We start from the raw sequence: 54601 nt of genomic DNA, 5'->3' as shown, positions 1-54601 counted from the left end.
TCGGCAACGCGCAGCCGCGCCACGGGGAAGGCGCGCCGGATGCCTTCCAGCACCGCGCAGCCCGCGAGCACGAGGTCCGCGCGGTCCGGCCCGATGCAGGGGTTCTGGCAGCGCTGGTCGTAGGACATCTCCCGCAGCGATTCGACGACGCGGGTGACGTCGGTCGACGCCATCCATTGCCCGTCGACCAGCCGCCGCTCGTAGCGCGGCAGGCCGAGATGCACGCCGGCGATCGTGGTGACGGTGCCGGAGGTGCCGAGCAGGTGCACGTCGCTGAGCGAGGCCGCCAGCGTCTCGCGCTCGGGGAAGGCCTCGAGCAAGCGTCCGACCTCGCCCACCATGTTTTCGAACACCTCCGTCGTAACCTTCACGCCGCCGTAGCGCTCGGCCAGCGTGACGACGCCCACCGGCAGCGACACCCAGGCCCGCATCGCCAAAGCGCCGGGCCCGCCGCCGCGCTTGCGCTCGAGCCAGACCACCTCGGACGAGCCGCCGCCGATGTCGAACAGGATGACGCCGCCGGCGGCGGGGTCCGCGAGCGAGGCGCAGCCGGCCGCCGCGAGGCGCGCCTCGGTCGCCCGGTCGATGATCTCGAGATCGAGCCCGGTCTCGTCGCGCACCCGCTTCAGGAACGTCTCGCCGTTGTCCGCCTGGCGGCAGGCCTCGGTCGTGATCAGGCGGGCGCGGGAGACCCCGCGGGCGGCCATCTTGTCCCGGCAGACGCCGAGCGCGGAGACGGCGCGGGTGATCGCCTCGTCGCAGAGCCGGCCGGTGTGGGCGAGCCCCTCCCCGAGGCGCACGATGCGCGAGAAGCTGTCCACCACGCGAAACCCGCCGTCGCGGTCGGGACGCGCCACCAGGAGGCGGCAGTTGTTCGTGCCGAGATCGAGCGCGGCGTAGACTGGCGTCGCCGGCCTGACGGCCTCGTCCACCGCCGTCGGCCGCCCGGTCGTTCGTTCTGCGCCGCCGAGCGACGCGACCTGCTCGGCCACCAAATCCGTCCTTCGGGCCGCCTCCAGCCTGGAGCGACGCCCCGGGCGAGTCGTGGCCGCTGTTGAGCACCCTCGTTGATCCCAAGCATAGCAGTCGATCGCCGCCCCGCAAGGCGAGCCCTCGACCGGCCGTCGGGCCGCGGAGATCCGCCGAAAGTCTAGGTCGCGGCGCAAGCCTTCCTGATCGGCCGTCCAGCAGACTCGGGTACCCTCCTCCACGCAAATGTGAAGAACGACGGCCGGCGCGCCCGCGACCGCCCGCGAACCTAAGGGGGAGCCACGGCTTATGTGGTCTCAAGTCTACGACCCGTTCGGCAACGCGGTCATCTCGACGATCGTCGCCGCCATCCCGATCGTCGTGCTGTTGGCCGGCATCGGCGTCTTCCATATGAAGGCCCACACCGCCGCGATCGCCGGCCTCGCCGCCGCGCTGCTGATCGCCGTGTTCGCGCACGGCATGCCGGCGGACAAGGCCGGCATGACGGCGCTCTATGGCGCCGCCTACGGCCTGCTGCCGATCGGCTGGATCATCCTCAACATCATCTTTCTCTACCAACTCACGAACGAGAAAGGCTATTTCAAGATCCTGCAGGACTCGATTGCGGGCATCACCGACGACCGCCGGCTGCAGCTTCTGCTGATCGCCTTCTCCTTCGGCGCCTTCTTCGAGGGCGCGGCCGGCTTCGGCACCCCCGTCGCGGTGACCGGCGCGATCCTGATCGGCCTCGGCTTCTCGCCGCTCGCGGCCTCCGGGCTCTCGCTGATCGCGAACACCGCGCCCGTGGCCTTCGGCGCGCTCGGCACGCCCGTGATCGCGCTCGCCGCCGTCACCGGCCTGCCGCTGCTCGACCTGTCGGCGATGATCGGCCGCCAGCTGCCGTTCTTCTCGATCCTGGTGCCGTTCTGGCTGATCGCCGCCTTCGCCGGCTTCCGCGGCATGGCGCAGATCTGGCCGGCGATCCTGATCGCGGGCGTGACCTTCGCCGTCCCGCAGTACCTCGTCTCGAACTACCATGGCCCGTGGCTCGTGGACGTGGTGGCGGCGATCGCCTCGATTCTCGCGCTCACGCTGTTCCTCCGCGTCTGGAAGCCGCGGCAGATCTGGACCTCGGCCGACGGCGCGGCGCCGGCGCTCGCCGGCGCGGGCGGCTCGATCGGCCGCCACGGCGGCGGCGCCGGAGGGGCGCATGTGGCGCCCGCGCACCCGCGCGGCGACGTCATCAAGGCGTGGATCCCCTGGCTGATCCTCTCCGTGGTCGTGTTCTGCTGGGGCGTCCCTCAGGTGAAGGCGTTCCTCGACGGGATCTCGATCCTGAAATTCCCCGTCGCCCACGTCGACCAGCTGATCCAGCGCGTGCCGCCGGTCGTGCCGGCGCCGAAGCCGGAAGCCGCCGTCTACAACCTCAACTGGTTGTCGGCGACCGGCAGCGGCATCTTCCTGTCGTCGATCATCGCCGGCTTCGTGATGGGCTTCTCGCCGCTCGCGATGGCGAAGACCTACTGGAGGACGCTGGTGCTGGTGCGGTTCTCGCTGCTGACCATCGCCGCGATGCTCTCGCTCGGCTTCGTCACCCGTTACTCCGGCGTCGACGCGACGCTCGGCCTCGCCTTCGCGCAGACCGGCTGGCTCTACCCGTTCTTCGGCACCTTCCTGGGCTGGCTGGGCGTGGCGCTGACCGGCTCCGACACCTCCTCCAACGTGCTGTTCGGGTCCCTGCAGAAGATCTCGGCGGAGCAGCTCGGCCTCTCGCCGACGCTGATGGCCGCCGCGAACTCCTCGGGCGGCGTGATGGGCAAGATGATCGACGCCCAGTCGATCGTCGTCGCCTCGACCGCAACGCGCTGGTACGGCCACGAGGGCGACATCCTGCGCTACGTGTTCCTGCACTCGCTGGCGCTGGCGAGCCTGATGGGCCTGCTGATCATGGCCCAGGCCTATCTCCCCCCGTTCACGCACATGGTGATCGGCGCGCCCTGAGGCGCGACCGACGGCGTCTCGCCCCCCGAAGCCCCGGCCGGCGTTCGCGCCCGCCGGGGCTTTTCGTTTCGACCGGCGGACTGACGCGCAGGTCGCGCGCCGAAGCCCTTTCTCGCGCCGAAGTCCTTTCCGGCGCGAACCCCTTGCCCGCCCCGCCCGAACCCGCTAAAGGGGGCGCACCACGGCGACGCCCTCCTACCAGGGGCCTCGCAGCGCCCGCGCCTCGGCGGCGGACCGCACGGTGGGGGATAGTTTAACGGTAGAACTACCGACTCTGACTCGGTCAGTCCTGGTTCGAATCCAGGTCCCCCAGCCACTCTTCTGAAACCCTTCATTCTCTTGGATTTGCAACCTTCGCCTGCGGGGCGAACGGTAGCAATATTAGGTAGCGTGCGACGGTAGCAGTTTGGCCACCGGCCTCCCGTCAAGTAAAATAATGGGGTATCCAGCTTTCGGAACCCCGATTTGTCGATTTCAATTCGTCTTTCTCAGTTCTTCGGGCGTGCTCCCGAAGTCAAGTCGGCCCCTGTCCCGTCCGTAGCAGCGGCAGCGGGACAGTGGGCCGACCTTTTTTCCGCGCCCATTACTGAAGCCGGACCTTCCGTCACGCCCGAGAGTGCCATGCGTGTCCCGGCGGTCAAGGCCGCGGTCACGCTCATCTCGACGACTATTGGAAATCTGCCGGTCAAGGTCTATGAGCGCGCCGACGACGGCAAGCAGCCGGCCCCCGACCATGACGCTTACCGCCTCGCCCACGACGAGGCCAACGACTGGACCTCCGCCGGCGAGCTCCGGCGCCAGATCACCAGCGACGCACTCCTTCACGGCGACGGCTTCGCGCTCGTCACCCGCCGCGGCGACGACTCGCCCCTGGAGCTCATCCGGCTCGACCCGCGCGCCGTCGATATCCTGACGCTCAACACCGGCGCGCCGGCCTACCGCTATCGCCACCAGGGCGGCGCGACCGTCTACGCGCACCAGGACGTTCTTCGCATCTCCGCACCGTCCCTCGACGGCGTGAAGGGCCTCGCACCCATCACAGCGGCCCGCGAAGCCATCGCCATCTCTTTATCGATGGAGCGCCATTTCGGTCGCCAGCTTCGTAAGGGTTTCCGGCCTTCGGCCTCCATCACCGCACCTGGGCATCTCTCTGAAAAGGCCGCCGCACGGCTCGCGAACTTTCGCGCTGGTGAACACAGCGGCGAGAACAGCGGCGGACTCGTCGTCTGGGAAGAGGGCATGAAGCCCGTCGTCCACGAGCTTACGTCCACGGACCAGCAGTTCATTGAGAACCGCTCGTTCGAGGTCGTCGAGATCGCGCGCGCCTTCAACTGCCCGCCGACGCTCCTCGGCGACCTCTCCTCGGCCACGTTCAAGAACGCCGAGGAGCTCCGCACACAGTTCGCGATCTTCACGCTCGCCCATTGGCTTGGCCAGTGGCGCGACGCCTACGCGCGCGTGCTCCTCGCTCCCGACGAGCGCCGGACGCACGTCGTCGACTTCGTGCTGGACGGCCTCCTCCAGGGCGACAGCGAGGCCCGCGCCAAGATCTACCAGGGCCTCCGCGCCGCGGGCGTCATGACCGCCAACGAAGTGCGCACCCGCGAAAATCTCCCGGCCCGGCCGGACGGCGACACGCTCGCCAGCCCCTTCACGCAGTCCAACGGCGCCACCGGCGTGCAGGAGGCCGGCCAGTGAGCCCGCACGCTGCGTTCTTCGGCGACGCCGAGCGCACCTTCGCCTTGACCCCGGCGCTCCTCGTCGAGTTCGAGCGCCTCGTCGGGGCCGGCGCGTGGGGAACCGCCCGCCGCATGTTCGCCAGCGACGCCACCACGACCGAAGTCCGCGAGACCGTCCGCCTGGGCCTCATCGGAGGCGGCGAGACCCCGAAGCGCGCCCAAGAGCTCGTCGAGGCCTACGCGGGCGCAATCCCCTTCGGCGAGCTCTACGCGCTCGCCAGCGACATCATGATGGCCGCCATGCTCGGCACGCCGGACCAGGGCGCGACCGATGCAGCTTGAGACCAAGGCCGCGTTCACGCTCGACGACACCGGCGCGATCACCGCGACCGCGTGGATCTTCGACGAGCCGGACCAGACCGGCGACATCATCACCAAGGGCGCGTTCGCGACCGCCGCCGGGCCGCTCCCGATCCTGTGGATGCACGACCAGCGCGAGCCCATCGGCGTCTGGGAAAGTGTCGTCGAGACCGCCCAGGGCCTCGTCGTGAAGGGCCGGCTTCTCGTCGAGACCGTCGCCCGCGCCAAGGAAGCTCACGCGCTCATCAAGTCCGGCGCGATGAACGGCGTCTCAATCGGCTTCGCCATCAAGAATTTCGCCCGTCGCACAACCGGCGGCCGGACCATCTCAGCCCTCAATCTGGCCGAGGTCTCAATCGTCACCTTTCCGGCTCACGCCGGCGCCCGCGTGACGTCCCTCAAGTCCGCAGATCACGCGGCGCATCAAAAGGAACTAACCGTGGAAGACCAGAACGCGGCGCCCGACATCTCGGCGCTGGAAACCAAGATCGCCGGCGTCGCCGACGAGGTGAAGTCGCTCGGCGGGTTTGCCGCGCGTCTCGCCGACCTGGAGAAGAAGGCCGCCCGCCCCGCTCCGGCCGCCGGACAGTCCGATGCCGCCCTGGAGACCAAGGCGTTCAACGTCTATCTCCACACCGGCGACGCGACCGAACTTAAGACCCTCGCTGTCGGCGCTCCGAGCACCGGCGGCGTTCTGGCGCCCCCGACGTTCAGCGCGACCGTGATCGAAAAGATCACCGAGTTCTCGCCGATCCGCTCCATCGCCTCGGCGATCACCATGAGCGGCCCGCTCGTGCAGTTCCCCCGTCTCGTGAGCAAGGTCGTCCCGGCCTCCCGCACCGAGCTCGGCGCCGCCGCCGAGTCCGAACCAACGTTCGAGCTCATCGACGCCAAGCCGTTCGAGATGGCCGTGATCGTGCCGGTCTCGCGCGTCATGTATGAGGACGCCGCGTTCGACCTCGCGTCCTGGCTGGGCAATCACGTCGCGACGCAGTTCGGCAAGCTCGAAGCCTCGTGGTTCGTCAACGGCAACGGCACCACTCAGGCCGAAGGCGTCATGACCTCCGCCGACGTCGCCACGCGCACGACCGCCGCGACCACGTTGGCGACCGACGACCTCATTGATGCGTTCTACAGCATCCCGAGCGCCTACGCGGCGCGCGGCCATTGGCTCATGAACCGGGCCACGATGGCGGTCGTCCGCAAGCTTCGCGACGGCGACGGCAACCTGATTTGGCAGAACGGCAACCTCGCCGGCGGCCAGCCGTCGACCATCCTCGGCCGCCCGGTCCTGGAAGCGGTCGATATGCCGAACCCGACCGCCGGCGCTTCGCCGATCATCTTCGGCGACTTTGCGAGCTCCTACACGATCCTCGATCGCGTCGGGTTCGAGGCCGAATACGACCGCCTCACCGGCTGGAAGAACGGGATCATCAACCTCCTCGCGCGTCGGCGCGTCGGCGGCCGGATCACGCTCGCCGAGCCCCTCATCAAGATCAAGCTCAAGGCGTCGTAAGGAGGCGCTCAGAACATGGCTAGCATTCAGAATACGCTGACCGTCCTCTCGGTCGCGACCTCCGCCACCCTCCCCGCAACGGCGGTCGCCTATAAGGCCCTGTCGTGGTCCGCGGTCGGCGGCGTCTCGAACATCGGCGACTTCGGCGACACCTACAACAAGATCGAGGCCAAGGTTCTCGGCACGCGCCGCGTGCAGAAGTTCAAGGGCTCGGTTGACGCCGGCCCCTTCGAGGTGACTTGCGTTCGCGACACCGTCGACGCCGGCCAGATCGCGCTCCGCACAGCGGCCAAGTCCGACGTCCCGGTCTTTCTTAAGCTCGAGCTCGGCGACAAGCCGGCCACCGGCGCGAGCCCGACCGGCACGCTTTTTTATCTTCCCGTGTCGGTCTACGCCGCGCCCGTGAAGACGGGCGAGCAGGACTCGATGGTCGAGCAGACGTTCACCTGCGAGATCGTGGGCGACATCATCGAAGTCGCGCCTTCGGCCACCTGACCATGAAGCTCGCGGCGGAGGAGATCACCATCAAGATCGGATTGGAGCGCATCACGCTCCGGCCGACCCTTCGTGCTGCCCTCCGCCTTGAGCGCCGTCACGAGGGCCTCGCCGTTCTCGTTTCCAAGATCCAGGACGGCGACCTCTTCGCCATCGCCGACGTGCTGCGCGAGCACTCGTCGACATGGTCGGACGTCCCGTCCTTCATCGAAAGCCTCGGCGCCCCGCATGGTCTTTATGCGGGCGTCGATCACCTCATTCCCGCGCTTGTGGCGCACGTCTACGCCTTAGCCGGCGTCGACATCACCGCCGAACAAAACGATCAAACAGACGCCGAAGGCGACCCGCGTAGCGGTACTCGGCGCGACGGCTTCGCCGCGCACCTCGTCGACCTCTTCGAGGTCGCAACAGGGTGGCTCGGCTGGAGCCCCGACACCGCCTGGAACGCCACACCCGCCGAGATCATGGCGGCCCGGCGTGGCCTTGTCGCCTGGACCAACGCACAGCGCGGCGGCGCCCCGAAGAAGCCCGACACCCGGTCCCTGGACGACAAGTGGCGCGACCTCGCGAGCCGATGGACGACCCGCGTCGAGGCCGCCTGATGCGCACCCCTTTCTCGAATTGGAGCCCCTTTCTGACGGCTCGCGACCGGCCGAACAACGAAAAGCAGCCTGCCCGGCTCCATGCGCCTCAGCGGCGTTTCTCATGGGTTCAAGGCTGCAAGGTCGCGTCCTCTTTCGACGGGGCTGAATGATGCCCCGCCGTCCCGCCCGCTTCTGTCACTGCGGCGCCGTCGTTCCGTCCGGCTCCCGTTGCGCGTGCCAGATCCTCACCGATCGCGCCCGCAAGGCCCGCCACGACCAGAACCGGCCCTCGGCCCGCGCCCGCGGCTACACCGCCGAGTGGCAGCGCGAGCGCGACCTGTTCCTCCAGGTCAACCCGACGTGTCGGCGCTGCGGCGCTCTCGCGTCCGTCGTCGACCACGTCATCCCTCACAAGGGCAACCGCTGGCGCTTTTGGAACCGGAGCAACTGGCAGTCCCTCTGCAAGCCCTGTCACGACGGCCACAAGCAGCGCGAGGAACACCGCGCCCGCATCCGCGAGGAGCTCGCCTGATGGCGCTCGCCACGTTCACCCCGCCCAAGGCGCCCAGCGTCGGAGCGTCCGCCGAGCCGAAGATCAAGCTGTTCGAGGCCGAGTTCGGCGACGGCTATACGCAGCGCAGCGCAGCCGGCCTGAACCACATCCGCGAAAGCTGGGAGCTCAAGTTCGAGCTCCTCACAGCCGCCGAGTCCGCCGCCATCCGCACCTTCCTTCAAGCCCGCGGCGGCGTGGAAGCCTTCCTCTACACCCCGCCCGGCGAAGCCACCCCGATCCGCGTCACCTGCAAGAAGTGGAAGCGCACGTTCGACGAGGCCGACCGCCAGACCATCACGCTCACCATCGAGCAGGATTTCGGCCTCGCATCATGACCTCCGCCTATGGGTTCCGCCGCGCCTTTACCGACCGTCTTTGGACCATGCTTCTGAAGGCGACCGACCGCACTATCCCGGCGGCAGATCGGGCTCGTTCCCGTCGCTTCCTGTTCGATGGTGAAGGCTTCGACGAGGCATGCATCAGGGCCGGCATGGAGCCGGACCGCGTCCGCCGTAATGTCACACGTCTTCTCGCCCCTCGCGTCGGCAACTTGGATACCAAGCCCACCAAGCCGACCCTTCCGAACCGCCGGACGATCATTCGACGGCGCCCGAACTACCGGCCGCCCACCTACGTGGAGACGATGGGTATCAGGCTCACGTTGGACGAGTGGTCGATCCGCAGCGGTATCGCGCGACAAACAATCGTCATGCGTCTTCGCAACGGCTGGGACGCATACCGTGCGGTTTCGACGCCGGTAGGCAAGCGCATCGATTTCGCAGGCAAGTCACTCACCGTTCGCGAGTGGGCCGCGCAAGCAGGCGTCCCCTATCACACCTTCCGCGCCCGCCTTCAGCAGGGATGGCCCATGGCTCGCGCGATCGCATCGCAGGCCGAGCTTCCGCGTCAAAGGGACCGGGGGGTGGGTCGCGCCCAGGCCGTCATCGCCGGGACCGGCGCGCTCCCCGCCGCGCAAACTTCCGCCGAATTGGGATTTTTTCAGTGAGCGCCATCACCGTCGCCAATGTGAAGGCGCACCTCAACATCACCGGCACGTCCGACGACGAGATCCTGGGCGACTACATCGAGGCCGCCGAGGAGTTCACGTCGCAGTTTGTCGGGCCTATCACGGCTGCATCACCGGCCAGCATCAAGCAGGCCGTCCGGCTTCTTGTCGGGTCGTTCTATGAGCACCGTGAGGACACCGTCGCCGGCGTCGACCTTCGCCAGCTTCCGTTGGGCTTCTGGCAGTTGATCGCGCCGCACCGCTGGCCGGAGACGGCCGCGTGAGCTCGAACAAGGCGGCGCTCGACGCCATCCGCCGCGACCTCCTTAAGACCATTCCGGCCCAGGTAAAGGCCGAGGTCGCGAAGGCGCTCGACAAGGCGGCCGACGAGATGGCGTCCGGCGCCAAGGCGCTCGCCCCCGAGGGCGAGACTGGAGACCTGGAGACCAGCATCCGCGTCGAGGCCGGCCCCGACGAGCTCTCTCGCACGGTCGTCGCCGGCGGCGCGGCCGTCGACTACCCGACCTTTGTCGAGTTCGGCACCCCGACCGCGGACGCCGAGCCGTTTTTCTGGCCGGCGTTCCGTCTCCTCCGCAAGCGCCGCGAAGGCCAGATCCACCGCGCCATGAACCGGGCCTTGAAGGACTTCGCGGGATGACGTTCGCCCCCGTCGCCCTCCAGCGCGCCCTCCGCGCCCGCCTCATCGCCACGGCCGCGGTCGTCGCGGCAGTCCCGGCCGCGCAGATCGTGGACGCCCACGCACGGCCTGAGACGTTCCCTTGCGTCCAGATCGGCGAAGGCACGGCGCTGCGCGAGAACATGACGCTCGCCCGCCAGCACGTCCGCGTGCTGATGAAGCTGGACGTCTGGACCAAGACCGGCGGAACCGCCAACGCCAAGCTCATCGCCGGCGACGTGGACGCCGCGCTGCGCGCCCCGCTGGTGCTCGGCGACGGCCTTCGCGTCCTGGACCAGGAAGTCGAGCGCGTCGTTTTCAGCCGCGACCCCGACGGCGAGCGCGGCCACGCCACCCTTTATCTGGGCGTCCTGGTCGAGGAGCCGCGCGCATGAGGGCGGGAAAGCTGGACCACCAGATCACCATCGAGCGCGCCGGCGTCGCGTCGATCGACGACATGGGCGTCCCGACCGACGCCTGGGCGACGGTCGCCACCATGCGCGCCCAGGTCGTCACGGCCGACGCCGACGAGTTCCTCACCGGCGCCGGCACGGCCGCCGCCGAGACCATCCTGTTCCGCATCCGCTGGACTGAGGGCGTGCGCCAGACCGACCGCGTCCGCCACGCCGGCCGCAGCTACGGCATCCTCGGCGTGGTCGAGATCGGCCGGCGCCGCGGCCTCGAAATCCGTGCCACCACGAAGGCCCCCGATGCCTAGCCGTCACCGGGCCGGACGCAAGCCGACGCCTAGGGCCGCGAAGGGCGCGATTATCCGCACCCCAAAGGCTCCCGCACACCTGACCCCGGAGGCGCGTGCCGAGTGGAAGCGCGTCGCCCCGCACGTCATCGCGTCCGGATCCTTTGCGCCCGTGCATCTTCCGTTGCTGGAGAACTACGTCGTCCACCTCGGCCGCGTGCGCGAGTTCGAGCGCGCGATCCAGGCGACCGCAGCGGCGGCCGGCGACGTGTCGCGGCTCGTGCGGCTCCAGGACGCCGCGAGCAAGACCGCGCTTCGCTACGCCGCCGAGCTCTACGCCAGCCCCGCCGCCGGCTCGCGCTTCGTCGCGTCGGGCGGCGAAAATGACGCCGACCTTGCAGACCTGGGCATTCTCTAATGGCGCGGCGTCCCGAATGGCTGTTCGACGGCTCCCCGATCGACGACCCGCTCGGCCACGGCGAGCGCGCCGTCCGGTTCCTGCGCGCCCTAACGCACGCTGGCACTGGCAAGCCGTTCCAGCTTGATCCCTGGCAGGAGCGGCTTGTCCGCATGATCTACGGGCCGCGCTGGCACGACGGAACGCGCAAATATACGCGCGTCTACGCCATGATCCCGCGCGGCGCGCGAAAGACCGGCCTCGGCGCCGGACTCGCGATGCTGCACACCATCGGGCCGGAGCGTATCCCCTTCGGCCAAGTGCATCTCGCGGCCTGTAATCGAAAGCAGTCGAAGATCCCCTTTCGCGAGGCCCAGGGCTTCGTCATGGCCGACCGCCGCCTCGATAAGCACGTGAAGGTCCGGGATAGCCAGAACAAGATCACGCACCGGAAGAGCCAAGCGACGCTTGAGGCGATCAGCGCCGACGCCGCGACCGCCAATGGCCTGACGAGCAAGTTCGTCTTATTCGACGAAGTCCACGCATGGCGCGACCGGCGGCTTTACGACACGCTCGTCACGGGCCTCGGCAAGACCTCCGAGACGCTCGGCGTCGTCATTAGTCAAGCCGGCACCGGCGAGGGCAATCTCGCGCACGACATCTTCAGCGCCGCGCGCAGGATCACGGACGACCCTGATAGCGAGCCCCGGTCACTCCCGGTCATTTTCGAAACGCTTCCCGGCGATGATTGGCGCGACGAACGGGTTTGGCACGTCGTCAATCCAGGCCTTGCCTGCACGCCGCCTTATCCAAACCTGGAGGCCATGCGGCAGGAGGCGCGCGAAGCCGAGACCCGCCCGGATTGCCGCATCCGCTTTCAGAACGACCGTCTCAACATCTGGCTGGACCGCGCCACGTCGCCCTTCGTCGAAATGGCGACGTGGAACGCAGCCGCGAACGACAACCTCGGCGAGCCGGCCGGCCCCGTCTGGCTTGGCGTCGACCTCTCGGCTTCTGGCGACCTCACGTCCATCGTCATGGCGTGGCGTGATCCTGAAGTTGAAGGGGGAGTGTATGTACGGCCATTTTTCTTCTGCCCCGCAGAAGCTCTGGGGCGTCGGGAGGAGGTTTCGGGCGTCCCTTACGTCCGTTGGGCCGCCGAAAACCTTCTGACCCCGACACCGGGCGAGGTCGTCGACCTCAACGTGATCGAGGCGGCGATCCGCAACCTTTGCGACCGCTATGACGTCGCCGAGATCGCGTTCGATCCCGCGCTCTCGCACGGCCTCATGGGCCGGCTTTCAGACGAAGGCCTCCCGGTGATCGCGTTCCGACAGGGCGCGCTCACCATGATGCCGGCGATTGCCACGGCCGAGCGCCTCATCAATGGCCGCAAGCTCCGGCATCCCGGCCACCCGATCCTCGACTGGAACCTCGGCAACATCGAGGTCGAGACCAACCCGCTGGGCCACATGGTCCGGTTCCGCAAGCCATCCCGCCACGCCTGCATTGATGGAGCCGTCGCCATGACGATGGCCGTCCACCGCTGCGCGAACGGCGAAGACGGCAAGAGCATTTACGAAGACGAGACCAAGCGCCCGGACGGCCCGCTCGTGCTTCATCACGAGTGGGACTTCGCAGCATGAGCATGACCTCGAACAAGGGACCTCGCGTCCTCGTCGCCTCCCTGGAGGCGCGCACCGACAAGCTGGAGAAGGGCCTCGCGAAGGCCAACGCCACGATCCAGCGGCAGGCCGGCGGCATCGAGAACCGCATGGCGAACGCCCGGCGCCGCATCGAGGGCGACACTTCGGCCATGGCGGCGAAGGCGAACGCGAACCTCTCACGCATCGGCCTTGGCATGAAGCCGATCACCCTCGGCGTGACCCTGGGCGGCTTCTCTGCGGCGGCGCTGGCGTCCGAGGGCGCGAAGCTCGCCGACGATTGGACCAAGGCCAAGAACAGCCTCTCGGTCGCGGGCCTGGAGGGCGCGAACCTCCAGCGCGTGCTCGACAGCCTGTTCAACGCCGCCCAGGCGAACAGCGCCCCGATCGGCGCGTTGACGGACCTCTACGGCAAGGCGGCCCAGGCGTCCGCCGAGCTCGGCGCCTCCGAACGCGACCTCATCAAGTTCTCCGGTGGCGTCGCGACCGCACTGAAGGCCGCCGGCACCTCATCGGGCGCCGCGTCCGGCGCGCTTCAGCAGCTCGGCCAGCTTCTCGGCTCGGCTCGTGTCCAGGCCGAGGAATTCAACAGCATCAATGAGGGCGCACGCCCGATCCTGATGGCGGTCGCGGCCGGGATCGACGCCGCGGGCGGCTCGGTCTCCAAGCTCAAGACCCTCGTGAACGACGGCGCAATCTCGAACCGCCAATTCTTCGACGGCTTCCTCAAGGGGCTCCCCGTCGTCGAGAAGATGGCGGCGGCGGCGCTCCCGACGCTGGAGGGTTCCGCAACCCGCGTCACGAACGCGCTCACGCGCTACGTCGGCCAGTCCGACGAGTCCCTGGGCGCGACCGGCCGCTTGAAGGCTGGCCTCAACGCCCTGGCCGACAACTTCGACGCCACCGCAGACGTCGCCCTGAAGGTCGCCGGCGTCCTCGCCGCGGCCCTCGTCGGCCGCGCGATCGGCGGCATGATTCTGGCCCTCGGCAACGCCGGCGTGGCCATCCGCAGCACCATCGCGGCCCTCGTGGCGCTTCGCGGCGCGGCGACCCTCACCGGCCTCACTGGCGCCCTCGCGGGCCTCGGCGCTGCGGCCGGCCCGATTGGCGCGCTCCTCGGCGCTGGCGCTGCGGCGGCTCTTTACTTCGCGACCCGCACCAATGGCGCGGCCGAGGCCGCCATGCGCGCCAGCGATAACATGAAGGCGCTCGGTCTCTCTGCGGACTCGACGGCGGATCAGGTGAAGCGCGTCGCCGACGAGCTCGCGAAGCTCACCGGCGCCGAGATCAAGGTGAAGATCGCCGACACCTCGGCCCTGATCTCCGGCAAATATCGCGAGCTCCGCGACATGCCGCTCCCGCAGACGGCCCAGGTGGGCCGCGGGAAGATCGTGAACCCGGCGCTCGACGAATACCGGAGGATCACGGCGTCCTTCACGGACGGCAAGATCGACCTGGAGACCTACCGGGCCGAGCTCGACAAGCTGGCCGAGCGCTTCCCCAAGGCGACGTCCGCCTTCGCCGACGCCCAGGCGGCGGCGGCCGAATACACGGCGGCCCTGAAGACCCGCGAGGCCCAGGACAAGGCCCTGGCGAAGTCCGCCACGTCCGCCGACGCCCCGCGCGGCCCGTCGACCCTGGATCGCGGCATGACCGCCGCCGGGACCGTTCCCTCTGCGGGCGTAGCCGGCGCCCAGGCGATGGCCGACGCCAGCAAGACCGACGATCAGAAGCGGCTCGACGCCCAGACGTCCGAGCTCGTGAAGGGCCTCCAGGCGAACGGGGTGAAGATCACCGACGCCGTCCGCGAGTCCATGCGCGAGGTCGCTCGGCAGATCGTCGCGACGCAGGACGAGAGCAAGGCGTCCGAGAAGACGTTCGACGCCAGCGGCGCCGGCAACGCCTTCGACATGATCGCGAAGTTCGAGGACTTCCGCGCCAAGCCCTATTGGGACGTCAACGCGCTGCGGACCGGCTACGGAAGCGACACGACCACGGGCGAGGATGGCAAGGTCGCTCGCGTCACCGCCGAGACCGTCGTCACGATGGCCGACGCCGCGCGCGACCTGAAGCGCCGGATCGGCGAGTTCCAGGAAGGCGTCGTCAAGAGCATCGGCGCGGATCGCTGGGCCGCCATGGGCGAGCAACAGCAGGCCGCGCTCACTTCGATCGCCTACAACTACGGCTCGCTCCCCGAGCGCATCGCCGCCGTCATCCGCAGCGGCGGCACCACCGCCGACGTCGAGAAGGCGATCCGCGGCCTCGCGGGCGATAATGCCGGCGTGAACCGGAGCCGGCGCAACGCCGAGGCAGACGCCTTCGCCGGCGCCGCGACGCCCCAGGCCAAGCAGCGGGACACCGCCGTCGACTTCGACCGCAACCTGGGCCGCGACGGCGCGCGCCGCGTCGAGGACATCAACGCCGAGACTGCGGCCCTCGAACGGCAGGCCCAGGTTACCGACGCCGCGCGGTCCAGCCTGGAGGCCTTCGACGTCGCCGCCGAACAGGCGCGCATCGTCCGCGAGGAGCTCCGCAAGCTCGCGGATCAGGACATCGAGGCGACGCCGGCCCGCATCGCCGCCATCGAGGCCCAGGCCGCGGCTGAGGTGGCGGCGGCCCAGCGCCGCGTGCAGGCCGAGAAGACCGTCCAGCGCGCCAAGGACCAGACGGACCGCACTGCCCAGGCAGCCCAGGACTTGAGCGACCTCGGCCGCGACGCGACGAAGGGGATGGTCTCGGACCTCCTCCAGGGCGCCAGCGCCGGCGAGGCGTTCTCGAACGCCTTGGGCAAGATCGCCGACAAGCTCCTCGACATGGTCATCAACCAGCTTTGGGCCAGCGCTTTCGGAGGCATGGGCGGCGCTGGAGGCGGCGGCGGGTTCTTCATGGGCCTTTCCGGACTCCTCGGCTTCGCAGGCGGCGGCTACACCGGCGCCGGCGGCGTGAACGAGCCGGCCGGAGTTGTTCATCGCGGCGAGGTCGTGTTTTCCCAGGCCGACATCACCCGCAACGGCGGCGTGGAGGCCGTCGAGGCCATGCGGCGCGGCAAGCGCGGCTACGACCAGGGCGGCGTCGTCGGACTCGCGCTCCCGGCGCTTGTGCCGCCGGCGCTCCAGACCGCCACCGAGGCCCTGGGCGGCAGCACGAGCAACCAGACGGTCAGCATCTCGGCGCCAATCACGGTCAACGGCTCGGCCGGCACGCCGGAGCAGAACGACGACCTCGCCAAGAAGATCAGTCGCGAGATGGAGAACACCATGCGCGGCGTGGCGGCACGAGAAATTCAGGCTGCTCTCCGGCCCGGAAACGTGCTCAACCGCGGACGCTGATGACGGGCGTAAACACCTAAAAACGAAAAGAAAAACCTGCCACGACGCCCGATTTACGTTGGCGATGCCCGCCGGCCCGTGGCATAATTTCAGAACACACAGAGAGCGACAGACGGGGCACCGCGCGAACACAGCGCGGGCTCCGTCACCCCAGACGCCAGCGTTCGGCCATTCGGCCGGCGCGATCTCTTGCGCCTTGAAAGGGCTCTGTGTGTCTTCCTACCGATCGTCGAGGGCAATCCTCGACAAGATCAATGCCGACCTCGCGCGCCTCGACCCGACGCGCCTTTCGTCGCCCCAGGCCGCGGCCGTGCTCGCGCGCCTCGTGGCGGACGCTCAGCCGGAGCCTGAGGTTGACCTGAACGCTCTCCTCGACGAGGTCGACAGCAAGGTCGTCACTGCATCCGAAGTTGACCGATCCGTAAATCGAGCCCGCCCGGTCTCGGCCATGCGGGACGCCCCGTTCGCCCAAGCCTTTCATAGGTTCGCCCAGGATCGCCTCCAGGCCCTCCAGCCGGGTCGTCCAGTCTATAAGAGGGAGGACACCCTTTCCCTCATCGACCTGGACACACCTCTCCCAGAGATCGACGAGAAGACCACCCGGACGACCCGCGCCAGCTTCCGGCCGTGGTTCACGTCCTTCGCTTCCTTCCCGACCAAGCACCGGCGCCCGGCGGCGTGGCGCGACCTCAGCGAGCCCATGAAGGCCGACGCTGCTTTCTACGCCATCGTGGAAGCCGGCCCCTGCTACGCCGTCACCGTGAACCTCGGCGCCGCCGTCGAGGCCCAGGCGCTCGCCCAGGCCAAGCCCCTGGACTGGATCAGCCGGCGGGTCGCCCGCGTCCTTGGTTCCGACGTCGGCTTCATGCTGGTGCTGGAGGATCGCGTCGGCCGCGACGTCCACGATGATCGCCGGCTGCATCTCCATGGCGTCGTCCAGGTCGCGGCCGACGAGCTCGACGCCATGAAGGCCTCCCTTAGGATTGCCGCGGGCGCCGACTACCACGCGCCGGCTCGGCAGGTTCGCGCGGTCGCCAATCCCGACGCCGGCTGGGCCAGCTACATGCTGAAGGCCGCGTTCTGGAGCCGGCCCGGCGTCCGGGCCATCCTGGGCGCCTCCAGGCTTGCCTCGCGCTACGCAGGCCCTGCGCTGAAGATTACGAACAACGTCCGGCGCCGATCCGAAGCAATCTATGCCGCTTTCCGTGACGAGTTTACATTATTGTCAGTCTCTGTTGCGGCATCTCATCCATCAAAGTTGATTGATGCTTCAATCTATTTGGCTGGCACGGCGCATTTCTGCTTGACGACCGGAGTCGGCGGACTCACAAACCCTTGGTCAACACCGAACCAGGGCCGCCCCTCATGTCATTCACCTATCTCGCCGACGACCGTCACGCCTGCTTGGTCGCCGCCATCGCCGGCACCGGCTCCCGCGACGCCCGCGCCGCAGTCCTTCGCCTCGCCGGCCTCCCGGACCACCATGAGGTTCTCGACGCGCTGGACGCGGCCGTCGCCGAGCCCGACCCGCTCACCGGCGGCGCGGACCTGGACCGCATCAGCATCGCACTCGCGGACGCGGCCGGCGCCATGGCGTTCAGGATGGCCCAGGCCGTCATTGAGGATCATGACCGGGACCGGCGCATCGAGCTCGCGCGGGCCGCCTAGTGGGCTCTCCAGGGCGACCGGGCCGCCCCTTCACGACGCCCGTCAACACGCACCCGCGCCATCACCGGCCCCGTCGCGCAGGGCCATCAGCAAGGACTAGCTCAACAATGACGACCAGCATCACGATCGAACGTTTTGAGGAGATTTGGCGCGACGTCGCGAACGGCAAGCTCAAGGGCGAGATCCGCGCCGAGGAGCCGTCTAACGGCAAGCCGCGCATCGACCGCGCCCTGACCTATATCGACGACAAGCCGGCCATCCTGGAGAAGGATCCGGCCGGGTATGTCGTCCGTCATGACGGCAAGATTATCACCGTCGAGGGCAGCGCTCAGGCCGTGGACCTGGGCGAGATGGACGGGACGGCCTTCCTGCCGGACGCGACGCCCGAGGAGCTCGACAGCCCCGAGGCCGCCCACGCCGAGCTTCTGTTTGAGTCTGGCCGCCTCGGCGCCGATCGGGACGTCGCCTAAGAAGGCAACCCGCATTGGCGTACCGACCTATGGCCCCGCATCCGCGGGGCCATTTTCGTTTGCCTACTCGTCGAGCGCCTTCTCTGCCTGCGCAGCGTGGGCGCCGCAGCATCCGGTCTCGAAGAAAATGTCGCGTTCGTCGTAGAGCGGGTCATTGCCACAGACCACGCACGCATACCCTTCGATGCTGCATTTCGATGCCCAACGCGCCGACGCTGAGGGCTTGCTATTGGTTGTGTTCACCACGGTATCCTCCTCTTCCGAGTCGACAGGCTCCGGGGCGTCTCAGACTTTTTCGAGGCTGAAGCCGTTAAGGGTGTGGATGGCGACCGCTCGTCAGAACTTAGGCGCATTCGGGGAAGAGCGCGTCGTCAAGCAGTGCTCGTGTCCGCGTTGCAAGCGCATGCGGACCCTCGTCCGGCTCCCGACCAACTTCAAGTGCGCGGACGTGATCTGCGACTTCTGCGGCTACCTCGCCCAGGTGAAGGCCGCCACGGTCAAAGACATCTCGGTCGTGCCGGCGCAGGTGATGGGCGCCGCATGGGGTCCGCAGCGGGAGCGCATGGAGGCGGCGATCTACTTCCCGCTGTTCCTCGTGCTGGCGACCGTCGAGCCCGTCACGCACGCCATCTACTACCTGTCCGCGGACCTCCAGGCGCCGGCCATGTTCAAGCCCAGGAACCCCCTCAGCACTACAGCGCGACGGGCCGGCTGGACTGGATTTCACTATGATCTGCGGGCCGTGCGCGCCGCGTTCGTGAGGCTGATCTAAGCTAACTGCTTTCACTAACTTCGCTACGCAGTGACCCCCAATGCAATAGTGATCAAGCAGATCGCAAAAAGGAATAATATTTCAGCACCCGTTCGGAGCTTAGTCTCGTATCTTTCAGGGTCTGAGATGTAACCCTCCAGACAAGATATCACTTCATCGTAACTGCGTAATATCTCAGATCTTCCATAGGGCTGCGTCCAAACTTGCTGTGTGGGCATTTTCGCGGCCATGCGCGCCATATTTAAGCTAGTTTGCTCGGCACGAATGGTTAGCGGCGTGATCACCCGTCGACCTACGTAGACTTGATCTGAAATATCCCACCAAGGATATGTTTTCATCATGTCCACAAACCGGGGACCTCGCAAGATATCGATCAACTTAACGGCGCGTAAGCGTAACCTCTTTGCGTTCCACAGATTTCCTTTATCAACGATACGCTGAATGCCGTCTATTTTCAGAAGGCCGTATACGAAACCGAGCAAAGCGCCAGCTATCACCAAACCGATTGTCATCTGTTAGCTACGCCCCCTCACGAGCCGGAGTTCGACCCGCATTGTCGTACTCGCTCGCTACGCTCCGCTCGTCGCGGCTGCGCCGCGGAGAAGACTACGGCGCCGGATAGAGATGCGACAGGTCGAGCCCCTCATAAGCAATCGCGTCAATCATCGCCGCACGCTGCGCGATCGTCCCCTGGCTCTCGGTTCCATAGAGACCGGTCGTGGAAGCCTTGGCATGGCCCAGGAGAGGCCCAAACGCCTCGTCGGCATACCCAGCCCGGCGGAAAGCGTCGGCGGCTGTATGACGGTAGCTGTAGAGCGACAGGCCTCGACCGTCCTTCACCTTCAGGCGCGCCAGCAGACGCGGAAACTCCCGCGAGAACTTGTCGACCCACTGGCCGCGCGCATTGCGCGTCGCCTCCGGGAACACCCGGCCCTGGCCGGCGGCTCGCATCGCTTCGACATGCTCCAGGAAGCCAAGCCGCACGAGCTCCGGATGAACCGGCACCACACGGGCGCTGCCGCGGGTCTTCAACGTCTTGTCCTTCGCGCCCTCGGTCGTGATGTGCAGCACGTTGACGCCGTGCATCTGGCGCACATCCGCGACCGCAAGCTGGGCGAGCTCACCCGGCCGCGCACCTGAGAACAACATCACCAAGGGAAGCCAGAAGGTGTGATCCCGCACCGCATCCGGCGCAGTGAAGGCGTCTGAGGAGAAGATCACCTTCATCTGGTCGACAGTGAACGGCAGCGTCGTCACACGGCTCTTGTCGATCTTAAGGTAGAGGTCACGAACGGGGTTGGCGTCCAGGAGGCCCCGCACCACCACAAGCCAGTTCGAGAACGCGCCGAGCGATGACAGGTAGCGATTGATCGTCTTCTTCGAGATCGTCGGCTTTCCGAGCCGATCGTTCTCAGCGACCACGTCCCGGATCGCCATTCCCTTGAACGCGACCGTGTCGACCGCGCGGACGGGGAACCTGATCAAGAGCGCCTTCCATTCGCGCACCGCCGCCTTGTTGATGGCCGTCACCGACGACCGCGGCGGCAGGCTCTCAACGAACAGCCGAACGGCGTCGCGCGTCTGACGCAGCGTGTCGGGACGGACGTTGTCGGGGTTCTCGGCCTCATACTGCGCGAAGAGGTCCATGATCCCCTCCCCGGCCTTCGCGCGCTGCACGGCCGGCGCCTTGACCATTGGGTCGCGGACCTCGCCAGACCAGTCGCCGGCGTCGCGCTCGTCGGCCGTCTTGTAGGCCGCGAGCTTACCGCGCTGGAGCGCATGAGCGATCCGCTTCCAATCCTCGCTTCCCGGCGCCGCGCCCAGGCCAAGCTCGCGAACGACCTCGGCCACCTCCGCATCCACGGTCCGCGTCAGATAACGTCCAACCTCCGCCGCGAGCTCGGCCGCGTGCTCCTGCCGATACTGCGTCGGGCTTTGGACCCGCTCCTCGACGAGGCGCATGATCCCGCGAGCGGCGAGGCTGTCCGGTCCGTATTCCTTTTCGATCACGCGCCAGATCGCGCTCAAGTCCGCTTCGGTCGGCGGAGTAAGGCGGAAGTGATCGTCCAGGCGCTCCTCGGCCCCATACGTCCTATGCGCGATCCCCTGGAGCTCGACGGCATCGAGAGGCGTGACTTCACGGCGTCTAGCGGCAAACTCCCGATCGAACTTCGACCGGACCCCGTTCGCGAGCGTCTTCGCCTGCTTGAGGTCCGTCGTCTTGAGGCTCACCCAAATCTGAGACCGAGGCGTGCCGGTCTTAGATGGGTAGTGCCGCTGAAGGTCCACGGGGATGTTGATGCGAAGGGCATACTGGCCACCTTCGCGGCGGACAGGGCTGGCGGATCGAGGCAAAGCTGGGAGTCCTTAACGAGGGCAATCGGTAGCATCTAACAGTAGCAAAATTCTTCTGCTACCGCAATGAAACCGCTCATTCTCTAGTGCTTCTCGCCTCTCGGCCGATCATTCGTAAACTCCAGGTCCCCCAGCCACTCTTTTCCAAATCCAGCGACATCGGCGATGTTGGTCGGCCCCCGCGTGCGGCGCGGTCTGCGTAAGCGTTTTCGTTCCTGAGGGAACGTCCGCGCCGGAGGCCGCAGGTCCTGTATGCTCGCGCCCAGCACAGGAGGGCCGCATGAGCTTGGACACCAGGCAGTTGTACGAAAGCTCGACCGGCGACAGCTGGCATCTCGTCCGCGACAACGACAGCGGCGAGGTCTTCGTCCGCCATCTCGCGAACAAGGCCTCCGGCGGCAGCGTGAGAGACGTGGGGCTCGGGGTGTTTCTGACGTTGGGCCGGGACGGACCGGAGCACCAGGAGGTCTGGCGGCTGATCAGCAGCCTCATTCCCCGCGCGGACTGAGCGTCGGCCGCCGCCCCCTGTCCGCGAGCTGCGCGGGCCGACTCAGCGCGGAACCTGGAAAAATCCCGCGCGCGGTGTCGGCGGCGGCGCCGGCGCATCGTCCTAGAGGCATCGGAGCCCACGTCTCGGGAGGACGCGCGATGCACATCCAGCCGTACCTGTTCTACGAAGGCCGCTGTGAAGAGGCGATGGCGTTCTACGAGGAGGCCCTGGGCGCCGAGCGGGTGGCGCTGATGCGCTTCTCCGATAGCCCGGAGCCTCTGCCGCCGGGCGCGATCCCCGCCGGCGCGGAGGCGAACGTCATGCACGCCTGCCTCAAGATCGGCGACAGCATGGTCATGATGTCGGACGGCTACTGCGCCAAGGCCGCCCGCTTCGAGGGCGTCGCGCTGTCGCTCACCGTCCCGACCCCCGCGGACGCGGAGCGCCGGTTCGCGGCGCTGAGCGAGGGCGGCGAGGTTCGGATGCCGCTCGGCCCCACCTTCTTCTCGCCCTCTTTCGGCATGGTCGCCGACCGGTTCGGAGTCGCGTGGATGATCAACACGCAGCCGGAAGGCTGAGGAGGCTCGGATGACGGAGACGGTTCAGGTGCTGCTCGGCACCAAGAAGGGCGCGTTTATCTTGGAGAGCGACGGGTCGCGGGCGGTCTGGGACCTGCGCGGCCCCTACTGCGAGACTTGGCCGATCAACCACGTGATCGCCGATCCCGCCACAGGCGCGCTCTACGGCGCGGGCGGCAACGCCTGGTTCGGGCCGGCGGTCTGGCGCTCGACCGACGGCGGGACGACCTGGACGCATTCGAGCCGCGGCCTCGCCTACGCCGCCGGCGAAGCGCCGGTCGCCTCGGTCTGGAGCCTCGCGGCGGGGCACGGGCGACTCTACGCCGGCGTCGAGCCTGCGGGGCTGTTCGTCAGCGACGACAACGGCGAGAGCTGGACGCATGTGGAGGGGCTGCAGAGGACGCCCTCGCGGCCGGAGTGGAATGCGGGCGGGGCGGGGCTGATCCTGCATTCGCTGGTGCTGCACCCCGACGATCCGAAGCAGATCTGGGTCGGGATCTCGGCCGCGGGCGTGTTCCACACCGCCGACGGCGGCGAGACCTGGGAGCCGCGCAACCGCGGCACGCGGGCGGACTTCATGCCCGAGGGCCAGACCTATCCCGAGCATGGCCAGTGCGTGCACTGCCTGGTGATGGCGCCGGGCAAGCCCGGGCGGCTCTACCAGCAGAACCATTGCGGGATGTACCGCAGCGACGACGGCGGCCGCTCCTGGGCGAGCGTCGAGAGGGGGTTGCCGTCGAGCTTCGGGTTCCCCGCCGCCGTCCACCCGCGCGACCCCGAGCGGCTGTTCCTCGTGCCGCTCAACGGCGACACGGCGGGGCGCTACATGCCCGACGCGCAGGCCGCGGTCTGGCGCACCGAGGACGGCGGCCGGGCCTGGACCGCCGCGCGGGAGGGGCTGCCGCAGCGGAACGCCTTCTTCAACGTGCTTCGGCAGGCGCTGGCGACCGACCGGCTGGCGCCCGCGGGCGTCTACTTCGGGACGGGGTCCGGCGAGGTCTACGCCAGCCGCGACGAGGGCGGCGCCTGGACGCGGATCGCGGAGCACCTGCCGACCATCTCCTCGGTCGAAACCTTTGTGACGACGGGCTGATTCGCGATGCGGGACGCCCTCCCCCGACCGGTCTGCGTCCGCCTGCCGGCGCTGTTCGACGCCCTGTTTCCCGGGGTCGAGCGGCGGCTGGAGGTCGAGGCCGCGACGGTCGCGGAGCTCGTCGACGCGCTCGAGGCGCGGTGGCCGGGGATGCGGGACCGGATCTGCGACTCGCGGCCTGAAATCCGCAAGCACATCAATGTGTTCGTGGACGGCCGGCGGGTCCGCCTGGACGCAGCCCTCGCGCCCGGCGCCGACGTCTTCATCCTGACCGCGATCAGCGGCGGCTGAGCCCGCCGAGGTTCACTCCGGGATGACGCCGGGTTGACGCGACGCGGGCTGGGGCCTCCGGGGCGTCAACCCGGCGAGCCGCCCCGTCAGTGCATGCCGACGAACTGGCGCAGCTCCGGCGTCTTCGGGTTTCCGAACACCTCGTCCGGGGGCCCGACCTCGTGCACGCGGCCCTGGTGCATGAAGACCACCCGCGAGCAGACGTCACGGGCGAACTTCATCTCGTGCGTCACCATCAGCAGCGTCATGCCTTCGGCCGCGAGCTCCCGCACGACCGCCAGCACCTCCTGCACGAGCTCGGGGTCGAGCGCGGAGGTGATCTCGTCGCAGAGCAGCGCCATCGGCTGCATGGCGAGGGCGCGGGCGATGGCGACGCGCTGCTGCTGGCCGCCGGAGAGCTCGTCGGGGTAGGCGTCGAACTTGTGGGCGAGGCCCACGCGCTCGAGCATCTTTCGCGCCATGTCCTCCGCCTGTGCCTTCGGCGTCTTCTTCACCACCATCTGACTGAGCATCACGTTCTGGCCCGCGGTCTTGTGCGGGAACAGGTTGAAGCTCTGGAAGATCATGCCGACCTTCAGCCTGAGCGCCTTGAGATGGAGCTCCTCCGGCAGCAGCTGCGCGCCCGCCACCTGGATCGAGCCATCGTCGATCGTCTCGAGTCCGTTGATGCAGCGGAGCAGCGTCGACTTGCCGGAGCCGGACTTGCCGATGATGGCGATGACCTCGCCGGGCTCGACGTCGAGGGTGATCCCCTTCAGGACCTCGTTGTCGCCGAACCGCTTGCGGACCTCAGTGATTTCGATGAGCGACATTGAGTTTCCTTTCCAGAAGCTGGCTGGATTGCGAGAGCGGGAAGCACAATGCGAAGTAGATCAACGCGACGAAGCCGTAGACGGTGAAGGGCTGGAAGGTGGCGTTGGTGACCACGGCGCCGGCCTTCGACAGCTCGACGAAGCCGATGATCGAGGTCAGCGCGGTGCCCTTCACGACCTGCACGGAGAAGCCGACGGTCGGCGGCACCGCCACCTTCAGCGCCTGCGGCAGGATCACGTGCCGCATCTGCTGCAGCCGCCCCATGCCAAGGCTGGAGGAGGCCTCCCACTGGCCCTTGGCGATGGACTCCACGCAGCCGCGCCAGATCTCGGCGAGGAAGGAGGCGGTCCACAGGATCAGCGCGAGACCGGCCGCGAGCCACGCCGGCACGTTCACGCCGAGCAGCGCGAGCCCGAAGAACGCCAGGAACAGCTGCATCAGCAGCGGCGTGCCCTGGAAGATCTCGATGTAGCCGCGGGCGAAGATCCGGCCCCAGCGCGACTTGCCGATGCGCAGGAACAGGATGAGGAGGCCGACCAGCCCGCCGCCGACGAAGGAGACGAGCGAGAGCAGGACGGTCCAGCGCGCCGCGAGCAGCAGGTTGCGCAGGATGTCCCAGGTGGTGAACTCCATCATCGGGCGGCCCTCCGGGGAAACAGCGCCCAGCCCACGCCCGCCAGCGCCTGCCGCAGCAGGACGGCGAGCGCGAGATAGACCAGGGTCGCGACGATGTAGGTTTCGAAGGCGCGGAAGGTCCGCGACTGGATGAAGTTGGCCGCGAAGGTGAGGTCCTGCGCCGCGATCTGGGAGACGACCGAGGAGCCCAGCATCACGATCACGATCTGGGACGACAGCGCCGGCCAGATCCGCTGCAGCGCGGGGATCAGCACCACGTGGCGGAAGGTCTCGAACCGGCTCATGGCGAGGCTGGCGCCCGCCTCGAACTGGCCGCGAGGGGTGGCCTGGATGCCGGCGCGGACGATCTCACAGCCATAGGCCCCGAGATTCACGATCATCGCGAGGTTCGCCGCCTGCAGCTCCGACATCTGGAGCCCCAGCGACGGCAGGCCGAAGAACACGAAGAACAGCTGGATCATGAACGGCGTGTTGCGGATCAGCTCGACATAGGCGCCGACGATGGGGCGGAGCCATTTCGGCCCGAGCGCCCGCGCCCAGGCGCAGCCGATCCCGAGGGCGACGCCGAGGACCGCGCCGACCAGCGTGAGCTGCACGGTGACCGCGATCCCCTTCAGAAGGACAGGCGCGTACTCAAAAAGCCATGCGTAGTCGAAGCGGTATGTCATCGGCGGCCTCCGCTGGAGCGCGTTCGGCGTGGCGGGACATGCGGTGGATGCTCGGCTGGGCGGCCTGATGCTTGGGCGGGGAGCCCCCTCACCCGGCCCTGCGGGCCGACCTCTCCCCGCCGGGGAGAGGTGAAGACCCGCGCCTTGTCGACGAAGCGCCGGAAGATCGCAGCGGCGCCATCTGGTCACCTCTCCCCAGTGGGGAGGGGTCGGAGGGCGTCAGCCCTCGGGGTGAGGGGGCGCGCGGTCGGGGAGGTCCGCCCGGAACGGCCGGCCCTCGGCCTCAAAGATCCTTCGGTAGGTCCGTCTTCAGCCACTTCTGGGCGATCGCGTTCAGCGAGCCGTCGGCCTTGGCCGCGGCGATGATCGCGTCAAGCTTGTCCTTGAGGGCGGTCTCGTTCTTGTTGAGGCCGATGTAGCAGGGCGAGTTCTTGATGAGGAACTTGAGCTCGGGGCGCTTCGGCGGGTTGCGGGCGATGATCGCCGCCGCCACCACGTTGCCGGTCGCGACCGCCTGCACCTGGCCGGACAGGAAGGCCGAGATCGTGCCGTTGTTGTCCTCGTAACGCTTGATGTCGACGCTCGCGGGCGCGACCTTGGTCAGCTCGAGGTCCTCCACCGCGCCGCGCGTAACGCCGACCGTCTTGCCGGCGAGGTCCTCAACCTTCGTCGCCGCGAAAGCCGCGGGCGCGAACACGCCGTTGTAGAACGGGGCGTAGGCGGTCGAAAAATCGATCACCTTCTCGCGGTCGGGGTTCTTGCCCAGGCTCGAGATCACGAGGTCGACCTTGCCGGTCTGCAGGTAGGGGATGCGGTTCGCGCTGGTGACCGGCGTCAGCTCCACCTTCACGCCGAGCTTCTCGGCGATCAGGGTCGCCATGTCGATGTCGTAGCCCTGCGGCGTCATGTCGATCCCGACGCTGCCGAAGGGCGGGAAGTCCTGCGGCACGGCCACGCGGATCGCGCCGCGAGCCGTGATGTCGGCGAGCGCGTCGGCGCGGGCCTGCGGGACGACGCCGAAGCCGAGCGCTGCGGCGGCGAGGCCGGCCAGCGCGAGGCGGCGGGAGAAGGCGATGCGGATCATGACGGTCGTCCTGTGTGCGAGCGGAAGGGGCTGACGCGGCGGCGGCCGGTCAGTCGTTCGATGCGGCATGCGGAGGGAGGCCGGCGGGGGCCGTCCGGCGACAGGATCTCGCGGAGCCCCGCGAGCGGGTCTTGCGGCGTCGAGAGGTCGAGGCCGGATTGGACGTGGTCGATGTGCGCGACCATCAGCGCGACGGCGCGGGCGTTGTCGCCGGCCTCCAGCGCCTCGAGGATGCCGTCGTGCTCGCGGCTCGATTCCACGGCGCGGTCGGTCGACTGGTACATCATCGAAATCAGGATCGTGCGGGCGGTCAGGTCCCGCAGGATGGCGACCAGAACCGGGTTTCCGATCGCCTCCGCCAGATGAATGTGGAAGTCGCCGAGCAGGCAGGTGCGGGCGTGGACGTCGCCCTGCCCGATCGCCGCGCGCTCCGCCTCCACATGGCGGCGGAGCGACGCCAGGGCTTCGGGGCCGAGCTGGCCTGCGGTGTGGAGCATTCCCGCCTCCACCACCCGGCGGGCGTGGAAGGCGTGCGCGGCCTCGGCCGCCGAGGGCTCCACCACGAACCAGCCGCGGCGGGCGCTGACCTCGACCACACCGCGGGTCTCGAGCCGCATCATCGCTTCGCGCACCAGCGTCCGCGACACCCCATAGAGCGCGGCGAGCTTGGTCTCGCCAAGCCGCGTGCCGGGGCGGATGCGCCCCGCGAGGATGGCGTCGATGACCGAAGCTTCGATGTCGGTGCTGGGCGGCATGGGTGCTCACAAAACTTGTATGCAAGCTTGTAGGCAATTGCGGCGCCAACTCCCGGACGCCTCATTTCGGAGGCGCCCCCCCGCCCGCCACCGCCCGGTTCGCCTAAGCCGCGAGCGAAACGCTGTTCAATCCGCAGGCGGGCGCCGATTGATTATGCATTTTCAGTTTTCTATCTTTTGCAAACATAGGATCAGGTGCTAAGCGGGATCTTCGCGGCTCGCACGGGCCAGGTTCTCGCCAGCGCATCCTCGATTTCCCATGACCTCGCACCCGCACCTCGCAGCCCTGATCCGCGACCGCTACGCCGATTTGTCGCCGGCGGAGCGCAAGCTTGCGGACGTGCTGAACGAGTTCCCCGGCGAGATCGCGGCCTACACCGCGAGCGAACTCGCGAAGGTCGCGGGCGTCTCCAACGCCGCCGTCACGCGGCTCGCGCGCAGGCTCGGCCTCGACGGCTACGAAGAGATGCGCCGCATCGCCCGCGAGGAGCGGCAGGCGGGCTCGCCGCTGTTCCTGCTCGCCCGCGACGAGGCCGGCGCCCCCTCGCCCGCCGCACGACACCGCGACGCGAGCCTCGCCAATGTCGGAGGCGCCTTCGAGCGTCTGGACGAGACGGCGCTGAACGCGGCGGCGGAGGCGCTGGCCGCCGCGCCGCGGATGTGGATCGCGGGCTTCCGCAGCGGCGCCGCCTTCGCGGCGCATCTGCGCTGGCAGCTCATTCAGTTTCGCCCCGACGTGCACCTGCTCGCGGGCGCCGGCGAGACGCTGGGCGAAACGGTCGCTTCGATCGGGACGGGCGACGTCGTCGCCGTGTTCGGCCTGCGCCGCCGCACGCCGGCGGTCAGGCCTATCGTCAGGGCCGCGCGCGACGCCGGGGCCAGCGTGCTGCTGATCGCTGACCACGGCGTCGGACCGGACGACGACCTCGCCTCCTGGACCTTCCGCTGCACGACGCGCAGCGAGGGCCCGCTCGACAACTACGTCGGCGTGCTCGCGCTCTGCCACGCGCTCGCCGGGGCCGTCATCGCCCGGCTCGAGGCGCAGGGCCGCCGTCGGCTCGCCCGCATCGAACACCTGCACCTGTCGCTGGAGGAGCTGTGAGCGCCCTCCCCGTCCCCTCTGAGGAGCCCGTCATGTCTCAGGACGCTCTCGTCGCCCGCGTCGACGCCCTTCACGAGGCGCAGGTCGCGTTCCTCGCAGCCATGGTGAAGACGCCCTCTGACAACCCCGCCGGCGACTGCGCGCCGCACGCGGAGATGGCCGCGCGCGAGCTCGAGGCCTTGGGCTTCACGGTCGAGCGCCACGCTGTGCCGCAGGCCGTCGTCGAGGCCGCCGGCATGATCACCGCGACCAACCTCATCGTCCGCTACGTCTTCGGCGAAGGCCCGACCGTCGCGCTCAACGCCCATGGCGACGTAGTGCCGCCCGGCGCCGGCTGGACGACCGACCCCTACGGCGCGGAGATCCGGGACGGCGTGATGTACGGCCGCGGCGTCGCGGTCTCGAAGTCGGACTTCGCGACCTACGCCTTCGCCCTGAAGGCGCTGATCGCGGAGAAGACGCCGCTCAAGGGAGCGGTCGAGCTGCACCTGACCTACGACGAGGAGACCGGCGGCGCGGTCGGCCCGGGCTGGATACTCGAGCAGGGCCTGTCGAAGCCGGACTACGCGCTGAGCGCGGGCTTCGCCTACAACGTCGTCATCGCCCACAACGGCTGCCTGCACCTGGAAGTGGTCGTGCGCGGCCGCTCCGCCCACGCCGCCCGCCCCGACACGGGCGTGGACGCGCTGGAGGCCGCCACCAGGCTGCTGACGGCGATCTACGCCCTGCGCGAGGGCTACACGGCGACCCGCTCGAGCGTGCCCGGCATCGAGAGCCCGACGCTGGTGGTCGGCCTGATCGAGGGCGGCATCAACACCAATGTGGTGCCGGACGAGGTGCGCTTCCGCATCGACCGCCGGATGATCCCCGACGAGACGCCCGCGACCGTCGAGCGCGACCTCGTCGCCGCGATCGAGGCCGCCGCGGTGGATCTGCCGGGCGTGACGGTGGAGACGCGCCGCATCCTGCTCGCGACGCCTCTGACGCCGGAGCCCGGCCACGAGCGGCTGGTGGAGCTGCTGCAGCGGCACGCGAAGACAGTCATCGGCGAGGACATTCCGGCGAACGGCGTGCCGATCTACACCGACGCCCGGCTCTACAGCACGGCCAGGATCCCGACCGTGCTCTACGGCGCCGGCCCCCGCACGCTGCTTGAGGCCAACGGCCACCGCGCGGACGAGAAGCTCGTGCTGGAGGACCTGCGCAAGGCGACCAAGGTGGTGGCGCTGATGCTGGCGGACTTGCTGGGCTGAGGCCGTTCTCGGCGACGCTCGAACAAAAAACGCCGACCGCTGAGAGCGGTCGGCGTCGAGGTTGGGGTAGCAGATCGAAGCTCGGATCAGGCTTACTGGGCCTTATTGCCCGCCTTCCCGGTTTCGTTGCGGGCTTCCTGGGCGTCCTCCTGGCCGGCGTAGGCCATCGTTCCGTCCTTGCCGATGGTCAGCTTGTCGCCGGACGCCGCGGGATAGCCGTAGCTCAGGGCGTCGACGCGCAGCTCGCAGCCCTCGGGGCACGCGAGCTTCGCGGACTTGCCCGGCGCGATCTCGGTCACCGGCTCGTCGTTTCCGAGATCGACGGTGACTTTGTGGGCCTTCTCGGCGCCGTTCGTGACCGTCACCGCGAACGCAGGCGCCGCGGCCAGCGTCAGCGCGCCGAAGGCGATGGCCGTCAGGGCAGTGGTCTTCCGGATGTTCATGGGTTCGTCCCTCCTCTCGTCGTTGCAGGCGCAGACCGTCGTGGGGCGCTCATTCTTAGTAAGCGCTTAAGTTAATCCTGCGGTCTGTGCTGAAACTAGACTTAGGGAAAACGCGATCGGGAACAATTGGTCTACGCGAACGTGAAGAACGCGCGCGTTCGTCTAACGCGCGCGTGATCATCGCCGTATCCCGGTGTTCGAGTCAGCAGGCCTCGCAAAGGCGCCCGCATGACCGGACCGCTCTCACCACAGCGCGTGCTTCTCGCGGAGCTCTTCGACCTGCTCGCAGGTGAGCGGGCGGATGCGCTGGCCGCGGAGAAGCAGATAGAGCTTGGCCGTCTCCTCCAGCTCCTCGGTCGCGTACATCGCCGCGTCGAGGCTGGTGCCGGCGACCACGGGGCCGTGGTTCGCGAGCAGGACGGCGTGGTGCTCGCCCGCGAGTTTCTCCACGTCCGCCGCCAGCGCCTCGTCGCCCGGCGCGTGGTACGGCACCAGCGGCAGCCGGCCGACGCGCATGACGTAGTAGGCGGTGATCGGCGGCAGGCAGTTGGCGCAGTCGAGCCCGTCGAGGCAGGACACGGCGACGGAATGCGTGGAGTGCAGATGCACGACCGCCTTCGCCTCCTCCCTCTTGCCGTACATGACGCGATGGAGAAAGGCCTCCTTGGTCGGCTTGTCGCCGCCGATATGCCGGCCGTCCGCGTCGATCATGGAAAGCCGCGCCGGGTCAAGATCGCCGAGCGAGGCGTTGGTCGGCGTCATCAGCCAGCCCCCGTCCGGCAGCGCCACGGAGAGGTTGCCGGTGGAGCCGAAGGTCAGGCCACGGCGGAACAGCGAGGCTCCGCAGGCGCAGAGCTTGTCGCGCAGCTTGGTCTCCTCGCTCACGCGAGTTTCTCCCAGGCCTTGAGGAAGAAGTCCGGCGCGCCGAAGTTGCCGGACTTGAGCGCGAGCGCGACAGACCGGCCGCCGAGGCCGAGCGTCCACGGCACGCCGGGATCGATCTCCGGCCCGATGGCCAGCGCCGAGACCTTCAGCGCCTGCACCACCGCGCCGGAGGTCTCGCCGCCGGCGACCAGGAAGCGCGTGAAGCCGCTGTCGGCGAGGATGACGGCGACATCGCCCAGCAGGTGCTCGACGAGCGCCCCCGCGGCGTCACGGCCGAGCTTCGCCTGCGCGGCCTTCACCTCTTCCGGGTCGGCGCTCGACCACACCATGGCGAGGCCGTCCGCCTTCTGGCTGATCACCCATTTCGCGACGTCCTCGGCCGCGATCGCGCCGGAGGCGATGGCGAGCGGGTCGATCTTGAAGTCGGGGACGCCTGCGTCTCGCGCCGCAGCCACTTGGCCGCGCGTCGCGGTGGAGCAGGAGCCGGCGAGGATCACCCGACGGCCCTCAGGCGCGTCGAGCTTGGCCGCGGGCGTCGAAAGCTCGGCGACGAGGCCTGCCTTCGCCCAGGCCGCCGGCAAGCCCATGGCGACGCCCGAGCCGCCGGTGATGAGCGGCAGGTCGGCGGAGGCCGCGCCGATCGCGCGCAGGTCCTCGTCCTTCACCGCGTCGACGATGGCGTAGGATTTCCCCGCCGCCTCCTCGCGAGCGTAGGCCGCGCGGATCGCGTCGGCGCCTTTCGCGACGTCGGCCGCGTCCACCAGCCCGACCTTGCGGTCCGTCTGGCGGCCAAGCACCGCGACGAGGTCGCTGTCGCGCATCGGGGTGAGCGGGTGGTCCTTCATGCTGCTCTCGGCCAGCGGCGCGCCGTTCACATAGAGCAGCCCGTGCTCAATGGTGCGGCCGTTCGCGGGGAAGGCCGGGCAGGCGATGGTGAAGCTCGCGCCGAGCTTGTCCAGCAGCGCGTCGGCCACCGGGCCGATGTTGCCCTCGTCCGTCGAATCGAAGGTCGAGCAATATTTGAAGAACAGCCGCTTGGCGCCGAGCGCCAGCAGGCAGTCCGCCGCCGCGAGCGAAAGCTCCACCGCCTCGGCGGCGGGAATGGTGCGCGACTTCAGCGCCACCACCACGCAGTCCACGTCGTCGAGCGCGAGGTCGTCCGCCGGCAGGCCGGTGGTCTGGACCGTGCGCAGGCCTTCACGGGCGAGCATCAGCGCGAGATCGGTCGCGCCTGTCAGGTCGTCGGCGATGCATCCGAGCAGCATTCTTTGGGCCTCCAGAGTTTGTTGTTGTCCGTGCGGTCGGTTCAGTCGGTGCCGCCGGCGACGAGTTCGAAGCCGGTGTCGGTGAGGCGCGGCGGTTCCTCGCCGCGGCGGCGGGCCAGCACGTGCTCGCCCGCGATCCGTCCGATCCGCTCGCGCGCCGTGCGGACCGTGGTCAGCGGACGCGGCAAGGCGGCGGCGAGATCGAGCCCGTTGAAGCCGATCAGCGCGAGCCGCTCCGGCACGGCGACGCCCGCCGCCATGCAGTGGAACGCGCCGCCGAGCGCCATGTCGTCGTTGGAGAACACCACGGCGTCGAGGGTCGGCCGTTCGGCCAGCAGCGCCGCGAGCGCGTCCCGGCCGGCGGCGACCGACGAAGGGCCGGGAACGACCGTCGCGCCCTCGAGCCGCAGGTCAATCTTGGCGAGGGCGGCCTCGAGCCCCGCCCGGCGCTTGGCCGCCCGCAGGTCCTGCGCGCCGTGGCCGACATAGCCGATGCGGGTGCGGCCGCGGGAGACGAGCCTCCGCGCCGTGGCCGCGCCGGCGGCGGTGTGGGACATGCCGACCGCGAGGTCGATCGGATCGCCCTCGACGTCCATGAGTTCGATCACGGTCACGCCCGAGGCCTTCGCCATCTCGACCGTCTCGGGCCGATGCTCCAGCCCCGCCACCACGAGGGCCGCCGGCCGCCAGGCGAGGAGCGCGGCGACCGCGTCGCGTTCGGCGTCGAGGTCGTAATCGGTGACGGCCATCACGGCGCGCAAGCCGCCCGCGCCGAGCGCTGAGGTCAGGCCGCGCAGCACGTCCGGAAACACGCTGTTCGAGAGCGAGGGCAGCACCACGCCGACGAGATCGGAGCCCGCCGACGCCAGCCCGCCCGCGAGACGGTTGGGGACATAGCCCACGCGCGCGATCGCCGCCTCGACCTTGGCGCGGGTCTCCGAAGCGATCGGCCCATGCGCCCGCACCACACGCGACACGGTGATCTCGCTGACGCCGGCCGCGCGCGCGACGTCAGCCAGCGTGACGGCTGACGACGGTCTGGCGCGGCGGCGATGGTCGGACATGGGCAGGTCCTTAAAGGGACGCGCGAAGCATTCAGATCCGCTTATAGCGAAATGACAGCGCTGTCATTATCACTGTTGCAGACATGACAGCGCTGTCATAAGACGATTTCAACCAAAAACGTGGAGGAAACGGCATGAGCGCTCAGTCTGCGTCCGCGAAGAAGATTGGTCTCATCGGCCTCGGATCGATGGGCTTCGGCATGGCGGCCTCCCTCGCACGCGCCGGCCACGCCGTTACCGGGTTTGACGTCAACCCCGACGCCGTCGCGCGCTTCACGGCCGAGCACGGGGCGGGCGCCGCCTCCCCCGCCGAGGCCGCGGCCGACGCCGACATCATCGTCGTGGTGGTGGTGAACGCCGCGCAGACCCGCACGGTCCTGTTCGGCGAGAACGGCGCCGCGACGGCCGCGAAACCCGGCGCGGTGATCATCGCCTCCGCCACCATGTCGCCCGACGACGCCAAGGCGCTCGCCAAGGACGCCGAGGCGCTCGGCCTGCTCTACCTCGACGCTCCGATCTCCGGCGGCGCCCAGCGCGCGGCCGAAGGCGCGCTCACCATTCTGGCCTCCGGCTCCCCCGAGACCTTCGCGGCCGCCCGCCCCGCGCTCGACGCCATGGCCGCCAAGCTCTACGAGCTAGGCGACGCGACCGGCGTCGGCGCGGCGTTCAAGATGGTCAACCAGCTTCTGGCCGGCGTGCACATCGCCGCCGCCTGCGAGGCCATCACCTTCGCCAAGCGCTTCGATCTCGACATCGCCAAGGTTTACGAGGTCATCACCGCCTCGGCCGGCAACTCCTGGATGTTCGAGAACCGCATTCCCCACGTTCTCGACGGCGACTACTCGCCCCGCAGCGCCATCGACATCTTCGTCAAGGACCTCGGCATCGTGGCCGACATGTCCCGGGCGACCAAGTTCCCGACGCCGATGGCCGGCGCCGGCCTTCAGCTGTTCCTGATGTCGGCCGCGGCCGGCATGGGCCGCGACGACGACGCCTCCGTGGCCCGTCTGTTCGCGCAGATCGCCGGGCTAGACCTGCCCGGCCCCAAGACCTGACCTCCCGCCCCCCCCGAACCACCGGACCGCGAACGGCCGCAGCCCCAAAGACGCGCCGGCGCCTCCCGCCCAAGGACGACGACGAATGACTGACGCAACCCTCCCCGGCGCGACCGCCGCATCGGCCGATTTCGAGAGCCGCACCTACAAGAAGGTGTTCATGAGGATCGTGCCGTTCCTCATGCTGCTCTACGTGATCGCCTATCTCGACCGCGTGAACGTGGGCTTCGCGAAGCTGCAGATGTCCGGCGACCTCGGCTTCAGCGAGACCGTGTTCGGCCTCGGCGCCGGCCTGTTCTTCATCGGCTACTTCCTGTTCGAGGTGCCGTCGAACATCCTGCTGCACAAGCTCGGCGCCCGCGTCTGGATCGCCCGCATCATGGTGACCTGGGGCATCGTCTCCGCCTGCTTCTGGTTCGTCGAGACGCCGGTGCAGTTCTACGCCCTGCGCTTCCTGCTGGGCCTGGCCGAAGCCGGCTTCTACCCCGGCATCATCCTCTACATCACCTACTGGTTCCCCTCGCACCGCCGCGCCCGCATCATCGCGGTGTTCATGGCGGCGATCCCGATCTCGGGCATCTTCGGCAATCCGCTGTCGGGCTGGATCATGGACGCTTTCAACGGCGTCGCCGGCCACCAGGGCTGGCAGTGGATGTTCGTGATCGAGGCGATTCCGGCCGTGCTCCTTGGCGTCGTCGTCTACTTCTACCTCGACGACCGCATCTCCGACGCGAAGTGGCTGACGGGCGACGAGAAGGCGCTGCTGACGCGCGAGATCGCCGCCGACCAGACCGGCAAGGTGCAGGAGGCCTCGCTCGGCTCGGTTTTCAAGGACCCGCGCATCTGGGCGATGGCCTTCATCTACTTCTGCATCGTGATGGGCCAGTACGGCCTGACCTTCTGGCTGCCGACGCTGGTGAAGGGCGCAGGCATCCAGGGCAACCTGCTGATCGGCGCGGTCAGCGCGATTCCCTTCCTCTGCGCGGTGGTGGTCATGATCCTGTGCGGCCGCAGCGCCGACCGGATGCGCGAGCGCCGCTGGCACCTGATCATCCCGGCGCTCGTCGCCTCCGCCGGCTTCGTGGTGTCCGCCACCACCGGGAGCCCGCTCATCGGCATCATCGCGCTCTCGGCCGCCGCCGCTGGCGTGCTGACCTGCTCGCCGCTGTTCTGGTCGCTGCCCACCGCCTTCATCAGCGGCGCGGCCGCCGCCTCCGGCATCGCGATCATCAACTCGGTCGGCAACCTTGCGGGCTTCGTCAGCCCCTACGCCATCGGCGCGCTGCGGGACGCGACCCAGAGCACCGCGGCCGGCATGTACATGCTCGCGGGCTCGCTCGCGATCGGCGCGCTCGCGATCTACCTGACGCCCGCGAAGCTCGTGAACCGCTAAGGGTCACGCTCACCGTCCTGACGCGGGCCGCACGGGTCCGCGTCAGCCGCCTGCCAGTCGCCGAACGGTTTCACGGGAGGTCTCAATGCCCCGCTTCGCCGCCAACCTGACCATGATGTTCAACGAGCGGCCGTTCCTCGACCGCTTCGCCGCCGCCGCCGACGCCGGATTCACGGCGGTCGAGTTCCTGTTCCCCTACGACTTCGCGCCCGACGTCGTGGCCGGGAAGCTCGAGGCGGCGGGCCTCACCCAGGCGCTGTTCAACATGCCGCCTGGCGACTGGGCGGCGGGCGAGCGCGGGATCGCGGCGCTGCCGGGCCGCGAGGCCGAGTTCGACGCCAACGTCGACGTCGCGCTCACCTACGCCGAGGCGACGGGCGTGAAGCGGCTGCACATGATGGCCGGCCTGATCGCCGCCGACGACGCCGCCGCCAACGCCGCCTACCGCCGCGCGGTGGTCTTCGCCGCCGGGAAGCTCGCCGCCAAGGGCCTCGACCTGGTGCTGGAGCCGATCAACGGCCGCGACATGCCGGGCTATTTCCTCAACGACTTCGACAAGGCCGCGGCTCTCATCGCCGAGCTTGGCCTTCCGAACGTCAAGCTACAGTACGACGTCTACCACCGCCAGATCCTGCACGGCGACGTGCTGGTCTCGCTCGAGGCGATGATGCCGATCGTAGGCCACGTCCAGATCGCGTCCGTGCCGAAGCGCAACGAGCCAAACACCGGCGAGCTGAACGACACCGCGATCTTCGCGGCGCTCGATCGCTTGGGCTACGACGGCTTCGTCGGCTGCGAATACCGCCCGGCCGCCGTCACCGAGGACGGCCTGAGCTGGTTCGCGCCCTACCGCGGGTGAGCGCGGGGACGGCGTGGCCGTTCCGGCCCAATCGCCGTCATGCCCGGCGAAGCCGGGTATCCACGACTTGAGCGTCGAACTCGACGACCAAGTCGTGGATACCCGCGCGAAGGCGCGGGCATGACGGCGCGACAGAGTCGGAATGGTCCCGGCTCAAGGCCGGGACACGAGCGATCGCCTCGAGCGGCTCAGCTCTTCGGAAACTCCAGCCCCATCTCGCGGTAGCGCTCGGGATCGTCGCCCCAGTTTTCGCGCACCTTCACGAACAGGAAGAGGTGCACGGTGGTTTCCGCGATCTCGGAGATCTCCTTGCGGGCCTCGGTCGAGATCTGCTTCACGGTCTGGCCGCCCTTGCCGATCACGATCCGCTTCTGGCTCTCGCGCTCGACGTAGATCGTCTGCTCGACGCGCACCGAGCCGTCCGTCTTCTGCTCCCACTTCTCGGTCTCGACGGTCGAGGCGTAGGGCAGTTCGTCGTGGAGGCGGTGGAACAGCTTTTCGCGGGTGATCTCGGCCGCGAGCGCCCGCAGCGGCAGGTCGGAAATGTCGTCGGCGGGGTAGAGCCAGGGACCGGCCGGCATCTCGTCGGCGAGGTAGGCGACCATGTCCCGGACGCCGTCGCCCTTCAGCGCGGAGACCATGAACACGCGGTCGAACGAGACCCGCGCGGCGGCCTCCTGGGCGAGCGCCAGCAGCGCGTCGCGGCGGATCAGGTCGATCTTGTTCAGGATCAGGATCTTGCGGCGGCCGCTGTCGGCCAGCCGCGCGAGGATCGCGCTGTTGTCGTCGTCGAGGCCCTTGCGGACGTCGAGCAGCAGCGCGATCACGTCGGCGTCGCCCGCGCCGCCCCAGGCGGTCGTCACCATCGCGCGGTCCAGCCGGCGCTTGGGCGCGAAGATGCCGGGCGTGTCAACGAACACGATCTGCGCCCCGCTCGCGATCACGAGGCCGCGGATCAGCGCCCGGGTGGTCTGCACCTTGTGGCTGACGATCGAGACCTTGGCGCCCACGAGCGAGTTCAGCAGCGTCGACTTGCCGGCGTTCGGCGCGCCGACGAGGGCCACGAAGCCGCAGCGGGTGGCGCCTTCGGCGCCGGGTCCCGCAAATCCCGGTTCGTTGGCCCGGTCGTCCTCAGCCATGCGTCGTCTCCGTCGTTCCCTGACCCTCGCGGGCGAGCAGCGCTTCTGCGGCGGCCTGTTCGGCGGCGCGCTTGGAGCGCCCCTCGCCTTCGGCTTCGCCAAGCCCCTCGACTTCGACCAGAACCTGGAAATGCGGGTTGTGGTCGGGGCCGGAGCGCCCAATTTCGCGGTAGACCGGCGTCGGCAGGCCGCGGCCCTGGGCCCACTCCTGCAGCCCGGTCTTCGGGTCGCGCAGCGGCCGGCTCGGCGCCAGCATCCGCGGTCCCCAATAGCGTTCGACGAGCGCGGCCGCAGGCTCGTAGCCGCCGTCGAGAAACACGGCGCCGACCGCAGCTTCGCACACGTCGGACAGGATCGCCTTCTTCTTGCGCCCGCCGGAGTTCGCTTCGCCCGAGCCGAGCCGGATGTGCGGCCCGAGCTGCATCGCCGCGGCCACCTCCGCGCAGGCTTCGGCCCGCACCAGCTCGGCCAGCCGGCGCGACAGCTCGCCCTCGTCGGACTTCGGAAAACCTCTTAGCAGCATCGCGGACACGGCGAGGCCGAGCACGCGGTCGCCGAGGAATTCGAGCCTCTGGTAGCTTCCAAGCCGGCCTTCGGACGAACGCGCCCCGCTGATGTGGGTGAGCGCGCGGTCCAGCAGCGTCTTGTCCCTGAAGACGTAACCGAGGTTGTCCTCGACCTCGGCGTGCGCGACGCCGCGCTTCGTCATCTCAGCGACGTGCCGAGGCGCGTCCAGCGCACGCTCCACGGCCAGCGCCAGAACGCCCAGGCCGCTTCCCCACGCTCGACCGAGAAGAAGATCAGCTCGGCGCGGCCGACCAGGTTCTCGAACGGCACGTAGCCGACCGCCGACTGCACCCGGCTGTCGGTGGAGTTGTCGCGGTTGTCGCCCATCATGAACAGCCGGCCTTCGGGCACGGTGTAGACCGGCGTGTTGTCCAGGAAGCCGTTCTCGACCATGTCGAGAACCTCGTAGGACACGCCGTTGTCGAGCGTTTCGCGGTACCGCGGGATGCGCTGCGGCGACCCGTCCGGCGCGGTCACGACGTAATCGTCGATCCGGACCTTGGGCACCGCCTTCTCGTTGATGTGCAGCACGCCGTCCAGCATCTGGACGCGGTCGCCGGGCAGGCCGATCACGCGCTTGATGTAATCGGTCGAGTTGTCAGTCGGCAGCTTGAACACCGCGATGTCGCCGCGGTGCGGCATCGAGCCGAAGAGGCGGCCCGATCCGACGGGCGGCCCGAACGGCAGCGAATAGCGGCTGTAGCCGTAGGCGTATTTCGACACGAAGAGGTAGTCGCCGACGAGCAGCGTCTTCTCCATCGAGCCCGACGGAATGTTGAACGGCTGGAAGGCCAGCGTGCGGATGACGATCGCGATGAGGAGCGCCTGCGCGCAGATCTTCAGGATCTCGAGGAACCCGCCCTCGGCGTTCTGCTTCTTGTCGGTCGTCACGCTCATCGCTTTTCCGTGAAGAGTCGCAGGCCCACGACGGCCGCGACGGCGGTGGTGATAGCCCCCGGCGCGGCCGGTGGCAATCAAGCCTCCGGGACGGACGGGCATGCGCCCGGACGGGGGATCGCGCTGATGACGACGAAGGCCTGGGCCATGGGGTGTTCGTCGGTCAGGGTCAGGTGGATCACCGGCTCGCAGCCGGCCGGCGTCAGCCGCGCGAGCGTCGCCCTCGCCTGCCCCGTGAGGACGAGCGTGGGGCGGCCGCCGTCGAGGTTCTCGACGCCCATGTCGCGCCAGGCAGCGCCGTCGCCGATGCCGCCGCCGAGCGCCTTTGCGCAGGCCTCCTTGGCCGCGAAGCGCTTGGCGTAGGTGGCGGCCGGCGTCCTGCCGGCCTCCGCCCGGGCGCGCTCCTCGTCGGTGAAGACGCGGGCGAGGAACCGCTCGCCGAAGCGCTCGATCGTGCGCTCGATCCGCCGGATGTCGCAGAGGTCGGCGCCGATTCCGAGGATCACGCGGACCTCCGCCCCTGGCCCCGCGCGATGGCGGCCTTCATCTCCCGGATCGTTTCGCCCAGCCCGACCGCGATCGCCTCGCCGATCAGGAAATGGCCGATGTTGAGCTCGGCGATCTCGGGCAGCTCCGCGATGCGCTCGGCGCTGGCGTAGTCCAGCCCATGGCCCGCATGCACCTCGAGCCCGAGACTCGCGGCCAGCGTCGCGCCGGCCCGCAGCCGCTCGAACTCGCGGATCGCGCGCTCGGTCTCTCCGGCGGCGAGCGCGTCGCACCACGAGCCGGTGTGCAGCTCGACGATCGCGGCGCCCATCAGCGCCGCCTGCTCCAGCGCGCCCTCGTCCGGCTCCACGAACAGCGAGACGCGGACGCCCGCAGCCGTCAGCTCCTTCACCACGGGGGCGACGGTCGCCTTCTGGCCGATGACGTCCAGCCCGCCTTCGGTGGTGCGCTCCTCGCGCTTCTCCGGCACGAGACAGGCGGCGTTCGGCTTCACCCTCAGCGCGATCGCCAGCATCTCCGGCGTGGCGGCCATCTCGAAATTCAGCGGCGCCGCGATCTCGGCGCGGATCGCGTCCATGTCGGCGTCGCGGATGTGGCGGCGATCTTCGCGCAGGTGGGCGGTGATCCCGTCGGCGCCGGCCTCGACCGCGAGCTTGGCGAAGCGCACGGGATCGGGGTGCGCGCCCCCGCGCGCGTTCCGCACCGTCGCGACATGATCGATGTTGACGCCGAGCCTGATCGTTTCCGCCATGACAGTCTTCTTCTTCGTTCGCGAGCCGCTCAGCCGTTCACGCGCTCGACGTTGCTGACCGACGGCGCTTCGCGGAGGTCCGCGATGATTGCGCCGAGATGCTTCACGTCGAACACCCCGAGGTCCATCAGGATGTCGTGGAAGTCCGGCGAGCGCGAGATCATCCGCACGTCGTCGATGTTCGCCTCATAGGCGCCGATCACGGTCGCGATCCGCGCGAACGAGCCGGGTTCGTTGATCGAGGTCACCTTGATCCGCACCGGGAACCGCTCGCGGCGCGAGAGGTCGACGTCCCAGCGGACGTCCAGCCAGCGCTCGGGATGGTCGTCGAAGTCTTTCAGCGCGGGCGACTGGATCGGGTAGATCGTGATGCCCTGTCCTGGATCCAGGATGCCGACGATGCGGTCTCCGGGCACTGCGCCGCCGTCCGGCGCGAAGCGCACCGGCAGGTCGCCGCGCAGGCCGCGGATCGGGATCGAGGGCTGCGGCGCGTCGGCCGACTCGACGCCCGGCGCCTTGAACCGCAGCGCGCCGGCCTGCTCCAGCCCGAACCAGCCGTTCGCGGGCGCCGGCATGCCGAGCGAGGTCGGAGGCGGCCGGTCGTCCTTCACCTCGGGATGCACCGCGCGCACCACGTCGAGCGACGCCATCTCGCCGCGCCCGACCGCCGCCAGCACGTCGTCCACCGAGGCGCGCGCCAGACGATGGAGGAACGCCTTCAGCTTCTCGTCGGCGAAGGTCTTGCCGGCGCGCTCGAAGGCGCGGGTGACGATCTGGCGGCCGAGGCCGGCGTATTGCGCGCGCACCGCAGCCCGCGTCGCCCGGCGGATCGCCGACCGCGCCTTGCCGGTGACGACGACCGACTCCCAGGCCGCGGGCGGGGCCTGGGCGTCGGAGCGGATGATCTCCACCTCGTCGCCGTTCTTGAGCTCGGTCACCAGCGGCTCGACATGGCCGTTGATCTTGGCGCCGACGCAGCCGTTTCCGACGTTGGTGTGGACCGCATAGGCGAAGTCGATCGGCGTCGCGCCCCGCGGCAGCGCGATGAGGCGGCCTTTCGGGGTGAAGCAGAACACCTGGTCGTTGAAGAGCTCGAGCTTGGTGTGCTCGAGGAACTCCTCCGGATTGTCGCCCTCCGCCAGCAGCTCGACGGTGCGCCGCAGCCAGCCGTAGGCGCGGCTTTCGCGAGCGAGCGCGTCGTTGTTGCCGCCGAGCCCGTCCTTGTAGAGCGCGTGCGCCGCGATGCCGTATTCGGCGAAGCGTTGCATCGCCTCGGTGCGGATCTGGAGCTCGACGCGCTGGTGGCCGGGTCCGACGACCGTCGTGTGGATCGACCGGTAGTCGTTCTCCTTGGGCGTCGAGATGTAGTCCTTGAAGCGGCCGGGCACGGTCGGCCAGCCGGAGTGCACGACGCCGAGCGCGCGGTAGCAGGTCGGCACGTCGGCGACGAGGATGCGGAAGCCGAAGATGTCGGACAACTGCTCGAACGCGACCGACTTGCGCTCCATCTTGCGCCAGATCGAATAGGGCTTCTTCGCACGGCCGGTGATCGCCGCCGGGATCTTGGCCGCGGCGAACCGCTCCTCGAAGCCGCTCTGGATGTCCGCGATGGCGTCGACGTTGCGCTCCCGCAGCCGGGTGAGCCGCCCCACGATGGTCTCGTAGGCCTCCGGGAACAGGGTGCGGAAGCAGATGTCGTCGAGCTCGTCGCGGATGCCCTGCATGCCCATGCGGCCGGCGAGCGGCGCGTAAAGGTCGAGCGTCTCCTGCGCGACGCGCGCGCGCTTCGAGGGCGGCACGAAGTGCAGCGTCCGCATGTTGTGCAGCCGGTCGGCGAGCTTCACCAGCAGGACGCGCACGTCGGCGGCGATCGCGAGCAGCAGCCGGCGCAGGTTTTCGGCCTGGGCGGCCTCCTTGGTGACGAGGTCGAGCTTCTTGAGCTTGGTCAGCCCCTCGACGAGCGCGCCGATCTGCTTGCCGAACAGCGCGTCGATCTCGTCGCGCGTGGCGTCGGTGTCCTCGATCGTGTCGTGCAGCAGCGCCGCGACGATGGTCGCGTCGTCCAGCCGGAGATCGGTGAGGATCGCCGCCACTTCGAGCGGATGCGAAAAATAGGGATCGCCCGACGCGCGCTTCTGCAAGCCGTGCGCCTTCATCGCGTAGACGTAGGCGCGGTTGAGAATCGCCTCGTTCGCGTTGGGATTGTAGGCCTTTACGCGCTCGACGAGCTCGTATTGCCGCATCATGGAGCGTACGCCAGGACTGATAAGACGCTAAGCCGCGCCGACGACGTGAGATATCGGCGGGTTACGCGCCGCGCACAAGTTTCGGATGGCTCAAAACGCGAAAGCGCCGCAGGTCCGGGGGACGCTGCGGCGCAAAATCGACAGTGGGCAGCAGGCGCGGGCCGGTTCACTCCTCGTCGTCGGTCTCCGCCGGGGGAACCAGACCCTCAAGGCCACGCAGCAGGTCTTCCTCGGTCATGCGGTCGAACGAGACGTTGCCGTCGTCCTCGGAGCCGCCGGCCGCGCTGGTCAGCGCCGGCACGGTCTCGGCCTCGGGCTCGTCGACCTCGACGTACTTCTGCAGCGAGTGGATCAGATCTTCCTTGAGGTCGACCGGAGCGACGGTCTCCTCCGCGATCTCGCGCAGCGCGACGACCGGGTTCTTGTCGTTGTCGCGATCGATCGTGATCTGCGAGCCGGACGAAATCAGACGGGCGCGATGGCCGGCGAGCAGAACGAGCTCGAACCGGTTCTCGACCTTGTCGATGCAATCCTCGACGGTGACGCGGGCCATGGGGCGTCCGCTCCTCTTGATGACTGTGCTTCTGGATTGACCGCGGTCTTTACCGTGAGCCCGTTCCTGTGGCAAGGACCATAACGTAGAGCGTTTTGCTCCGCAGCATCCCCCGCGCTGCGTCGATGCCCCCGCGAACCCGGAACGTTTCCCGGCGCGGGCTTCGCACGCCCCTTTTTGGAAAGATTGTCTGACAATGTTTTATTCCGACGAGCGTCTCGGCCTGTTCATCGACGGCGCCAACCTCTACGCGACGGCGCGCGGCGTCGGCTTCGACATCGATTTCCGTCGTCTGCTGCGCGAGTTCCAGGGCCGCGGCTACCTGATTCGCGCCTACTACTACACCGCGATGGCGGAAGACCTCGAGGTCTCGACCATCCGCCCGTTGATCGATTGGCTCGACTACAACGGCTACACTGTGGTCACCAAGCCGACCAAGGAGTTCACCGACAGCCAGGGCCGGCGCAAGGTGAAGGGCAACCTCGACATTGAGCTCGCGATCGACGCGCTCGAGATGGCCGAGCACATCGACCACATGGTGCTGTTCTCCGGCGACGGCGACTTCACCCCGCTGGTCGCGGCCATGCAGCGCCGGGGCGTGCGGGTGACCGTGGTCTCGACCGTGACCACCCAGCCGGCGATGATCGCCGACGACCTGCGCCGCCGCGCCGACCACTTCCTCGACCTCAACGACCTCGGCGCCAAGATCGGCCGCGACCCCGGCGAACGCGCCGCCCGAGAGGCCCGCCGTCATACGCCGATCGACACCACCCCCGAGCCGTAAGGCTCGCCGCCCGTGACGGCCGTCCTCGAGCCGCCGCGCGACTGCCCGGCCTGCCCGCGCCTCGTGGCGTTCCGCGAGGAACAGCGCGCGCGCCGGCCGGAGTGGCATAACGCGCCGGTGCCGTCCTTCGGGCCCGAGCGCCCGCGCCTGCTGATCGTGGGCCTCGCCCCCGGCCTCCAGGGCGCGAACCGCACCGGGCGCCCGTTCACCGGCGACTGGGCCGGCGACCTGCTCTACGCGACCCTGCTGAAGTTCGGCTTCGCCGAGGGCGTCTACGACGAGCGGCCGGACGACGGACTGACGCTCTCCGACGCGCGGATCACGAACGCGGTCCGCTGCGTGCCGCCGGAGAACAAGCCGACGGGCCCTGAAATCACGACCTGCCGGCCGTATCTCTCCGGCGAACTGGCGGCGGTGGCGGACGGCGGCGCGGTGGTCGCGCTGGGGCGGATCGCCCACGACAGCACGCTCCGCGCGCTCGGCGTCCGGTTGGCCGCGGCCCCCTTCCGGCATGGCGCGGAGCATGGGCTCGGCCGCGTGACGCTCTTCAACAGCTACCACTGCTCCCGCTACAACACGAACACGGGCGTGCTCACGACCGCGATGTTCGAGGCGGTGTTCGCGCGGGTGCGGGCGTTCGTGGACGAGGCGGCGCTGCGAAGGGGCTGAAGCATGGCGACGCCCGAGGATGAGCAGAAGCTGGTTCGCAACGAGCGCGCGAAGCTCACGCCACCTATCTGAACGGGGTCGCGATCGGCGTCTTCATCGTGGGCGGCGTCGCGCCGAGCCTGACCTACGCGGTATCGCTTGAGTCCGGCCGCCCTACGATCGTGACGATCGCGCTCGCGGGCCTCGCTTGCTGCTCGCGAGCGCAAGCCTACATTTTGTGGCGCGACGGTCTTTGCGGAGTTTAAGACCATGACGAACATCGACTATCTGATCGTCATGAGCATCATGCCCATCGGCGGCCTGCTGCTCGGCGGCGCCGTCTACTACCTCACCCGGGAGCGTCCGGCGCGCTAAGTCCAGGCCTCAAGCGAGCGATCCGCGCCTGCCACCAGCACACCGCCGGCGTGACGACGAGCTCCATCGCCAGCCCGAACAGCATCGGCGCGGGCGGCGGTCCGTCGAGGACGGCGCCGTAGAGGCGCGCGAGGCCGCCGGCGACCACGATCGCGGTCAGCAGGCGATAGCGCGGTCCGTAGCGCTCCGGCCGGCCGAGCGTCGTCCAGAAGGCGACGCCGATCGCGAGCAGCAACCCGGAGAGGTAGCGGACGTGGCTGTCGAGCGCGGCGCCCGGCGCGCCGTCGAAGGCCGCGGCGCCGGCGAGGATCCCGTAGAGGCCGCCGCCCACCGGCACGAGGCCGGCGACCGCCACGACCGCGCGGAACGCCCAGCGTTCCGCCGCGGAGCTCACCCCCGCGCCCGCATGATGCGGGCCTTGTCGCGATTCCAGCTCCGCTCGCGGTCGGCCTCGCGCTTGTCGTGGAGCTTCTTGCCGCGGGCGAGCGCGATCTCGACCTTCGCCCGGCCCTGCTCGTTGAAGTAGATCTTGAGCGGAACGACGGTAAGTCCCTCGCGCGTCACGGCGCCGGCGAGCTTGTCGATCTGCTTCTTGTGCAGCAGCAGCTTCCGCGGGCGGCGCGTCTCGTGGTTGAAACGGTTCGCCTGCAGGTACTCCGGAATGTAGGAGTTGTAGAGGAACAGCTCGCCGCCGTACTCGGCGGCGTAGGCTTCCGCGATCGTCGCCTTGCCCAGGCGCAGCGACTTCACCTCGGTGCCGGCGAGCGCGATGCCGGCCTCGAAGACCTCGCCGATCTCATAGTTGTGGCGAGCCTTCCGGTTCTCGGCGGCGATCTTGTAGCGGGGATTGGGGGCCTTGGCGTTCATGAGCGGGGATGTGGGGTCACGCGTTCCCCGCGATAAGGCCCGCATGGGCCATCGCGGCGCGCACGATCGCGCGGGACTTGTCGGCGACCGGGACCATCGGCAGGCGCATGGCCTCCGAGCAGCGGCCGAGCATGGCCAGGCCCACCTTCACCGGGCCGGGGCTCGTCTCGCAGAACAGGCCGCTGTGGAGCGGGCCGAGGCGGTCCTGATAGGCGAGCGCGGTGACGTAATCGCCCTTGATGCAGGCTTCCTGCAGCGCGGCGCACTGCGCCGGCGCGACGTTCGCCACCACCGAGATGCAGCCGTGGCCGCCGTGCGCCATGAAGCCGAGCGCCGTCACGTCCTCGCCCGAGAGCTGGATGAAGTCCGGCCCGAGCTTCTCGCGCTGCTGGGTGACGCGCGCGAGGTTGGCGGTGGCGTCCTTCACCCCGACGACCTGCTTGATCTCGTAGAGACGCGCCATGGTCTCGACCGACATGTCGACCACCGAGCGGCCCGGGATGTTGTAGATGATCAGCGGCAGGCCGGTCGCTTCCGCCACCGCCTTGAAGTGGGCGTACAGCCCCTCCTGCGTCGGCTTGTTGTAATAGGGGGTCACGACCAGCACGCCGTCAGCGCCGGCCTTCTCGGCGTGGCGCGCGAGAGCGACGGCCTCCGCGGTCGAGTTCGAGCCGGCGCCGGCGATCACGGGAACCCGGCCGCGGGCCTCCTGCACGCACCACTCGACGACCTTGTTGTGCTCGTCGTGGGTCAGAGTCGGGCTCTCGCCGGTGGTGCCCACCGGGACGAGGCCGTGGGTGCCTTCGGCGATCTGCCAGTCCACCAGAGCGCGGAACGCGCCTTCGTCGAGGCCGCCGTCGTCCGTCATCGGAGTGACGAGGGCCGGCATGGAGCCGCGGAAAATCGGGGTCGAAGTCATGCGGGACGGCTTTCACGGCTCAAGGCGGAAAGCCCGCGTAAGGCGGGCGGGAGGCGGGACGCGCCTCGCATTCGGGCGCTCTTGATACAAGCGACGGGGCTCCGCGCAAAGTGCTCGCTCGCGCGATCGTGCGCCGGGGACGCGTCTTCGCCACACCAGCGGCGCCAAAGTTAGGTCTTCGTAAAGCCTAATCCGGCGAAATTGAAGCGAGTTAGACCTGACCGCCGGCGACCGCCGCTCGCGGAACACCCGAAGTCGAGAGCCATGTTTGCGTTGAGAGCCCTCCTTCGCGGCGCAGCCGCTGTCAGCCTGTTCGCCGCCCTGCCCGCGCTGGCCGAAGTCGGCAGCGGGGACGAGGCCGCGGCCTCCACAGGACAGATCCAGGGCGAGTTCCTCGTCGCCTACGACCCGCCGACCACCGGCGCCATTCCCTCCGCCAGCCGCTCCGCCCCGACATCAAGCGTGCAGGCGGGCGACGTCGCCGCAATCAAGTCGGCGATCGCCGCGTTCCAGAAAGGCGACCTCGGCGGAGCCATGAGCGTTCGCGGCTCGCTGCGGGATCCCGGCGCGATCGCGCTGCTCGATTGGCTGTCGATCCGGTTCTCGTCCCGCCAGATCGGCTATCCCCGCATCGAAGCCTTCCTGCGCGCCCACCGCGACTGGCCGCAGGCCAGCATGGTGCGCCGGCGGGCGGAAGAGGCGCTCTGGCTCGAAAATGTCGCCGCGCCGACGGTGCGCGGTTTCTTCGCCGCCAACGGCAAGCCGGAGCGCCCCGAGGGGCGCCTCGCGCTCGCCCGCGCGCTGGTCGCCGCCGGCCAGCGCGACGCCGGGGCGGCGCTCGCCCGCGAGGCGTGGCGGCGCGACGATCTCGACGGCGCGCTCGAAGGTCAGGCGCTGTCCAGCTTTGGCTCGTTCTTCAGCGTGTCCGACCACCGCGCCCGCGCCGAGCAGCAGTTCCTCAACGACAACGTGGATGCGGGCCTCCGCGCCGCGGCCCGCGTCGGCGGCCCCTACGCGGCCGTGGCCAAGGCCCGCGCGGCGGTCATCCGGAAGCGGCCCGACGCCGCGGCGGCGCTTGCCGCCGTGCCGAGCGCCGGCCGGTCCGACCCCGGCTATCTCTTCGCCGTCGCCAAGTTCAACCGCCGCGCCGATCGCCCACGCGAGGCGGCCGCAGCGCTCGCCAAAGCCCCGACCAGCGCGGCCGCCCTCGTCGACCCCGACGCCTGGTCGGTGGAGCGCCGCGTCGTCGCCCGGGACCTGCTCGACGTCGGCGACGCGCGCACGGCCTACGAGGTGATCCGTCGCGCGGAAGCCTCCAGCGACAGCGAGCGCGTCGAGACCGACATGCTGGCCGGCTTCATCGCGCTGCGCGCGCTGATCGATCCCAAGACGGCCTACCGCCACTTCGCCCGCGTGCAGGCGGAGGCGACCATCCCCGGGACGCTGTCGCGCGCCTTCTACTGGCAGGGACGGGCGCTCGAGGCCGCGGGCGACCAGGGCGGCGCCCGCGCCGCTTACGAGAAGGCCGCCCGCCACGTCACCAGCTACTACGGCCAGATCGCGCGCGCCCGGATCGGCCTTCAGAACCTGCCGATCCGCGGTCTGCCGAGCCCGACCTCTACCGACCGGGCCACCTTCGGCTCGCGCGTCGCCGTGCGCGCGATCGATCTGCTCTACCGCGCGGGCGAACCGGAGCTCGCGCTGCCGATGGCCGCGGGCCTGGCCGCCGATCTGCGCAGCCCCGGCGAACTGACCCTGCTCGGCGAAATGACCCAGCGCTACAAGGACCCCCGCACCACGCTGGTGGTCGGCAAGGCCGGCATCAACAACGGCTATCCCATGGACGCCCTCGCCTATCCCACGGGCGGCGTGCCGAGCTTCCGCCCTGTGGGCCCCTCGATCGAGCCCCCGGTGGTGCATGCGATCGCCCGGCAGGAGAGCTCGTTCAACCCGAAGGCGGTGAGCCACGCCAACGCCCGCGGCCTGCTGCAGCTGCTCCCCTCCACCGCGGCGAAGACGGCGAAGAACGCCGGCCTGCCCTTCGACGCCCGGCGCTTGACGACCGACGCCGCCTTCAACGCCCAGATCGGCGCCGCCCATCTCGGCGAACTGAACCGCGACTTCCGCGGCTCCTACGTCATGGTGTTCGCCGCCTACAACGCCGGCGCGAGCCGAGTGATGGAGTGGGTCCAGCGCTACGGCGACCCCCGCAAGGCCGACGTCGACGCGGTGGACTGGGTGGAGCGGATCCCCTTCACCGAGACCCGCAACTACGTGCAGCGGGTGATGGAGAACACGCAGGTCTACCGCACGCGCCTCAACGGCCGCACCGCGCTTCTGATTGAGCGCGACATGGCGGCGGGCGGAGCGCAGTGACGAACGCCCCGCGATGACGACCGAGGTCGTCGATCGCCGGATCGCGACGACGCACGGCCTGCGGCTCCATGTCCGCGCCTGGTCGCCCCCCGAGCCGCGCGGCCTGTCCGTCGTGTGCCTGCCCGGTCTGGCCCGCGGCCTCGAGGATTTCACCGAACTGGCCGACCATCTCGCCTCTCCGGCCGGGGGCGACCGCTACGTCGTGGCGATCTCGGCGCGCGGCCGCGGCCTCTCGGATCGGGACCCGAAACCAGCCCGCTACGACGTGCGGGTCGAGGCGGGCGACGTGCTCGCCGTGGCCGACGCGCTCGGCCTCGCCCACGCCGCGCTGATCGGAACCTCCCGCGGCGGTCTGCAGGCTATGGCCCTCGGGGCGCTGCGTCCCGGCTTCGGACGCGCGGTCGTCCTCAACGACGTCGGCCCTGTGATCGAGCTGCAAGGCCTGCTGAGGATCCGCGGCTACCTCGCCGCGACGACCGCGCCCACAACCTGGGACGAAGCGGAGACGGCCGTGGTCGACCTGTTTGGGGCGCGCTTCCCCGCGCTTGGCCCCGATGAATTTCGCCGCATGGCGCGGCGGACATGGCGCGAGACAGCGGAGGGCGGCCTCGCCCCGCTGACGGACCCGGCGCTGACCCAGTCTCTCGACTCCCTCGACCTCGAAAAGCCGCTGCCGACCCTGTGGCCGCTGTTCGACGGCCTGGCGGGCGCCCCGCTGATGGCGATCCGCGGCGAGACGTCCGACATCCTGAGCAGGGAGACGCTGCTGGCGATGCAGGCGCGAAGGCCGGATCTCGTGGTCCTCGACGTGCCCGGCCAAGGGCACGCGCCGCAACTCGGGGACCCTGCGACGCTCGCGGCCATCACGGCGTTTCTCGGCTCGAGCGAGAAATCTCATGAACGGTCTCTAGCCGGCTGAACATCTGCGTTTCGCGGAACGGGCCGTGACGCGGCGCGCGCGACCGCCCTCAAACTCGGTCAGCCACCACGCATCGTCCAAACGCGCTTAGTCTCCCGTGTCCCCGATCATCGCCAGCCATCGTGGCGCGATCGAAAAGTCCCGCCGCGAGGCGCCCGACCGGTCTTGAGCTAACAGCAAACGGCCGAGCCACGCGGGACGGAGCGCAGTTCGGCAGCGTCCGGCGTCGCGTCGAACGCCGGGCTGGCGAAGGTGAGATCCGATGGCGTCTGCCGGCCGAGCCGCCCTCCTCCATCTCTGGGTTCAGCGAAGGCACCCTCACAAACGAAACGACCCCGCCGAAGCGGGGTCGTCGTAGCGTTTTCGAGATCCGGTAGGAGGATCAGAAGTCGCGCTGGATGCGGAGACGACCGATGAAGGCGTCGTCGTCGCGAAGGTTGTAGCTGGCCGACTTCTTGTCAACCTTGACGTAGTTAAGCTCGGCGCCGATGTCGAGCTTCTTCACCGGGGTCCAGATCACGTTGCCGGTCACAGCGTAGAAGCGGGAGTCCTGACCGGAAGACGCCACGTCGACGTCGGCGTAGGTGCCCTGCAGAGCCGAGCGCCACTTCGGCGACCAGTAGTGCAGAAGGCCAAGGTTGAAGGCGTACGCCTGCGTCTTCTTGATGTCGCCATCAGCTCCGACGACGAAATCCACCAAGGTGTTAGCGGACGTGATGTTCTGGGTCGCGCCGCTCGAGAAACCGGCGTCGCCAGAGGTTCCGAGGCCGATGTAAGACAGCGCGCCCTCGGCGTAAGCCGCCGAACCCCAGAGGTAATCGCCCTTGGCGAGGAACGGCAAGTTGACCTTTGCGCCAATCTGAGCGCCGTAGCCCCACTCGCTGTCGTTCACAGCCTGCGCGTTGATCTGATGCGCAAAGCCGGAAAGCTGCGCCTCACCCCAGCCCTGCTGCACGCGGATATTGCCGACGAAATCAGGATAGGTCTGTTCCTGGTAGTCGAAATCGCGGGCGGCGAAGCCGTTGGAGATGGATGTGGCGCGACGACCCGTGCCGTCTTCGATCGCAGCGCTGGCCGAGAAGCCGCCGCCGAAGTCGTAGGTGTAGCCGATGAGGGCGAGCGTGCGGTCGGACACGAACGGGTTCGTGAAGGTCGGGTAGGGCTTAAAGTCCCAGAACGAATCCGTAAGACCCGCGGTCAGGCCCGCGAACTGCACGAAGGCCTTGTCGAAGATCGAGTCGTCCGAGGTCGTGCTCGTGGACGACACCGCGCCGACGCCGCCGCTCACGCCGCCAGAATCGCGCTGGAACTGCGCGCGAATGTAGGTGCGGACAGTGCCGTATTCAGTCTCGGTGCGAGCGTCGAACCAAAGACGCGCACGGGCCCGGAACCCGCTGGCATTGGCGCCCCGCACGCCGCCGAGGGTCTTGGTGACCTCGCCGACCGAGTACTCGGCGCGGGCGTAGCCGCCGATGAGAAGGCACGTCTCGGTGCCCGGAATGTAGAAGAAGCCGGCGCCGTAGGCGTCGCAAACCTTCACGTATTCGACCGGCTCAGCGAGCGGCAGGTCGGCCGCCGAAGCGCCCGTCACGCCGACGAAGGCGGCGGCAGAGCCAAGCACCAGGCTCTTGACCAGTTTCATGTCGTTCCTCCAACCCCAGATCTGGAAGGCCCGTAAGCGTCGAAACCGTTCTGGCCTCTTCGCCGGTCGCCCCGGAAGCGATCGCCCGCTGCGGACGATCCATAAATGCGGCCGGGGCGCCCCCCCGACGTCGCATTCCGACCATATTCACGGGCCGGTGGCATGCAAGCGCGATCACGATCGTGACGCGTCGCCGCCGGGCCTTTGCCACACGCTGTGGCTGGAAGAACACGAAACTGGGATGCGAATGGGCTTGCGACACGCTTCGAGGCCCTGCGGCGCGGGGTAAGGCCGGGCCTGGGAAGCGCCGTCGTCTGGCCCGACGCGCGCCGACTCAGCCCCGTTGAAGGCGGTGCGACTCAGCGTACTCGCCGCCGCCCCCTAGGAGCGTCCGGTGGTCGCCCTGCTCGATCACGCGGCCGTCGCGGACGACGCAGATGAGGTCGGCGGCGACCACCGTCGCCAGCCGGTGGGCGATGATCAACGTGGTTCGGTTCTTTCGCGCGGCGAAGATGTTGGCTTGCACCTGCGCCTCGATCGCGCCGTCGAGCGCGGAGGTCGCCTCGTCCAGCAACAGGATCGGCGCGTTCCTCAGCAGCGCCCGGGCGATCGCCACGCGCTGGCGCTGGCCGCCGGAAAGCCGGGCGCCGCGCGGGCCGACGCGAAACCCGTAGCCGCCGTCCAGCCGCTCGATGAACTCGTGGGCCATGGCCGCGCGCGCCGCCGCCTCGACCTCCGCGTCGGTCGCGTCGGGGCGTCCGTAGGCGATGTTGGCGCGCACGCTGGCGTCGAACAGTAGAACGTCCTGGCTGACGAGGGCGATCGACTCGCGCAGCGAGGCGAGCGTGACGCCCGCGATGTCCTGCCCCCCGATCGTGACGCGGCCGTCCGAGGGCTCGTAGAGCCGCGCGACGAGGTTGAGCACCGTCGTCTTGCCGGAGCCGGAGGGGCCGACGAAGGCGATGGAGGCGCCCGCCGGGATCGTCACGGAGAAGCCGTCGAGCACCGGCTTCGCCGCGGGATCGTAACCGAACCTCACGCCGTCGAAGGCGATCGCCCCTGAGGGGTCGGCGAGCGCGACGGCGCCGCCCGCGTCCACGATCCGTGGCCGGCGGTCGAGGATCTCGTAGATGCGGGCGATCGACACGCCGCAGATCTGGAGCTGGGCGTTGACCTGCAGCAGGCGGCGGAGCGGTTCGTAGAGCAGCATCAGGGCGCTCACGAAGGCCATCAGCTCGCCGGCGTCGCTGGAGCCGTCGATGACCTGGGAGCCGCCCACCAGCAACACGCCGACGAGGGCGAGGGCGGTGACGACGTCGACGATCGGCGACAGCGCCGCCCGGGTGCGCGCCACCTTGAGCCCGATCTTGCGACGCCCGACGATGACGTCGCGCAAGCGCTTCCGCTCCACGTCCTCGTGGTTCTCGGCCTTGACGCCCCGGATGCCGTGGAGCGCCTCCTCGAAGGCCTGCAGGATCTCGCCGCCGAGCTGCTGCCCATGCCGCATCAGGGCGCGGAGCTTGCGGTTGGCGATGACCGCCGGGATGGCGATCAGCGGGCCGCCGGCGAGCGCCAGCAGGAACCACTGCGGGCTCGCCCACAGCACGTAGATCACGAGGCCCAGAAAGGTGACCAGGTCGCGCCCGAGCGTGACGACGATGTTGGTGGACGTGTTGTTCAGCACGTTCACGTCGTCCGTGGCGCGGGCGATGATCTGGCCGACGCTGTTCTTCTGGAAGAACGCGAGGTCCAGGCCGAGAAGGTGGTTCGAGATCCGGTTCTGCAGCGAGGTTGAGACGTGGTTGGAGACCCGCGACAGCATGTACTGCTGCAGGTAGCCCGCGCCGGCGCGTAGTCCGAACAGCACGAGCACGACGCCCACAATCTCGTAGAGCGCGCTGGCGTCGCGGCGCACCAGGATGTCGTTCACGAGCGACTTGAACAGCCACGGCAAAGCCACGACCGTGCCGGCGAAAACGCCCATAGCGGCCACCGCGACAAGGAGATCGCGGGCGTGCGGCAGCAGGAACTCCCGCCCGAACCGTTTCAGACGTCCGACGCGCGCGCGGAACGGCTCGTCGATGCGGGTCTCGCGACGCGAGAGGTCGCTGATCCGATCGGGATCGGTCTGCGGCGCGGTGACGGACATGCTGTCCTTCAAGCTCTTCGGCGGGCCAAACTCCTCGACGGGCGAGGTTTCGGGCCGAGCCTGTAGCCCTCCCCGTCCATGCCCGCAAGCGTGGCCGCCCTACTCAGCGGGGGGCCGCCGCGGGCAGCGCCGGCGCAACGCCGGCCTCGGAAGCGTTGGCTCTCCGCCCTAGGAAGCTGTAGACCGCCGGCACCACGAACAGCGTCAGCAGCGTGCCGAAGGTCATGCCGCCGACGATCACCCAGCCGATCTGCGCGCGGCTTTCGGCGCCGGCCCCTGTCGCCAGCGCCAGCGGCACGGCGCCCAGCACCATCGCGCCCGTGGTCATCAGGATGGGCCTGAGG

General features: G+C 69.0%; 58 protein-coding genes and 1 tRNA gene (2 of these 59 running past the window's edge). 33 read left to right on the top strand and 26 right to left on the bottom strand.

Going from position 1 to position 54601, the window contains the following annotated elements; translation table 11 throughout:
* Nucleotides 1-932, bottom strand: partial view of a Ppx/GppA phosphatase family protein gene (locus tag K244_RS0104605; protein ID WP_036306234.1) — the 5' portion only. 94 nt of this gene lie to the left of the window's left edge; only the first 932 of its 1026 coding nucleotides appear in the window; it begins with the start codon at nucleotides 930-932; its stop codon lies beyond the left edge, outside the window.
* A 346-nt stretch (nucleotides 933-1278) separates the two neighbouring features.
* Between K244_RS0104605 and K244_RS0104600 the strand changes: the two genes are divergently transcribed.
* The 17 genes from K244_RS0104600 (at nucleotide 1279) to K244_RS23850 (ending at nucleotide 15926) form a co-directional block, all read left to right on the top strand.
* Entirely contained in the window at nucleotides 1279-2970 is a 1692-nt protein-coding gene (locus K244_RS0104600; protein ID WP_020185075.1) for an L-lactate permease, read from the top strand.
* A 242-nt stretch (nucleotides 2971-3212) separates the two neighbouring features.
* Nucleotides 3213-3286: transfer RNA gene (locus K244_RS0104595), tRNA-Gln, on the top strand.
* A 149-nt stretch (nucleotides 3287-3435) separates the two neighbouring features.
* A complete protein-coding gene (locus K244_RS0104590) occupies nucleotides 3436-4668 on the top strand; it encodes a phage portal protein (protein WP_024816308.1) in 1233 nt (410 codons plus the stop codon).
* Nucleotides 4665-4991: a gene transfer agent family protein gene (locus K244_RS0104585; RefSeq protein ID WP_020185073.1), complete on the top strand. Its 327-nt coding sequence runs from the start codon at nucleotides 4665-4667 to the stop codon at nucleotides 4989-4991. Before K244_RS0104590 ends, K244_RS0104585 begins: the two co-directional genes overlap by 4 nt.
* Nucleotides 4981-6525 (top strand): phage major capsid protein, encoded by a 1545-nt coding sequence (locus K244_RS0104580; protein ID WP_020185072.1) that lies wholly within the window; start codon nucleotides 4981-4983, stop codon nucleotides 6523-6525. The genes K244_RS0104585 and K244_RS0104580 overlap by 11 nt, the downstream gene beginning before the upstream one ends.
* Before the next feature lie 15 nt (nucleotides 6526-6540).
* On the top strand, nucleotides 6541-7020 hold the full coding sequence (locus K244_RS0104575; protein ID WP_020185071.1) for a hypothetical protein: 480 nt from the start codon (nucleotides 6541-6543) through the stop codon (nucleotides 7018-7020).
* 2 nt (nucleotides 7021-7022) lie between these two features.
* Nucleotides 7023-7622 carry a hypothetical protein gene (locus tag K244_RS0104570; RefSeq protein ID WP_024816307.1) on the top strand — a complete coding sequence of 200 codons (600 nt, stop codon included), beginning with the start codon at nucleotides 7023-7025 and terminating at the stop codon, nucleotides 7620-7622.
* A 151-nt stretch (nucleotides 7623-7773) separates the two neighbouring features.
* On the top strand, nucleotides 7774-8136 hold the full coding sequence (locus K244_RS0104565) for an HNH endonuclease signature motif containing protein (RefSeq protein WP_024816306.1): 363 nt from the start codon (nucleotides 7774-7776) through the stop codon (nucleotides 8134-8136).
* Nucleotides 8136-8492 carry a phage tail protein gene (locus K244_RS0104560; protein WP_020185068.1) on the top strand — a complete coding sequence of 119 codons (357 nt, stop codon included), beginning with the start codon at nucleotides 8136-8138 and terminating at the stop codon, nucleotides 8490-8492. The genes K244_RS0104565 and K244_RS0104560 overlap by 1 nt, the downstream gene beginning before the upstream one ends.
* Nucleotides 8489-9163, top strand: a complete 675-nt coding sequence (locus tag K244_RS23855) for a hypothetical protein (RefSeq protein WP_020185067.1) — start codon at nucleotides 8489-8491, stop codon at nucleotides 9161-9163. The genes K244_RS0104560 and K244_RS23855 overlap by 4 nt, the downstream gene beginning before the upstream one ends.
* Nucleotides 9160-9447 carry a head-tail connector protein gene (locus K244_RS0104550; RefSeq protein ID WP_020185066.1) on the top strand — a complete coding sequence of 96 codons (288 nt, stop codon included), beginning with the start codon at nucleotides 9160-9162 and terminating at the stop codon, nucleotides 9445-9447. The genes K244_RS23855 and K244_RS0104550 overlap by 4 nt, the downstream gene beginning before the upstream one ends.
* Entirely contained in the window at nucleotides 9444-9821 is a 378-nt protein-coding gene (locus K244_RS0104545) for an HK97-gp10 family putative phage morphogenesis protein (protein ID WP_020185065.1), read from the top strand. The genes K244_RS0104550 and K244_RS0104545 overlap by 4 nt, the downstream gene beginning before the upstream one ends.
* Entirely contained in the window at nucleotides 9818-10234 is a 417-nt protein-coding gene (locus K244_RS0104540; protein WP_020185064.1) for a DUF3168 domain-containing protein, read from the top strand. Before K244_RS0104545 ends, K244_RS0104540 begins: the two co-directional genes overlap by 4 nt.
* Complete coding sequence (locus K244_RS0104535) at nucleotides 10231-10557, top strand: phage head closure protein (RefSeq protein WP_020185063.1); 327 nt, start codon at nucleotides 10231-10233, stop codon at nucleotides 10555-10557. Before K244_RS0104540 ends, K244_RS0104535 begins: the two co-directional genes overlap by 4 nt.
* Nucleotides 10550-10954, top strand: a complete 405-nt coding sequence (locus tag K244_RS24300) for a P27 family phage terminase small subunit (protein ID WP_081761423.1) — start codon at nucleotides 10550-10552, stop codon at nucleotides 10952-10954. Before K244_RS0104535 ends, K244_RS24300 begins: the two co-directional genes overlap by 8 nt.
* Nucleotides 10954-12579: a terminase TerL endonuclease subunit gene (locus K244_RS0104525; RefSeq protein WP_020185061.1), complete on the top strand. Its 1626-nt coding sequence runs from the start codon at nucleotides 10954-10956 to the stop codon at nucleotides 12577-12579. Before K244_RS24300 ends, K244_RS0104525 begins: the two co-directional genes overlap by 1 nt.
* Nucleotides 12576-15926 (top strand): tape measure protein, encoded by a 3351-nt coding sequence (locus K244_RS23850; RefSeq protein ID WP_020185060.1) that lies wholly within the window; start codon nucleotides 12576-12578, stop codon nucleotides 15924-15926. Before K244_RS0104525 ends, K244_RS23850 begins: the two co-directional genes overlap by 4 nt.
* A gap of 145 nt (nucleotides 15927-16071) precedes the next feature.
* Here K244_RS23850 and K244_RS0104515 read toward each other — a convergent pair whose 3' ends face one another.
* Complete coding sequence (locus tag K244_RS0104515) at nucleotides 16072-16932, bottom strand: hypothetical protein (RefSeq protein ID WP_020185059.1); 861 nt, start codon at nucleotides 16930-16932, stop codon at nucleotides 16072-16074.
* Nucleotides 16933-17291: 359 nt separating this feature from the next.
* Here K244_RS0104515 and K244_RS0104510 point away from each other — a divergent pair, with 359 nt between their 5' ends.
* Both K244_RS0104510 and K244_RS0104505 read left to right on the top strand, forming a co-directional pair.
* The gene (locus K244_RS0104510) at nucleotides 17292-17594 is read left to right on the top strand and encodes a hypothetical protein (protein ID WP_020185058.1); all 303 of its coding nucleotides are present in this window, start codon (nucleotides 17292-17294) and stop codon (nucleotides 17592-17594) included.
* Between the two features lie 107 nt (nucleotides 17595-17701).
* Nucleotides 17702-18064 (top strand): hypothetical protein, encoded by a 363-nt coding sequence (locus K244_RS0104505; protein ID WP_020185057.1) that lies wholly within the window; start codon nucleotides 17702-17704, stop codon nucleotides 18062-18064.
* 63 nt (nucleotides 18065-18127) lie between these two features.
* On the opposite strand, the gene K244_RS23485 is transcribed toward K244_RS0104505, so the two are convergent.
* Nucleotides 18128-18310: a hypothetical protein gene (locus tag K244_RS23485; protein ID WP_155931590.1), complete on the bottom strand. Its 183-nt coding sequence runs from the start codon at nucleotides 18308-18310 to the stop codon at nucleotides 18128-18130.
* On the opposite strand from K244_RS23485, the gene K244_RS0104495 reads away from it, so the two are divergent.
* Nucleotides 18249-18836, top strand: coding sequence for a DpnI domain-containing protein (locus K244_RS0104495; RefSeq protein WP_346430345.1), 588 nt, complete (start codon nucleotides 18249-18251; stop codon nucleotides 18834-18836). The two genes, K244_RS23485 and K244_RS0104495, sit on opposite strands and share 62 nt — an antisense overlap.
* Before the next feature lie 606 nt (nucleotides 18837-19442).
* Here the strand turns inward: K244_RS0104495 and K244_RS0104490 are convergent.
* Entirely contained in the window at nucleotides 19443-20864 is a 1422-nt protein-coding gene (locus tag K244_RS0104490; RefSeq protein ID WP_155931588.1) for a site-specific integrase, read from the bottom strand.
* Between the two features lie 607 nt (nucleotides 20865-21471).
* Between K244_RS0104490 and K244_RS0104485 the strand changes: the two genes are divergently transcribed.
* The 4 genes from K244_RS0104485 to K244_RS0104470 all read left to right on the top strand — a co-directional run bounded on the left by K244_RS0104485 (nucleotide 21472) and on the right by K244_RS0104470 (nucleotide 23643).
* Nucleotides 21472-21699, top strand: a complete 228-nt coding sequence (locus tag K244_RS0104485; RefSeq protein ID WP_024816303.1) for a hypothetical protein — start codon at nucleotides 21472-21474, stop codon at nucleotides 21697-21699.
* 140 nt (nucleotides 21700-21839) lie between these two features.
* A complete protein-coding gene (locus K244_RS0104480) occupies nucleotides 21840-22259 on the top strand; it encodes a VOC family protein (protein WP_020185052.1) in 420 nt (139 codons plus the stop codon).
* 10 nt (nucleotides 22260-22269) lie between these two features.
* Nucleotides 22270-23352, top strand: coding sequence for a sialidase family protein (locus tag K244_RS0104475; protein ID WP_020185051.1), 1083 nt, complete (start codon nucleotides 22270-22272; stop codon nucleotides 23350-23352).
* Between the two features lie 6 nt (nucleotides 23353-23358).
* Nucleotides 23359-23643, top strand: coding sequence for a MoaD/ThiS family protein (locus tag K244_RS0104470; RefSeq protein WP_020185050.1), 285 nt, complete (start codon nucleotides 23359-23361; stop codon nucleotides 23641-23643).
* A gap of 86 nt (nucleotides 23644-23729) precedes the next feature.
* Here K244_RS0104470 and K244_RS0104465 read toward each other — a convergent pair whose 3' ends face one another.
* The 5 genes from K244_RS0104465 to K244_RS0104445 all read right to left on the bottom strand — a co-directional run bounded on the left by K244_RS0104465 (nucleotide 23730) and on the right by K244_RS0104445 (nucleotide 27599).
* On the bottom strand, nucleotides 23730-24455 hold the full coding sequence (locus K244_RS0104465; protein ID WP_020185049.1) for an amino acid ABC transporter ATP-binding protein: 726 nt from the start codon (nucleotides 24453-24455) through the stop codon (nucleotides 23730-23732).
* Nucleotides 24433-25092 carry an amino acid ABC transporter permease gene (locus tag K244_RS0104460; protein ID WP_020185048.1) on the bottom strand — a complete coding sequence of 220 codons (660 nt, stop codon included), beginning with the start codon at nucleotides 25090-25092 and terminating at the stop codon, nucleotides 24433-24435. Before K244_RS0104460 ends, K244_RS0104465 begins: the two co-directional genes overlap by 23 nt.
* A complete protein-coding gene (locus K244_RS0104455) occupies nucleotides 25089-25760 on the bottom strand; it encodes an amino acid ABC transporter permease (RefSeq protein WP_020185047.1) in 672 nt (223 codons plus the stop codon). The genes K244_RS0104460 and K244_RS0104455 overlap by 4 nt, the downstream gene beginning before the upstream one ends.
* 283 nt (nucleotides 25761-26043) lie before the next feature.
* The gene (locus K244_RS0104450; RefSeq protein WP_020185046.1) at nucleotides 26044-26844 is read right to left on the bottom strand and encodes a transporter substrate-binding domain-containing protein; all 801 of its coding nucleotides are present in this window, start codon (nucleotides 26842-26844) and stop codon (nucleotides 26044-26046) included.
* Complete coding sequence (locus K244_RS0104445; protein WP_020185045.1) at nucleotides 26841-27599, bottom strand: GntR family transcriptional regulator; 759 nt, start codon at nucleotides 27597-27599, stop codon at nucleotides 26841-26843. Before K244_RS0104445 ends, K244_RS0104450 begins: the two co-directional genes overlap by 4 nt.
* Before the next feature lie 259 nt (nucleotides 27600-27858).
* On the opposite strand from K244_RS0104445, the gene K244_RS0104440 reads away from it, so the two are divergent.
* Together K244_RS0104440 and K244_RS0104435 are read left to right on the top strand one after the other, a co-directional pair.
* Nucleotides 27859-28701 carry a MurR/RpiR family transcriptional regulator gene (locus K244_RS0104440; RefSeq protein ID WP_020185044.1) on the top strand — a complete coding sequence of 281 codons (843 nt, stop codon included), beginning with the start codon at nucleotides 27859-27861 and terminating at the stop codon, nucleotides 28699-28701.
* Nucleotides 28702-28733: 32 nt separating this feature from the next.
* Nucleotides 28734-29954 (top strand): M20/M25/M40 family metallo-hydrolase, encoded by a 1221-nt coding sequence (locus tag K244_RS0104435; protein WP_020185043.1) that lies wholly within the window; start codon nucleotides 28734-28736, stop codon nucleotides 29952-29954.
* A gap of 92 nt (nucleotides 29955-30046) precedes the next feature.
* Here K244_RS0104435 and K244_RS0104430 read toward each other — a convergent pair whose 3' ends face one another.
* The 4 genes from K244_RS0104430 to K244_RS0104415 form a co-directional block, all read right to left on the bottom strand.
* Nucleotides 30047-30397, bottom strand: coding sequence for a hypothetical protein (locus K244_RS0104430; protein WP_020185042.1), 351 nt, complete (start codon nucleotides 30395-30397; stop codon nucleotides 30047-30049).
* A 243-nt stretch (nucleotides 30398-30640) separates the two neighbouring features.
* Complete coding sequence (gene otnC / locus K244_RS0104425; RefSeq protein WP_020185041.1) at nucleotides 30641-31282, bottom strand: 3-oxo-tetronate 4-phosphate decarboxylase; 642 nt, start codon at nucleotides 31280-31282, stop codon at nucleotides 30641-30643.
* Nucleotides 31279-32547: a 3-oxo-tetronate kinase gene (gene otnK / locus K244_RS0104420; protein ID WP_020185040.1), complete on the bottom strand. Its 1269-nt coding sequence runs from the start codon at nucleotides 32545-32547 to the stop codon at nucleotides 31279-31281. The genes otnC and otnK overlap by 4 nt, the downstream gene beginning before the upstream one ends.
* A gap of 41 nt (nucleotides 32548-32588) precedes the next feature.
* Nucleotides 32589-33611: a LacI family DNA-binding transcriptional regulator gene (locus K244_RS0104415; protein WP_020185039.1), complete on the bottom strand. Its 1023-nt coding sequence runs from the start codon at nucleotides 33609-33611 to the stop codon at nucleotides 32589-32591.
* A 134-nt stretch (nucleotides 33612-33745) separates the two neighbouring features.
* Here K244_RS0104415 and ltnD point away from each other — a divergent pair, with 134 nt between their 5' ends.
* From ltnD to otnI, 3 genes are all read left to right on the top strand, one after another.
* Entirely contained in the window at nucleotides 33746-34666 is a 921-nt protein-coding gene (gene ltnD, locus K244_RS0104410) for an L-threonate dehydrogenase (protein WP_020185038.1), read from the top strand.
* A gap of 85 nt (nucleotides 34667-34751) precedes the next feature.
* Nucleotides 34752-36059, top strand: coding sequence for an MFS transporter (locus K244_RS0104405; RefSeq protein WP_020185037.1), 1308 nt, complete (start codon nucleotides 34752-34754; stop codon nucleotides 36057-36059).
* Nucleotides 36060-36144: 85 nt separating this feature from the next.
* Nucleotides 36145-36918 carry a 2-oxo-tetronate isomerase gene (gene otnI / locus K244_RS0104400; protein ID WP_020185036.1) on the top strand — a complete coding sequence of 258 codons (774 nt, stop codon included), beginning with the start codon at nucleotides 36145-36147 and terminating at the stop codon, nucleotides 36916-36918.
* Nucleotides 36919-37106: 188 nt separating this feature from the next.
* Here the strand turns inward: otnI and era are convergent, their stop codons facing one another.
* The 7 genes from era to rpoZ all read right to left on the bottom strand — a co-directional run bounded on the left by era (nucleotide 37107) and on the right by rpoZ (nucleotide 43578).
* Nucleotides 37107-38057 (bottom strand): GTPase Era, encoded by a 951-nt coding sequence (gene era / locus K244_RS0104395; protein WP_020185035.1) that lies wholly within the window; start codon nucleotides 38055-38057, stop codon nucleotides 37107-37109.
* Entirely contained in the window at nucleotides 38050-38766 is a 717-nt protein-coding gene (gene rnc, locus K244_RS0104390; protein WP_020185034.1) for a ribonuclease III, read from the bottom strand. Before rnc ends, era begins: the two co-directional genes overlap by 8 nt.
* Nucleotides 38763-39521 carry a signal peptidase I gene (lepB, locus tag K244_RS0104385; RefSeq protein ID WP_020185033.1) on the bottom strand — a complete coding sequence of 253 codons (759 nt, stop codon included), beginning with the start codon at nucleotides 39519-39521 and terminating at the stop codon, nucleotides 38763-38765. The genes rnc and lepB overlap by 4 nt, the downstream gene beginning before the upstream one ends.
* Nucleotides 39522-39598: 77 nt before the next feature.
* Complete coding sequence (gene acpS, locus K244_RS0104380) at nucleotides 39599-40027, bottom strand: holo-ACP synthase (protein ID WP_020185032.1); 429 nt, start codon at nucleotides 40025-40027, stop codon at nucleotides 39599-39601.
* On the bottom strand, nucleotides 40024-40779 hold the full coding sequence (locus K244_RS0104375; protein ID WP_020185031.1) for a pyridoxine 5'-phosphate synthase: 756 nt from the start codon (nucleotides 40777-40779) through the stop codon (nucleotides 40024-40026). The genes acpS and K244_RS0104375 overlap by 4 nt, the downstream gene beginning before the upstream one ends.
* A 29-nt stretch (nucleotides 40780-40808) precedes the next feature.
* Entirely contained in the window at nucleotides 40809-43025 is a 2217-nt protein-coding gene (locus K244_RS0104370) for a bifunctional (p)ppGpp synthetase/guanosine-3',5'-bis(diphosphate) 3'-pyrophosphohydrolase (protein ID WP_020185030.1), read from the bottom strand.
* A 166-nt stretch (nucleotides 43026-43191) separates the two neighbouring features.
* The gene (rpoZ, locus tag K244_RS0104365; protein ID WP_020185029.1) at nucleotides 43192-43578 is read right to left on the bottom strand and encodes a DNA-directed RNA polymerase subunit omega; all 387 of its coding nucleotides are present in this window, start codon (nucleotides 43576-43578) and stop codon (nucleotides 43192-43194) included.
* A gap of 196 nt (nucleotides 43579-43774) precedes the next feature.
* On the opposite strand from rpoZ, the gene K244_RS0104360 reads away from it, so the two are divergent.
* Complete coding sequence (locus K244_RS0104360; protein WP_020185028.1) at nucleotides 43775-44362, top strand: NYN domain-containing protein; 588 nt, start codon at nucleotides 43775-43777, stop codon at nucleotides 44360-44362.
* A 12-nt stretch (nucleotides 44363-44374) separates the two neighbouring features.
* A complete protein-coding gene (locus K244_RS0104355; RefSeq protein ID WP_020185027.1) occupies nucleotides 44375-45031 on the top strand; it encodes a uracil-DNA glycosylase in 657 nt (218 codons plus the stop codon).
* 328 nt (nucleotides 45032-45359) lie between these two features.
* Here K244_RS0104355 and K244_RS0104345 read toward each other — a convergent pair whose 3' ends face one another.
* Genes K244_RS0104345 through dapA form a run of 3 tightly spaced genes read right to left on the bottom strand, consistent with a single transcriptional unit; the run spans nucleotide 45360 to nucleotide 47171 of the window.
* On the bottom strand, nucleotides 45360-45779 hold the full coding sequence (locus tag K244_RS0104345; protein ID WP_020185025.1) for a DUF4345 domain-containing protein: 420 nt from the start codon (nucleotides 45777-45779) through the stop codon (nucleotides 45360-45362).
* Nucleotides 45776-46252 (bottom strand): SsrA-binding protein SmpB, encoded by a 477-nt coding sequence (gene smpB / locus K244_RS0104340; protein WP_020185024.1) that lies wholly within the window; start codon nucleotides 46250-46252, stop codon nucleotides 45776-45778. Before smpB ends, K244_RS0104345 begins: the two co-directional genes overlap by 4 nt.
* 16 nt (nucleotides 46253-46268) lie before the next feature.
* A complete protein-coding gene (gene dapA, locus K244_RS0104335) occupies nucleotides 46269-47171 on the bottom strand; it encodes a 4-hydroxy-tetrahydrodipicolinate synthase (protein WP_020185023.1) in 903 nt (300 codons plus the stop codon).
* A 273-nt stretch (nucleotides 47172-47444) separates the two neighbouring features.
* On the opposite strand from dapA, the gene K244_RS0104330 reads away from it, so the two are divergent.
* Nucleotides 47445-49547 (top strand): lytic transglycosylase domain-containing protein, encoded by a 2103-nt coding sequence (locus K244_RS0104330; protein ID WP_245259735.1) that lies wholly within the window; start codon nucleotides 47445-47447, stop codon nucleotides 49545-49547.
* 13 nt (nucleotides 49548-49560) lie between these two features.
* Entirely contained in the window at nucleotides 49561-50466 is a 906-nt protein-coding gene (locus K244_RS0104325) for an alpha/beta hydrolase (protein WP_020185021.1), read from the top strand.
* A gap of 382 nt (nucleotides 50467-50848) precedes the next feature.
* Here K244_RS0104325 and K244_RS0104320 read toward each other — a convergent pair whose 3' ends face one another.
* From K244_RS0104320 to K244_RS0104310, 3 genes are all read right to left on the bottom strand, one after another.
* The gene (locus tag K244_RS0104320; protein WP_020185020.1) at nucleotides 50849-52108 is read right to left on the bottom strand and encodes a porin; all 1260 of its coding nucleotides are present in this window, start codon (nucleotides 52106-52108) and stop codon (nucleotides 50849-50851) included.
* Nucleotides 52109-52442: 334 nt separating this feature from the next.
* On the bottom strand, nucleotides 52443-54257 hold the full coding sequence (locus K244_RS0104315; protein WP_020185019.1) for an ABC transporter ATP-binding protein: 1815 nt from the start codon (nucleotides 54255-54257) through the stop codon (nucleotides 52443-52445).
* Between the two features lie 103 nt (nucleotides 54258-54360).
* On the bottom strand, nucleotides 54361-54601 hold the final stretch of the coding sequence (locus K244_RS0104310) for an efflux RND transporter permease subunit (RefSeq protein WP_020185018.1). Its footprint extends 2849 nt past the window's final position; only the last 241 of its 3090 coding nucleotides appear in the window; its start codon lies off the right edge, out of view — the gene reads right to left on this strand; the stop codon is at nucleotides 54361-54363.

The organism is Methylopila sp. 73B, assembly GCF_000526315.1.
Taxonomy (GTDB): Bacteria; Pseudomonadota; Alphaproteobacteria; order Rhizobiales; family Methylopilaceae; genus Methylopila.
Note: the sequence above shows the minus strand (reverse complement) of the source record. Positions and strands in the feature narration are given on the sequence as shown.

What these genes read in the sequence shown, in the direction of transcription:
- K244_RS0104470 (WP_020185050.1), top strand. Translation starts at nt 23,359, where the DNA reads ATGCGGGACGCCCTCCCCCGACCGGTCTGCGTCCGCCTGCCGGCGCTG.
- K244_RS0104575 (WP_020185071.1), top strand. Translation starts at nt 6,541, where the DNA reads ATGGCTAGCATTCAGAATACGCTGACCGTCCTCTCGGTCGCGACCTCC.
- K244_RS0104320 (WP_020185020.1), bottom strand. Translation starts at nt 52,108, where the DNA reads ATGAAACTGGTCAAGAGCCTGGTGCTTGGCTCTGCCGCCGCCTTCGTC.
- K244_RS0104580 (WP_020185072.1), top strand. Translation starts at nt 4,981, where the DNA reads ATGCAGCTTGAGACCAAGGCCGCGTTCACGCTCGACGACACCGGCGCG.
- K244_RS0104475 (WP_020185051.1), top strand. Translation starts at nt 22,270, where the DNA reads ATGACGGAGACGGTTCAGGTGCTGCTCGGCACCAAGAAGGGCGCGTTT.
- rpoZ (WP_020185029.1), bottom strand. Translation starts at nt 43,578, where the DNA reads ATGGCCCGCGTCACCGTCGAGGATTGCATCGACAAGGTCGAGAACCGG.
- K244_RS0104570 (WP_024816307.1), top strand. Translation starts at nt 7,023, where the DNA reads ATGAAGCTCGCGGCGGAGGAGATCACCATCAAGATCGGATTGGAGCGC.
- era (WP_020185035.1), bottom strand. Translation starts at nt 38,057, where the DNA reads ATGGCTGAGGACGACCGGGCCAACGAACCGGGATTTGCGGGACCCGGC.
- K244_RS0104445 (WP_020185045.1), bottom strand. Translation starts at nt 27,599, where the DNA reads ATGCCGCCCAGCACCGACATCGAAGCTTCGGTCATCGACGCCATCCTC.
- K244_RS0104495 (WP_346430345.1), top strand. Translation starts at nt 18,249, where the DNA reads ATGCTGCATTTCGATGCCCAACGCGCCGACGCTGAGGGCTTGCTATTG.
- K244_RS0104525 (WP_020185061.1), top strand. Translation starts at nt 10,954, where the DNA reads ATGGCGCGGCGTCCCGAATGGCTGTTCGACGGCTCCCCGATCGACGAC.
- K244_RS0104535 (WP_020185063.1), top strand. Translation starts at nt 10,231, where the DNA reads ATGAGGGCGGGAAAGCTGGACCACCAGATCACCATCGAGCGCGCCGGC.
- K244_RS0104360 (WP_020185028.1), top strand. Translation starts at nt 43,775, where the DNA reads ATGTTTTATTCCGACGAGCGTCTCGGCCTGTTCATCGACGGCGCCAAC.
- ltnD (WP_020185038.1), top strand. Translation starts at nt 33,746, where the DNA reads ATGAGCGCTCAGTCTGCGTCCGCGAAGAAGATTGGTCTCATCGGCCTC.
- K244_RS0104480 (WP_020185052.1), top strand. Translation starts at nt 21,840, where the DNA reads ATGCACATCCAGCCGTACCTGTTCTACGAAGGCCGCTGTGAAGAGGCG.
- otnK (WP_020185040.1), bottom strand. Translation starts at nt 32,547, where the DNA reads ATGCTGCTCGGATGCATCGCCGACGACCTGACAGGCGCGACCGATCTC.
- K244_RS0104510 (WP_020185058.1), top strand. Translation starts at nt 17,292, where the DNA reads ATGTCATTCACCTATCTCGCCGACGACCGTCACGCCTGCTTGGTCGCC.
- K244_RS0104415 (WP_020185039.1), bottom strand. Translation starts at nt 33,611, where the DNA reads ATGTCCGACCATCGCCGCCGCGCCAGACCGTCGTCAGCCGTCACGCTG.
- K244_RS0104460 (WP_020185048.1), bottom strand. Translation starts at nt 25,092, where the DNA reads ATGATGGAGTTCACCACCTGGGACATCCTGCGCAACCTGCTGCTCGCG.
- K244_RS0104375 (WP_020185031.1), bottom strand. Translation starts at nt 40,779, where the DNA reads ATGGCGGAAACGATCAGGCTCGGCGTCAACATCGATCATGTCGCGACG.
- K244_RS0104455 (WP_020185047.1), bottom strand. Translation starts at nt 25,760, where the DNA reads ATGACATACCGCTTCGACTACGCATGGCTTTTTGAGTACGCGCCTGTC.
- K244_RS0104465 (WP_020185049.1), bottom strand. Translation starts at nt 24,455, where the DNA reads ATGTCGCTCATCGAAATCACTGAGGTCCGCAAGCGGTTCGGCGACAAC.
- smpB (WP_020185024.1), bottom strand. Translation starts at nt 46,252, where the DNA reads ATGAACGCCAAGGCCCCCAATCCCCGCTACAAGATCGCCGCCGAGAAC.
- K244_RS0104600 (WP_020185075.1), top strand. Translation starts at nt 1,279, where the DNA reads ATGTGGTCTCAAGTCTACGACCCGTTCGGCAACGCGGTCATCTCGACG.
- K244_RS24300 (WP_081761423.1), top strand. Translation starts at nt 10,550, where the DNA reads ATGCCTAGCCGTCACCGGGCCGGACGCAAGCCGACGCCTAGGGCCGCG.
- K244_RS0104435 (WP_020185043.1), top strand. Translation starts at nt 28,734, where the DNA reads ATGTCTCAGGACGCTCTCGTCGCCCGCGTCGACGCCCTTCACGAGGCG.
- K244_RS23855 (WP_020185067.1), top strand. Translation starts at nt 8,489, where the DNA reads ATGACCTCCGCCTATGGGTTCCGCCGCGCCTTTACCGACCGTCTTTGG.
- K244_RS0104315 (WP_020185019.1), bottom strand. Translation starts at nt 54,257, where the DNA reads ATGTCCGTCACCGCGCCGCAGACCGATCCCGATCGGATCAGCGACCTC.
- K244_RS0104405 (WP_020185037.1), top strand. Translation starts at nt 34,752, where the DNA reads ATGACTGACGCAACCCTCCCCGGCGCGACCGCCGCATCGGCCGATTTC.
- K244_RS0104370 (WP_020185030.1), bottom strand. Translation starts at nt 43,025, where the DNA reads ATGATGCGGCAATACGAGCTCGTCGAGCGCGTAAAGGCCTACAATCCC.
- K244_RS0104565 (WP_024816306.1), top strand. Translation starts at nt 7,774, where the DNA reads ATGCCCCGCCGTCCCGCCCGCTTCTGTCACTGCGGCGCCGTCGTTCCG.
- K244_RS0104440 (WP_020185044.1), top strand. Translation starts at nt 27,859, where the DNA reads ATGACCTCGCACCCGCACCTCGCAGCCCTGATCCGCGACCGCTACGCC.
- dapA (WP_020185023.1), bottom strand. Translation starts at nt 47,171, where the DNA reads ATGACTTCGACCCCGATTTTCCGCGGCTCCATGCCGGCCCTCGTCACT.
- K244_RS0104430 (WP_020185042.1), bottom strand. Translation starts at nt 30,397, where the DNA reads ATGAACATCCGGAAGACCACTGCCCTGACGGCCATCGCCTTCGGCGCG.
- K244_RS23850 (WP_020185060.1), top strand. Translation starts at nt 12,576, where the DNA reads ATGAGCATGACCTCGAACAAGGGACCTCGCGTCCTCGTCGCCTCCCTG.
- K244_RS0104540 (WP_020185064.1), top strand. Translation starts at nt 9,818, where the DNA reads ATGACGTTCGCCCCCGTCGCCCTCCAGCGCGCCCTCCGCGCCCGCCTC.
- K244_RS0104485 (WP_024816303.1), top strand. Translation starts at nt 21,472, where the DNA reads ATGAGCTTGGACACCAGGCAGTTGTACGAAAGCTCGACCGGCGACAGC.
- K244_RS0104325 (WP_020185021.1), top strand. Translation starts at nt 49,561, where the DNA reads ATGACGACCGAGGTCGTCGATCGCCGGATCGCGACGACGCACGGCCTG.
- K244_RS0104505 (WP_020185057.1), top strand. Translation starts at nt 17,702, where the DNA reads ATGACGACCAGCATCACGATCGAACGTTTTGAGGAGATTTGGCGCGAC.
- lepB (WP_020185033.1), bottom strand. Translation starts at nt 39,521, where the DNA reads ATGAGCGTGACGACCGACAAGAAGCAGAACGCCGAGGGCGGGTTCCTC.
- rnc (WP_020185034.1), bottom strand. Translation starts at nt 38,766, where the DNA reads ATGACGAAGCGCGGCGTCGCGCACGCCGAGGTCGAGGACAACCTCGGT.
- otnI (WP_020185036.1), top strand. Translation starts at nt 36,145, where the DNA reads ATGCCCCGCTTCGCCGCCAACCTGACCATGATGTTCAACGAGCGGCCG.
- K244_RS0104560 (WP_020185068.1), top strand. Translation starts at nt 8,136, where the DNA reads ATGGCGCTCGCCACGTTCACCCCGCCCAAGGCGCCCAGCGTCGGAGCG.
- K244_RS0104450 (WP_020185046.1), bottom strand. Translation starts at nt 26,844, where the DNA reads ATGATCCGCATCGCCTTCTCCCGCCGCCTCGCGCTGGCCGGCCTCGCC.